Below are 57,671 nucleotides of genomic sequence, written 5' to 3'. Positions count from 1 at the left end.
CATTGTATATAGCCATGAATACACGTGATTCCTTTATACGTCTTGGTATTACTGGCATAGCAATGATGATTGGCTTTCAATCAGCTATTAATATGGCCGTTAATCTTCACTTAATTCCTCCAAAAGGCATGACATTGCCTTTTATTTCTTACGGTGGTTCTTCGATGGTGGCGATTGCGTTTTCAATGGGCATTTTGCTTAGTTTAACACGTCGTTGGCCAGAAGCACGCCTTTCAGCTTTTTCTTCCTCTTCTGTCTTGGATACCCCTTATGAATGATAAAAAAGTTATTGTTTTGGTGGCTGGTGGTACAGGTGGACATCTTTTTCCTGCTGAAGCCCTTTCTGTTGAATTAAGGAAGCGTGGATATGATGTTCATTTAATAACAGATGAAAGAGCACGACCTTTTGTTCGGTGCTTTGATGAAGAGCATATTCATATCGTTTCATCGGCAACGTTTATACGACGTCATCCTTTTGCTCTGATAAAGACGTTTTGGTCTTTGCTAAGGGGAATGGGGCAATCGTTGGCGTTGTTTTATAAATTACGTCCTGTTCTTGTTGGAGGATTTGGGGGGTATCCGAGCTTTCCTCCTCTTTTTATTGCGGCTTTAACGAGGCGTGTGACATTTATTCATGAACAAAATGCTGTTATGGGGCGTGCCAATCGGGTGTTGGCAATTTTTGTGCGTGCAATCGCTGGTGGTTTGTTGTCGCCAAATGGCGCTTATGCTCATAAAATACTTTTGACGGGGAATCCTGTCCGTGAGGCTGTGTTGAAGGCGGCCAAAATCCCTTATCATTCTTCAGAGGGGGAAAAGCCATTTAATTTTTTGATTTTTGGAGGTAGCCAAGGGGCTTCTGCTTTTTCACATATTGTTCCAGAAGCGATTGCTTTATTCGATGATAAGAACCGTAAACGTTTACGAATTGTACAGCAAGTCCGCGGTGAAGCAGGAGGGTTGATCAAAATCTACCGTGATATGGGCGTACAAGCAGAGGTTGCTCCTTTTTTTGATGATATGGCTGAACGTATGGCACATGCTCATTTTATTTTGTCGCGCGCTGGGGCTTCGTCCGTTTGTGAGATAGCGGTGATTGGTAGACCTGCTTTGCTTGTTCCCTATCCCCATGCTTTAGATCATGATCAGGCTGCCAATGCAGCTCTGCTTGCTCGTGTAGGTGGTGCGCAAATTGTATCAGAAAAAGATTTGAATGCACAAAAGCTTTTTTCTCTTTTAATGCACGCTTGTTGTGCACCCCATTTATTGGAAAAACAAGCGCTTGCTGCAAAAAAAGTTGGGCAACCTCATGCAACCCGTTGCCTTGCTGATATGGCTGAATCCTTAATTGCAGGGCGATTGTTGTCAGATATAAAAGAGGAGCTTTTTAATGAAAATGCCACTTGATATAGGCGTTATCCATTTTATCGGAATCGGGGGGATCGGTATGAGTGGAATTGCGGAGGTTTTTTATAATCTTGGCTATAAAGTTCAAGGGTCAGATCAAGTTGAAAGTGCAAATGTTGAACGTTTGCGGAAAAAGGGAATTAACGTTCATATAGGTCATTGTGCTGAAAACTTAGGGAATGCAGAGGTTGTTGTTTTTTCTACTGCCGTTAAAAAAACAAATCCTGAGTATATTGCTGCAAAGGAAAGACATTTACCGCTTGTTAGACGTGCAGAAATGCTGGCGGAGCTGATGCGGTTTCGGCGTGCAATTGCGGTGGGCGGTACACATGGTAAAACAACAACCACATCAATGGTTGCAGCCCTTCTTGATGCTGGTCATTTTGATCCAGTGGTGATTAATGGCGGTATTATTAATGCTTATGGTACGAATTCTCGTACAGGAGATGGCGATTGGATGATTGTTGAAGCTGATGAAAGTGATGGTACATTTTTAAAGCTGCCTGCTGATATTGCTGTTATTACTAATATTGACGCTGAGCATTTGGATCATTATGGAAGTTTTGATGCTGTGCGTGAGGCTTTTCGGCAATTCGTAGAAAATGTTCCCTTTTATGGTTTTGCTGTTTTGTGCCTTGATCATCCAGAGGTTCAGTCATTGGCGGGCCGTATTGATGATCGTTGGGTGATCACTTATGGTGCAAATCCACAAGCAGATGTTCGTTTTCTTAATCTTTCGATGGATGGTCAAAAAACGCATTTTGATGTTCTTGTTCGCTCACGCAAAACAGGAAGAAAGATTGAGTTGAAAAATATGCTTTTGCCTATGGCAGGGCAGCATAATGTTGCCAATGCAACGGCGGCGATTGCTATTGCGCATGAACTTGGCATTTCAAATGAAGCTATAAAAAGGGGCTTAGCAGAATTTGGCGGAGTAAAACGGCGTTTTACGCGAACAGGAAGTTGGCGTGGCATTGAAATATTTGATGATTATGGACATCATCCTGTCGAAATAAAGGCTGTTTTGCGTGCTGCACGTGAGAGTGCAAAAGGGCGTGTTATTGCGATTGCACAACCCCATCGGTATTCACGGTTGTATCATTTATTTGATGATTTTGCTGCTTGTTTTAATGATGCAGATACAGTGTTGATTACGCCCGTTTATGCGGCTGGTGAAGAGCCTATTGTAGGATTTGGTTCTCAAGAATTGGTAGAGCATATTAAAATGGCGGGTCATCGTGATGTGCGCTTGATACATGGTTTGGAAGATGTTGTGTCTCTTGTCTCAAAATTTGCTCAGGCAGAGGATTATGTTGTTTTTCTTGGTGCTGGCAATATCACACAATGGGCTTGTGCGTTGCCTCATCAGTTAGCGGTATTGGATGGTCATGATAAATTTTCAGCACATTGATGGTGAGGCGCTATTGGCGCAATTGCAACCATTGTTGGGTGGCGTGAGAGGAAAACTTACACCTAATGTTGAGATGCGTAAGGTAACGTGGTTTCGCACGGGCGGATTGGCAGAGCTTTTTTATCAGCCTGTTGATGAAGAAGATTTGGCTCTCTTTCTTCAAAATTTGCCTGAATTTGTTCCTGTAACAATTGTCGGTATCGGTTCTAATCTTCTGGTGCGTGATGGGGGGGTTCCTGGTGTTGTGATTCGTCTTTCGCCAAAAAGTTTTGGGCAAGTGAAGCAGGTTTCTCCAAAAGGCTTTTTAGTTGGTGCTGGTGCGGCGGATAAACATTTAGCTGCTGCCGCTTTAGAAGCTGAGATTGCAGGTTTTCATTTTTATCATGGTATTCCTGGAGGTCTTGGAGGAGCTCTCAAAATGAACGCTGGTGCGAATGGTGTTGAAACCGCAGCGCGTGTTGTCGAGGTCTATGCGCTGGATCGTAAAGGGCAACGTCATATCTTGAGTGTGAAAGATATGCATTATTCCTATCGCCATTGTGATGTTCCTAAAGATTTTATTTTTACGGCTGCTTTATTGGAAGGAAAACTCGGCAATAAAGATGATATTCGTGCTGCTATGGATGAAGTTGCCCTCCACAGAGAAACAGTGCAACCTATTCGTGAAAAAACAGGGGGGTCAACTTTCAAAAATCCTGGGAATGGATCTGCGTGGCGCGTGATTGATGAAGCAGGGTGTCGTGGTTTACGGATTGGTGGCGCTCAAATGAGTGAAATGCACTGTAATTTTATGATTAATACAGGGCAAGCAACAGGATATGATCTTGAAGCATTGGGAGAAACAGTGCGTGCACGTGTTTTTGCAAATTCAGCCCACCTTTTACAATGGGAAATAGAGCGTATTGGTCAATTTGAGCGTGGTCGAAGTGTTTCTCCTTTTGATCCATTTCATTGATTTATTGTTCACTAAAAAAGTGAAAATAAAAAATTGAGTCATTTCAAAGAGATAATAAAAAATTTCTATTAAGAATCAATAAATTAACAAAGAATCTCTTGCATCAGGCTTTTGAGTCTGATTCATTATGCAAAATGCTAGGTTATTGATTCGCAAGGATAAACTTTGTTTTTCCTGTATATGGTGCTGATGTATTCTATATAGACTACATATAGTATGCGAAAGAGGGTGATTTATTATGAAAGATAAACATATAGCTGTGTTAATGGGAGGTTTTTCTTCTGAGCGGTCTGTAAGTTTATCTTCAGGGGCGGCTTGTGCTGATGTTCTAGAGGTACAGGGGTATCGCGTGAGCCGCGTGGATGTTGATGCTCGTATTGCTTCTGTTCTTGAACAGTTGCAGCCCGATATTGCCTTCAATGCATTGCATGGTCCATTTGGTGAAGATGGCCGGATTCAGGGGATTCTTGAATATTTAAAAATTCCTTATACTCATTCTGGCGTGATGGCATCTGCTTTGGCAATGGATAAGGGACGTGCAAAAATTATCGTTGCAAATGTTGGGGTTTGTGTTGCTCCTTCTCGTATCATGAGCCGCTTTGCTTTGGGCCGAACGCATCCCATGGAGCCTCCTTATGTAATTAAACCTGTGTGTGAAGGATCAAGTTTTGGTGTTGTCATTGTCCAAGGAAATGAAGCTGTACCGCCGCATAATATTGGGGGAGCTGAGTGGGGATATGCCGATGAGGTGATGATTGAAAAATATATTCCTGGTCGTGAATTGACTTGTGCTGTTTTGGGGAATGAAGTGCTGGATGTGTGTGAAATTCTTCCCGATAAAAACTTTCCATTCTACGATTATGACTCAAAATATAAAACGGGTGGTTCTCTTCACATTTGTCCTGCACAACTTTCACTAAATATTTACCAAAGTGTGCAAAGAATGTCTTTAGCAGCCCATCAGGCGATAGGGTGTCGAGGTGTTAGCCGTTCTGATTTTCGTTTTGATGAAAAAACGGGAGAGTTGATTTGGCTTGAAATTAATACGCAACCCGGTATGACATCGACGTCTCTTCTTCCTGATATTGCAAAAGCGAGCGGCCGTACTTACGGCGATATTGTTCAATGGATGGTGGAGGACGCATCATGTATGCGTTGAATGTTAGTAAAACAAATGTTCCGATGGAGGTGCTTTCAGTGCCGGCTTTGCCACGTCTTTATCGTCGTTTTCTTCGGTTTATGTTTGAGTTTGTTTTTGTTAATATTCATATTCCACGCCATTTTGGCTCTTTTGCTGTTGTATGGTTTTTCTTTGTTACGGCTTTTTATGGACTTTCATCAAGTGGTCAGATGGCTGTGATCGTAAACACGATCATATTGGATAGTAGTTTTGTGGTCACTCATGTTGATATAAGCGGTAATAAGCGCTTGGCAAAGCAGGATATTTTTAAAATTTTAAAACTTGATGTTGCGCCTTCTATATTCACTTTTGATGTTGAAAGAGCGCGTTCTCTTTTGGAAAAACAGGCTTGGGTGCAATCGGCTAATGTTCAGAAAATTTATCCTAATAAAATGCGCATTTCCATCGTGGAGCGTGAACCTTATGCCATTTGGCAACATGATGGCATAATGGATATTGTTGATAATACAGGTCGTGTCATTGTGCCTTTTAAAGGGGAAATTGTTCGGGATTTACCTCTTGTGGTTGGGCAGGGGGCACAAAATGCTGCTAAAGTGTTTATTCAAGCGCTGTCAGTCTATCCGGAAGTATATGATCGTATTCGTGCTTTTGTGCGGGTAGGTGATCGACGTTGGGATCTTGTTTTGAATAATGGAATGCGCGTTATGTTGCCTGAAAATGGTGCTCTTGAAAGGCTTTCTTCTCTTTTTTCGTCCGGTACAATGCAAGATCTTTTGTCTCGCGATATTCTCAGTGTTGATTTACGTCTTGCTGATCGAATTACTGTTTCTTTATCAGATGAAACGTTGGAGCGTTATCATGCTACTGTAGCAGAAGAAGAACGTATTTTAAAAGCGCGAAAGGCAGGAAGCCTATGATGCTACTCAGATCACATCATTTGAAGGGGCGTAAAACACGTTTTTTAACGGTACTTGATGTCGGTTCAAGTAAGATTGTTTGTCTTATTGCTTGTTTGCGTCCTTTGAAGCATGCACACTATTTACATGGTCGTACACATTCTACGGAAATTCTAGGCTTTGGAGTGCAGCGTTCACGTGGTATTAAATCCGGTGTTGTCATGGATATGTTTGCAGCAGAACAATCAATAAGATTGGCTGTTGATGCGGCAGAAAAAATGGCGGGTTTGGTGGTGGATTCAGTGATTGTGAATTTTTCCTCAAGTCGATTACAAAGTGCTTTGATTAATGGAAAGGTCCATTTGAATGGTCGTGAAGTCACCAAGCGTGATATGCGTATGGCCTTTTCAGATGTTTCGCGTAAAGCCTTTGATGCTGAACGTCATGTTATGCACTCAGTTCCAGTTTCTTATGTATTGGATGGAGATAAAGGAATTTTTGATCCTATTGGCATGGCAGGGGAAACATTTGGTGTCGACGTGCATGTGGTAACAGCAGAAACAGCCTCTTTGCGTAATTTAGAAACTTGTATTAATCGTGCACATTTGAGTGTTGAAGCAATGGTTGCTACTCCCTTTGCAAGTGGTCTTGCTGTCTTGATGAATGATGAGGCGCATTTAGGGGCTGCATGTATTGATTTTGGTGGTGGAACAACAACATTTTCAGTGTTTTTTGAAGGAAAATTTATTCATGCGGATGCTCTTGCTGTTGGGGGGCATCATGTCACTCTTGATGTTGCGCGCGGATTTTCTATGTCTTTAACAGAGGCGGAACGTTTAAAAGTTGTTTATGGTTCAGCACTTTTAACAAGTGCTGATGAGCGGCAAATGATTAATGTAGCAGAAATTGGGAGTGAACAGCGGGAAACTCAATATCCTCGCGCGGTTCTTGGGCGTATCATTCGTGCGCGTGTTGAAGAAATTTTAGAAATGGTCCGTGATTGTTTAAATCGTTCTGGTTTTGGTCACATCATTGGTAAACGTGTTATTTTGACGGGGGGAGCAAGCCAGTTAACAGGATTGCCAGAAATGGCACGTACTATATTAGGAAGAAATGTTCGTATCGGGCGGCCTTTAGGTATTTCGAGGCTTCCTTCTCTTGCAAAAGGGGCGGCGTTTACATCTGCTGTTGGGTTGTTAATTTATCCGCAATTGGTGGGTTTTGAAGAAAAAACAATGCAGGCGGCAGGAAATCATTTATCGATGGGCACGCGTGGGTATTTTCAGCGTGTTGGTGAGTGGTTGCGTGAGAGTTTTTAGTTAAGTCTAGTTGGATAAATTTCATCGCTTTGGCTTGCGGTGTCTTATGAGAAGGAAAAGAAAATGACGATTAATCTGCATCGGCCAGATATCGCGGAATTGAAGCCACGCATTACCGTTTTTGGTGTTGGAGGTGGTGGCGGGAATGCCGTGAATAATATGATAAATGCTGGTCTTCAGGGAGTTGACTTTGTTGTTGCAAATACGGATGCACAGGCTTTGGCTATGTCAAAGGCTGAACGTGTTATCCAACTTGGGGCAGCTGTGACAGAAGGTTTGGGTGCTGGGGCTTTGCCGGAAGTTGGACAAGCGGCAGCAGAGGAATGTATTGATGAAATTATTGATCATCTTGCAGACTCTCATATGGTTTTCATTACTGCTGGTATGGGGGGAGGAACTGGAACAGGAGCTGCTCCCGTTGTTGCTCGCGCAGCGCGTGAAAAAGGTATTTTGACTGTTGGTGTTGTGACAAAGCCGTTTCAGTTTGAAGGCGCACGTCGTATGAAAACGGCAGAGGCTGGTATTGAAGAATTACAAAAGTCTGTCGATACATTGATTGTTATACCCAATCAAAATCTTTTCCGTATTGCAAATGATAAGACAACGTTTGCTGATGCTTTTGCTATGGCTGACCAAGTGCTTTATTCTGGTGTTGCTTCCATTACGGATTTGATGATTAAAGAGGGTTTAATTAACCTTGATTTTGCTGATGTTCGTTCTGTTATGCACGAAATGGGGCGAGCCATGATGGGAACGGGTGAGGCATCTGGTGATGGGCGTGCTTTGGCTGCGGCTGAAGCTGCTATTGCAAACCCACTGTTGGATGATACCTCTATGCGTGGGGCGCGTGGTTTACTGATTTCTATTACAGGTGGTCGTGATATGACTCTCTTTGAGGTTGATGAAGCTGCTAATCGTATTCGTGAAGAAGTGGATGCTGATGCGAATGTGATCTTTGGCGCTATTGATGATGAGTCATTGGAAGGTGTTATTCGTGTTTCTGTGGTTGCCACCGGTATTGATCGTGAAGTTAGTGATGTTGTTCAGTCCTCTCATCCTCAGATTCAAAGACCTGCTTCTTCAATACGCAAGAGCGATCCTGGAACGTCACACAGTTCTTTTCATGTTCAGTCATCGCCTCTGCGTTCTGAGTCAATGGTAGAAGTAATCGAATCACTTGAAATAGAGAAGGGTAAATCAACCGGAGAACAGTTCCGTCCCAAAAGTCAAATTTTTGCACAACCTGCAGAAGCAATGACGACACGAAGTGCCACGAATGCTGTTGCGTATGGTTCAAATGCTGTTCAGGAACAGAGATCCAATGTGCCTCGTATGCAAGTAAGCCGTGGTTCTCAACAGGCGATGACGGCTCCTGTGAGTATGGAGGCAACAGCACATGTTCTTGATGAGATGACAGGGGTTGTGAAGCAAAAAGAAAAGCCAGTGCAACCAAAACAAATGCAACAAATGCAAGCGCGCGCTCCAATGCGTATGCCTGAGTTAAAGGATTTTCCTCCTGTTGCTCATGGACAAAGTCAAAGAACATTTGTGACTGATCAAGGTCCTCGTAATCTTTGGCAGCGTTTGAAACAGAGCTTGACACATCGTGAAGAAGCTGAGCCAGAAGCGAGGCTGGAGCCTGCTGTTAGATCATCTCAGCAGAAAGAGTCTCATGTTTACAATAAAAATTCTCAGGCGCTTTCTCAAGATGCTTCTGTGTATGTTCCACGTCGTTCTGGTGAGCTGCACCCTCAGGTACCACAAGATCAACGTACTTTTATAAGTGAAGAAGATCAGTTGGAAATACCAGCATTTTTACGTCGTCAGGCAAATTAATTGATGAAAAGTGAGATAAAGTAAGAAAAATTATTATTTCTTTAATGATCAGTCAAAAATTATACAGTAAAATATATTGCTGTTTTTTGGATAAAATACTTTGTTTTAAAAAAAACCGCTTATTATAAGCGGTTTTTTTTTATTATTTACTATGAATATTCTTTATAATTTTATAAATTTTGTTAAAAGATGTACAAGCAATTTAATAAAATGATTATGATGAATTTAGTACCAAAATATCAGTCTACTCTTAAAAAAGCAGTAACATTTAAGGGGATTGGCGTTCACAGTGGCTGTTTGTCAGTGGTAAAGGTTTGTCCAGCGGATGTTGGGTGTGGTATTGTTTTTAAGCGTTGTGGATTAGACGGAACAGAGAAAATATTTCAAGCTCATGCATCGCAAACAGGAGAAACTGAATTATCAACAGTACTTGGAGATGGAGATGTAAGGGTTGAAACAATTGAACATTTGATGGCAGCAATTGCTGCTTATAATTTGGATAATCTTGTTATTGAAGTGTCACATAATGAGATTCCTATTTTGGATGGTTCAGCGTGGCTATATTGCCAAGCTTTTGAAGATGTTGGTATTGTACAGCAAAATGCGTTGCGTTCTTATTTCATTATAAAAAAGCCGGTGCGAGTTGAAGGATCTCATGGTGTTGCAGAGCTTTTGCCATTCGATGGACGTCGTTTTGATATAACGATCTCTTTTCCTTCTTCTGCTATTGGTAAGCAACATTTCAGTTTTGATCTTACCACACGAGGGTTTAGGGATGATTTGTCACGTGCGCGCACTTTTGGTTTTATCAAAGACGTGGAAGAATTAAGGCTTTCTGGGAAGGCGAGAGGTGCTTCTTTGGAAAATTCTCTTGTTATCGACCTTAATGATAAAATTTTAAATCCCGATGGTCCTTATTGGGAGAATGAATGTGTTCGGCACAAGATGCTTGATGCGATTGGTGATACTGCTTTGCTGGGAGCACCTTTTATTGGATTATTTCGTTCTTATTGTAGTGGGCATAGAATTAATGCGCAATTGGTGAAAGCTGTTTTGGCAGACGAATCATATTACCAAAAAAGCTTTTTAGAGAAAGAGTAAAAGAAAATTGACAAGATTTTTTTATCGTTTATTTGATTTTTAAGGGGATGATTGACCTAAACTGCTAAATTGGTTATGTGGATTTTAAAGTGATATGGTATAAAAACTTTAATAAATTGTTTTTGCTACAAGGTGATATTCTCTGGAGGCCGGAAAAACTATGAAAAAATCTCATGTGTGCATTGGAAATATGACATATAGAAAATCTAACATTGTACGCAAGATATTGGGGGTGGTACTTTTAGGAAGCACCTGTATGTTAGCGGGATGTCTCTTTAAAGAGAAAAAAACCCTTGATCCATCTGCTTATGTTTTGAAAATAGAGCCACCAGATGTTCTCTATAATCAGGCGCTTGCTAGCCTTGAAAGTGGGCGGCTTGGGGATGCATCGAAGAAGTTTTTGAAGATTGAAAAACAGTACGCTTATACAGACTGGGGGCGTAAATCTTTGGTCATGGGTGCTTTTACTAATTATCGACTCGGAAAGTATGATGATTCAATTAGTATGGCTCAACGCTATATTACTCTTTATCCAGGGTCGACTGACTCGGCTTATGCGTATTATATTATTGGTCTTTCTTCTTTCCGTCGGATTCCTGATGTTACACGTGATCAACGTGATACGAAACGTGCTATTGCTGCTATGCAGCTTCTTATAGAGCGTTATCCTAATTCTGAGTATGTCAAGGATGCTAAGGATAAAATCCGTTTTGGTCGCGAACAGCTGGCTGGTAAAGAAATGCAGATTGGCCGTTATTATGAAGAGGGGCGGCGTTACCTTGCGGCAAGTAGACGGTTTCGTACCGTGGTTGAAGAGTATTCTGATACAAATCAAATTGAAGAAGCGCTTTTCCGCTTGACTGAGGTTAATCTTGCTCTCGGCTTAACGGCGGAAGCACAGACGGCAGCAGCTATTTTAGGACGTAATTATCCCAAAAGTGAGTGGTATAAATTTTCTTATAATCTCTTGCAGAAGAATAAAATATCGCCACGTGAGCATAAATCTTCTTGGATCTCAAATGCTTTAGGTGGTGATAAGAAGAGGGTACGTTGATTCTCTATGTTGGTACAGCTTTCGATTCATAATATTGTTTTGATCGAAACGCTTGATATTCATTTTACGGCGGGGTTGACGGTTTTAACTGGAGAAACAGGTGCGGGGAAGTCTATTCTCCTTGATGCTTTATCACTTGCTCTAGGGGGGCGGGGTGATGCTTCGCTTGTGCGTCATGGTGCTGACCGCGGGCAGGTCACAGCTGTTTTTGATGTGTCTGTTTCACATCCTGCACGTCAACTTATTCGTGAGAATGGTCTTGATGATGAGGGTGATATTATTTTACGACGTGTGCAATCAAGTGATGGACGTAGCCGTGTTTTTATCAATGATCAGGTTTCTAGTGTTGCATTGATGCGGAGTGTTGGCCGTTTGCTGGTTGAAATCCATGGACAACATGATGATCGTGCGCTTGTTGATGTTGCTACACATCGCCAATTATTAGATGCCTTTGGTGGTCTTGAAGATGAAGTGGAAAATTTGCGTCAGTGTTATCACTCATGGCGTGAATTTGAGGAGCGTTTGCAACGGCAGCGTCTTAAAGTAGAGAGTGCCGTACGTGAGGTTGATTATCTTCGTGCGTGTGTAGAAGAGCTTGAAAAGCTTGATTTTAAAGTTGGTGAAGAGGAAGCTCTTTCTCTTCGTCGTGCTGATATGCTTAAATTAGAAAAAATAGCGACAGATATTAAAGAAGCGGATGATCTTTTAACGGGTCAAAAATCACCAATCCCAGTACTTTCTAATTTGGTGAGGCGTTTGGAGCGGAAAATTCCTGAGGCGCAAGAACTTATTGTACCAGTGGTGAAATCTATTGATGAGGCATTGCATGCACTTGCAACAGCACAAGAAGGTATTGAGACGGCAATACGAGCATTAGATTTTGAACCTGATGAATTGGAACGGATAGAAGAGCGTCTTTTTTCTCTTCGGGGTTTTGCTCGTAAATATCAAGTTTCAGCGGATGAATTGATTCAGTTACGCGATAAAATGGATGCAGAACTCGCTGATTTTGAAGAGGCTCAGACTATATTGACACGCTTTGAAGATGAGGCAAGACAAGCACAAAAAAAATATGATATGTTAGCGCAAGCGTTGTCAATAAAACGTCAAGAGGTTGCAAAGAACTTGTCTGAAAGCGTGATGACTGAGCTACCGGCATTGAAATTAGAGAGGGCTGAATTTATTGTTGAAATGCAAAGTGATATGGAAAAGCGGAGTGCAGAGGGATGTGATCGTGTTGAATATTGGGTACGAACAAATCCTGGCACACGGGCCGGTCCCATGCTTAGTGTGGCTTCTGGCGGTGAATTATCTCGTTTTTTGCTGGCATTAAAAGTTGTTTTATCTGATCGAGGATCAGCACCGACGCTGATTTTTGATGAAATTGATACAGGCGTTGGGGGGGCTGTTGCAGCGGCTATTGGGCAACGGTTGCAATGCTTATCAGAACATGTCCAAGTTTTCGCTATTACGCATGCTCCACAGGTTGCATCGAAAGCGCATGGTCATTTTCTTATTTCAAAAATTGAGAGTCATGATAAAGGACGCTTTGTTACTGCGATTCATAAAATGGAAGAGCATGAGCGTGCAGAAGAAATTGCCCGTATGTTGGCTGGAGAACAGATTACTGAAGAAGCGCGTGCAGCGGCTCAAAAGCTTCTAGCATAAAGGTAATTAGTCAGCGATAAAAATACTGGAAAGCTTGTATTTATTGAGATTCACTTGATGAGGATGCGTGTGGAAATCCTTGTGGCAGTGCTTGTAATTTGGAATAGATTTTATGAACAAAGATGCAGATAAAAATCTCACAGCTGTTGAAGCAGAACGTGAATTAGAGTGGTTGGCAAAAGAAATTGCACGTCATGATGTGCTTTATAATCGTGATGATCAGCCTGAAATTTCTGATGCAGAATATGATGCTTTGCGCCGCCGTAATGCAGAAATTGAAGCTCTTTTTCCAGAGCTTATACGTATTGATTCTCCTTCACATAAAATTGGGGCACCAATTTCTGAAAAGTTTGAAAAATCTGTTCATGCACAGCCTATGCTTTCACTTGATAATGCGTTTAGCTCTGAAGATGTTAGTGAATTTGTTGAGCGTATTCGTCGTTTTTTACGGCTTCCAGAAACACAAGTGTTGGAAATAACAGCGGAGCCAAAAATTGATGGTTTATCTTTGTCTTTACGCTACGAAAAGGGGCGGCTTGTGCGTGCGGCAACGCGTGGGGATGGAACTGTCGGTGAAAATGTGACGGCAAATGCCCGAACAATTGCTGATATTCCACAAGTTTTACAAAGTGATTTTCCTGATATCATTGAGGTTCGCGGTGAAGTTTATATGGGGCGGGAAGATTTCCAAGCACTGAATATCAGCCAACAAGAGAAGGGAAAGTTAACTTTTGCCAATCCTCGAAATGCGGCGGCTGGTTCACTCCGTCAGCTTGATTCACGGATAACCGCTAGCAGAAAACTTCAATTTTTTGCTTATGCTTGTGGTGAGGTGAGTGAAATATTGGCAGAAAGTCAAATGGAGATGATGAAAAAGCTAAAAGAATATGGCTTTGTTATCAATCCATTAACAAAAGTCTTTAAGACAGTAAAAGAAATTATTTCGTATTATCACGATATCGAAGAATGCCGTCATTCTTTAAGCTATGATATTGATGGCATTGTTTATAAGGTTAATGATTTGATGCTCCAAAAGCGTTTGGGGTTTGTTTCTCGTTCGCCGCGTTGGGCTATCGCCCATAAATTTCCAGCAGAAAAAGCGATAGCGCTTTTGGAAGATATTGACATTCAAGTTGGTCGCACGGGAGCTTTGACACCTGTTGCACGTCTTACGCCTATTACTGTTGGTGGAGTGGTGGTGACCAATGCTAGTTTGCATAATGAGGATTATATTAAGGGAATTGGTCATAAAGGAGAGCCCATTCGTGAAGGACGTGATATCCGTGTAGGCGATAGCGTGATTGTACAACGTGCTGGTGATGTGATCCCTCAAGTTATTGATGTTATCATTGAAAAACGCCCGAAAGATGCTGCTGTTTTTATTTTTCCTCATTTGTGCCCAGCTTGTGGGAGTCATGCTGTTCGTGAAGTGGGAGAAGCCGTGCGTCGCTGTACAGGGGGGCTTATTTGTCCGGCACAAGCGATTGAACGTATTCGTCATTTTGTTTCACGCAATGCTTTTGATATTGAGGGCTTGGGTAAAAAACAAGTGGAGTTCTTTTTCCATGTTCAAGATGAAGCGCTTTGTATTCATACACCAGCCGATATTTTTACGTTACAACGGCGCCAAGAAAAATCTTTGATACGTTTGGAAAATATGGAAGGTTTTGGTACTGTTTCAGTGCGGAAATTGTATGATGCCATTAATGCGCGCCGAGAAATTCCTTTGAGCCGTTTTTTGTTTGCATTAGGGATTCGTCATGTTGGCGAAGTGAATGCACGCCGCCTTGCACGTGCTTATAAAAATTATACAGCTTTTGAGACCGCGGCTATGGAAGCACTTATGCCATGTGATAAGAAAAATGAAGAAGGAAATGAGGCTTGGATGGAGCTTACCAATATCGAAGGAATTGGACCACAGGTAGGGAGCGCAATTGTTGATTTTTATCAAGAAGCGCATAACCGTGAGATTTTATCTGTTTTGCTTGAAGAAGTAACACCTCTTGATGAAGAGCCTATCATAGCAGATTCTTCACCAATAGCGGAGAAGATCATTGTTTTTACAGGAACTTTGTCGCATATGTCACGCGATGAAGCAAAAGCATTGGCAGAGCGATTAGGGGCTAAAACATCTGGTTCACTTTCTAAAAAAACAGATCTTCTTGTTGCAGGACCTGGAGCGGGCTCCAAATTGGCTAAAGCTGAAGAATTAGGTGTTGAGGTTATCGATGAAGAGGTTTGGCTACAGCTGATTGAGAAACATAATATTTAAAGGGTGTTTCCCAGAAGATCGTATACTGTTGATATGATTATCTTTCTTACATTTTTTGGGGGGATGAAATCAAAAAGGGGATAATAGGAGCTGTTTTTTGCAAAAATAGAGCGCCATATACTTTGATATTTATTAAGTTATTAAAATAATTAACGTTGAACTTAAATATTAAACTTAAACTATTATGATGAAGAATATGCAAGGTTATTATTAGTAAAAGATATAAATTATTACTGTGAAGAAAGGTAAAATTTTTGAACAAATATGTAGAATTTAATCCAAAATGCCGTAATAGAAATGTAACGCGGAAGATTACAAAATATAATAAAACATTCCGCTATAAATGAATAAGGGATATAAATGCGAGTTGTTTATTATGTTGAATTTATAAAAGATTACTGGTACCTATACTTATCAGGCATTATTAGATGGTACACTTGTCCAATTTCATTACAAAATTTCGGATATTCGCTAATGCGTCTAGCAGCATAATTTTTTTCCTGACTTCCTTCATCTCTCTCAAATTTCTCAGCATAGGAAATTTCGTTTATTAGAGCTAGTATTTGGATTGAGAATATTTCAGAATTAAATATCATTCGTGCGTATCTAAACATTGGATCTGTCGAGTTCATGACCAAATTTTTTGCCCAAATGAAATCGTTTTCTTTCCAATTATATTGAGAACGTAGCTTATGTATGTAGGTAGGTAGGGATAATGCTGGAAATTTTTTATTGTACTCTCCCTGTAATAAGTCCACAAGGCATGCACACCAAACAACTTTCGCATGGATAAGATTTATATTTTCAGGAATTAGTACTACCATCCCAGGGCTTAGAACATGATATACACCATAACTCTTATTATCCAGATATTTTTTTGCAATTTCTAGGCGCTCTTCGTATATATTATCAGGATATTGTGTCTTTACGTACTCTTCGTATAATTTATCGTATTGATTTGGAGTAATGACTTGATTTTCAGAAAATAAAGCAATAGGAATTCGCTTAAATTTAGTAATTTCCTTCAATACAGAAGGCCCAATATAGCATCCAAATAATAATATTACGGAACAAAATAAAATTATACGCATTAGGATAGTCACTTTATTTCTAAAATACTGGATAAGGAAAGGATATAGATTACTAAGATCTGTGCTTAAGATTTTGTTAACTAACAAGCTATAAGACACACGTTTTATTGTGTATTTTTCAGAGCATTTGTAAAACTCTGTAGAGAGTTTGAATCTTCTTTATTTACGTGACTGTTTTTGTGTTATCTAGTTTTTCATATCCTCTGTTATTGTTGTTAATTTTTAGCTGAATAACACATTCAGGTCAAAACACATGCCTCCATATATGTTGTTTTTATACTGTGTAGTTGGAAACTATCTATATTGTGGGTAACTTTTTTTCAACAGTAAGTAATAGTCTAGAAAATAATATTTTACTGTTAACTATGCAAATAAATAAAAAACTTTAACGCTGATGTTATCAGTATGCTCCTTCTTTTAATTCTAACTTAATTTTATTTCATAGCAGATTCTATTTTATTGTAGCAATATGTATTATAATGAATTACAACTATTGAAAATGATTCAAGAATTAAAATAATATAAATTATCATTGTGAAGCAAACAAAAAGGTAAAATTTATTCGAATAAATATGCAGAATTTTTGAATCCAAACAGCGTAATAAGCTGGTTATAATAGGTGTTTTAGAAATACGATGCGAAGGATTACAAAATATAACGAGAGTTTCCATATAAAGAAACTAGGGATATGGTAGTGTCTAGATGGTAATACCCAAAATAAGCATTATCACGTGCAGGCGTATCTCACTCTGCTTCACCTAGGTCAGTGTTTGACATATCAGAAAAAACGTGAAGTATCTTGTAGAAATATTTTTTGTATTTCCTGACGCAAGTACATATTTTTCTCTAAAAAAGACGGTGCTGTTTTTGTAGAAAGGGTAAAAGTTATAGGTTGCTTGATTTAAAGGGGCATTGTTGCTTCTTTTGCCCATTTTTTATCTTCTTCATTTAAGTAAGGTGCATTCATCTGATAAACGCGCGCATGGTAATCATTGAGCCATTGCCGTTCTTCTTGTGTCAAAAGCTCTGGAAGGATTAACCGTCGATCAATGGGGCAATGTGTGAGTGTCTCAAACGAGAGCATTTCTATATCTCCACCATCAATTTTTTGTGCTGGCTTTACTATCATCAAATTTTCAAGACGGATACCAAAAGCACCTTCGCGATAATATCCTGGTTCGTTTGAAAGAATCATACCGGAGATGAGTTCTTGGCATCCTTTGCGAGAAATATTTTGCGGTCCTTCATGGACAGAAAGATAAGATCCAACACCATGACCGGTGCCATGGGCATAATCAAAACCAGCTTTCCACAATGCAATGCGTGCTAGAATATCAATGTCTTGTCCACGGGTTCTTTTGGGAAAGCAAGCAGTTGAAAGAGTAATCATGCCCTTGAGAACAAGAGTGAAACAGCGTTTTTCTTCTTCTCCAATATTCCCAATTGCTACTGTACGTGTGACATCTGTCGTTCCATCACGATATTGGCCACCTGAATCAACAAGATAAAGTTCACCAGCATTGAGTTGTTTATTTGTTTGTGTTGTTACACGATAATGAATAATGGCGCCATTTTCTCCTGCTGCTGAAATTGTATCAAAAGAAAGATCTTTAAGTTTTTCTCCCATTTCGTTTGCTGTATTTATGCGAAATTCTTCTAATTTTTGAGCAGCAGAAATTTCACTTATTGACCCTAGTATTTGTTTATCTAACCAAGAAAAAAAACGGGTTAGGGCAACACCATCGCGTAGATGCGCTTTGCGTGCGCCATTGAGTTCTGTGTCATTTTTAATGGCACGTGGTAGAGCAGCAGGATCGGTAAGTGTGATAAAAGAGCTATTTTTTTCTTCAATAACAGTTCGTAATTTTTCGCATGTTAGCTGTGGATCTAAGGCAAACACGGTCCCTTTTTGAACATACTCTTTGATCTTGGGAATAAGCTGTTCTGGTTCATATAATTTTGCATAACGTTCCAGATATTGTTTCTGTTCTACACCAAGTTTTTTGCTGTCAATGAATAAGGCTGGTGTTTCGTTAAGTGGAATGAGAGCAAAACAAAGGGAAAAAGGCGTGTTGGAAACATCATTGCCCCGTATATTGAATGTCCATGCAATGGAAGAGGGGTCTGTAAAAATAAAAGCATTTGCATGAGTTTGCTGTATATCTTTGTAAATCAAAGCGAGTTTTTCATCTGTATCGCACCCAGCATATTTGAGAGGGTGAATTGATAAGGCAGATTGTGGTAACTTTGGTTGATTATGCCAGAGCAAATCAATGGGATTATGTTGAACTTCTACAAGTTTTCCACCTGCTTTCATTTCTAATGCGTTTCTCAATGCATCGGTGGCAGCAATCGTGTGGAGCCATGGATCAAAGCCAATAGAAAGTTTTTGACCATTTTTTTCAAGCCATTGTGAGGGAGGACAAGTTATGAGATCTTCATAATTAAAAATATCAGGATCAGTTTGTTGGCGAACTTGGAGCTTATATCGCCCATCTGTAAATATGATGGCTTTGTTTTTTAAAATCAGTGCAATCCCAGCTGATCCAGTAAAGCCGGTTAACCAGCTAAGGCGTTGAGCATGAGGGGGGACATATTCTCCTTGATGCTCATCGCACCGCGGAACAAGAAAACCATCGAGTCCAAGGTGATCGAGTTCTTTACGAAGGCAAGAAATGCGTTCTGCTGCATAAGCAGGATTTGTTGTCGCCTCAAAAGATTGATACATAACGACGTCCTTTTCTTTTATTTTATTTCAGATGTATCGTAACCCATCCTTGCCGGTGGTATGTTTCGATATGCTTCATTCCTTGTTTTATATAAGTCTCCAAAACATGGGCATGTTGTTCTTCAAGAATTCCAGAGAGTATAAGTGATCCCCCTTTTTGAAGTGCCTTTACCACTTCTTGCGCAAGTTCAATAAGCGGATTAGCAAGGATATTGGCAACGATGAGATCAAAAGGGGTTCGTGATGCAATTGCATCATGGGCAAAATCTATTGCTGTAATAGCTGTAATATATTCCTTGACACCATTGAATTCGATATTGTGTTGTGCAACTTGAACAGCAATTGGGTCAATATCGGATGCAAGCACAGGAATTGGTTTGAGCATTGCTATGCCAATGGCTAGTACACCGCTCCCAGTACCAAGATCAAGGGCATTTTTTGGATTTTCGTGTTTCATGACTTTGGCAATCATTTCTAAACAACCGGCTGTTGTTCCATGATGTCCGGTGCCAAAAGCTTGATTAGCTTCAATTTCAATAGGGAGAACATTTGCTGGAATGGCGTTTCGGTTGTGACTTCCATGAAGGAAAAAAGGACCAGCTTGCACAGGTTTTAGTCCTTCTAGGCTTTTTTGTACCCAATCAATGTTGGGTAAAACTTCCATATTAATTTTCTCAAAATCTATAGAAAGGATTTGAGCAAAACGTTTCAATGCGTTCTCTTGATTGTCTTGATCGACATATAGAGAAAGCTCATATACAGCATTTTGTTCATCTATCTCTGTGAGAGCAAGAGGATACCCTTCTTCGTCAAAGGCTGTTTCTATAAGGGTATAGAACCGTTCTGCTTCATTTTTAGAAGCAGTATAATAGAGGCGAATTTGTTGCGACATGCTGTTCTTTCTTTTGATCGGTTTTTTTAGTTTAAGATGAGTTTTTTTAACCGTTCAATGGCGATTTCATCTTTTAATTCGCTATCGCTTTCTTTCGTGTCATAACGGATAACGCCAGCTAATTTTCCACCTTTTTTGAGTAAAAAAATTGCTGCTGTATGGTTATATGTATAGTTTCCATCTGTTTCAGGGACTTTTTCAGCAACGATGTTGAAAGAATTGACCATTTTATGAACTTTTTCAGGATCTCCGCTGATGCCAACAATTTTATTGTTAAAATTACTGAGATAATCATGGAGTACTTTTGGTGTGTCTCGTTCAGGATCAACAGTCACAAACCATATACCTAATTTATCAGCTTCAGGCCCAAGGGCTGTAAGCCATCGATCAAGATTCATCAGTGTGGTAGGGCAGCTTTCAGGACACATAGTGAAGCCGAAAAAAATTATTGAAGGCTTGCTTCGAACATCAGCCTCAGTAATATTTTTTCCATTAGAATCAGTGAGAGTAAAGTTATCACCTAAAGGCTTATTTGTCAGCGTATCATAAATAAAAACACCTGCAAGAAATATGATTGTCAGCCCCAAGATGCGTATTACATTTTTCATAGTTTGACTCTCTTAAATAGATCGAGAAATTGTAACATCGGCAGGTTTGTTTTGCAATGTGTGTTTCATGGTTGATTTTATTGGCTTGATTGGTATGTCTTTCCATATCTATGATGAAACATTGGTGAAAGATGCATGAATATTGAGAACGATCTTCGGTTTCATGAAAGTGAGCCTCGTATCCATACGACGGCACGGCTGCATGGTTGTAAATTAGGGCGCTATGTGGAAATTAATGAGCGGGTGATTTTACGGGATGTAACCGTTGGAGATTTTTCTTATTTAGAACGTAATAGTGAGGCTATTTATAGCGATATTGGGCGTTTTTGTTCTATTGCATCTCATGTACGGATGAATGCGTTGGAGCATCCTATGGAGCGCGTTTCAACGCATAAAATAACCTATCGTCCAAACGAATATTTTCGTTATATGGCATTAGATAGTGGTTTTCGTGAAAGGCGTTGTGCAAAACGTGTTATTATTGGGCATGATGTGTGGATTGGATATGGTGCGGTTATTATGCCTGGGGTGACTATTGGTCATGGCGCTATCATTGGCGCGAACGCTGTTATAACGAAAGATGTTTTGCCTTATACGATTGTCGTTGGGGTGCCTGCTAAACGGTTGCGGATGCGTTTTCCCAATAATGTGATAGAATGCCTTTTAGATATGGCTTGGTGGGATTGGCCGCTTGATAAAATTCACAACGCATTGCCTGATATGCAAAATTTGCCCATTGAAGCCTTTGTTCGTAAATGGAAATGACATTCAGAATAAAATAAAGTGGTTTCTTGAAAAAACTGATCGTGGTTTACTTGTAATTAAGCTTTGTTTACAAAATTGTCTAGTACACGCTTTTCTCCGGCTTTTTCGAACATTATTGTCAATTTATGATCGTCTATTGCTGTAATATGACCATAACCAAATTTTATGTGAAAAATCCGATCATTGACAGAAAAATCTGATGGTGCATGAGAGATTGATTGAGAGATAACGTTCCCTTCAATATTCTTGTTTTTTTGTGCACGCTTTTGTCTTGCTGTTGCATAGTCAGTATAAAAGGAATCGTGATGTTGAAAGGAAGATTTTCCATAACCACCATAGGATGTTTCCATTTCTACAACTTCTATATGTTCTGCTGGTAATTCATCTAGAAAACGGGAGGGAAGAGCAGGTTGCCAAAGTCCATGAATTCTTCGATTAGATACAAACCATATATGCAAATGTTTTTTTGCTCTTGTTAGACCTACGTAAGCAAGGCGCCGTTCTTCTTCTAATCCTGAACGTCCACCTTCATCTAATGAGCGTTGGTGGGGAAAGAGTCCTTCTTCCCAACCTGGAAGAAAAACTGTTTCAAATTCAAGTCCTTTGGCTGAATGAAGTGTCATGATGTTGACTGCATCCATATTTTCATTATTTTCCGTTTCCATAACGAGTGCAACATGTTCCAAAAAACTTTGAAGATTTTCAAATTGTTCCATGGAACGAATCATTTCTTTAAGATTTTCTAGTCTTGTAGGAGCCTCTGGTGAGCGATCTTCTAACCACATGGTTGTATAACCAGAATCATCAAGGACGATCTCGGCAAGTTCTCTATGAGGAGTGTCTTGAAGCATATTTTGCCAGCGGCGGAAGCTTTCAATGAGGCTTCGTAACGCACTGCGCGCCTTAGGCTTTAATTCATCTGTTTCAATGATGTCAGCGGCAGCAGAAAAGAGAGGAACAGCACGTGCACGTGCACTCTCATAAAGAATGCGCAGGGTTGCATCTCCTATGCCGCGTTTTGGTGTATTAATAACACGCTCAAAAGCTAAATCATCAGTAGGTTGGACAACAACGCGTAAATAAGCCATGGCATCACGTATTTCCATTCGCTCATAAAAACGAGGACCACCAATGACGCGATAATTAAGGCCAAGTGTTACAAAGCGATCTTCAAATTCACGCATTTGAAATGATGCGCGTACCAATATAGCCATATGATTTAATGCATGACCGGTTTGTTGTGCGCGTTCGATTTCTTCTCCGATTGCTCGTGCTTCTTCTGCCGAATCCCATGCTGAATGAATTTTTACCTTTTCTTCCTCACTCTTTATTTGAGCAGAAAAAAGGACTTTTCCCAGCCTTTCTTCATTATGAGCAATGAGATGGGAGGCGGTTTTGAGAATATGGGATGTTGAGCGATAATTGCGTTCTAGACGAATAATTTTAGCAGAAGGAAAATCTTTTTCAAAACGTAATATGTTTTCGACTTTTGCACCACGCCATCCATAAATGGATTGATCATCATCGCCAACACAACAAAGATTAACATGTTGACCTTGAGGATGTTGGGCCAAAAGGCGAAGCCAAAGATATTGTGCTGTATTTGTATCTTGATATTCATCGACAAGAATATAACGAAACTGAGAATGATATTCGCGAAGAATATCTGGATTATGTTGGAAGATAGAGATAGAATGAAGTAGAAGGTCACCAAAATCACAAGCATTAAGATCTTTTAATCGATTTTGATAATTGTGATAAAGTTCACGTCCCATGCCGTTACCAAAGGAATGAGCATCACTTTTTGAGATATGTTTTGGTGAAAGTCCTTGATTTTTCCAAGAATCAATCATCATGGCAAGGTTTCGTGCGGGCCAACGCTTATCGTCTAATCCTTCAGCTTGAATAAGCTGTTTTAAAAGTCGAAGAACATCATCGCTATCGAGAATTGTAAAGTTTCTTTTTAAATCAACAAGCTCTGCGTGACGGCGTAAAATTTTAGCGCCAGTGGAATGAAAGGTTCCAAGCCAAGGCATACCTTCAACAACTTCTCCAATAAGTTCACCAATACGTATTTTCATTTCACGTGCTGCTTTGTTGGTGAAAGTGACAGCAAGTACTTGCTGAGGAGAGGCAAGTCCAGAGCGTAAAATGTGAGAAATACGCGTTGTTAAAACGCGCGTTTTTCCTGTACCAGCACCTGCAAGAACTAAAAGAGGTCCCTCAGTATTCATAACAGCTTGTTGCTGTTCTGGATTGAGTTGTTCTAAATAATCTGTGTTATATGATTTTTGTTCTTTTAGAGTATGGGAGAAAAAACCAGAGCTCTTCTTATCATGGTCTGGAGGGGAATCTTCTTCAAAGAAAGGTATGGTGTGATCAGAAAAATTACTCATTATCTCTCTTTTGTAGTCTTTTTTTTATTGAAGTTCTAGATTAAAAAAACTTCTCTTAAAAAGTCACAACAGTTTCAGTTGAACAGACAGAAAGAGAACGTAAAAAATAAGCACAAACATTAAAGGCGTTGGGTGAGAACGCTTTGAAGGGCATAAACGCGTAACGAAGCCGAAAGATTTACTTGTTGTGGTCTTTTGCTATCAATATCGGTGATAATAAAGGCTAAAGATTGTCCTTTTTGGCGGGCTATATCTTTTAGAATATCTAAAAATGGTGGTTCTAAAGAGACGCTTGTTGCGTGTCCATCAACGCGAACAGATATCTTTCGTGGAATGACTTTTGACCAATCGATAGAATTATTTTCGTGCATTTTTCCACCTTTATTCGTCGTTTCGTAAACGATTTTGATCAAGAAATTTTTGCGTTTTTAAAGATTTTTGTTGCTCAAAATTTTTTTCAGTTTTTGTTCGTCCAAAACGATAACGATTTTGCTCAGCACGAAGAGATTTTTCTGTACGTTTTTTTTGTTTTCGAAATTGGCGAAGATTAATCAATTCAGTCATGAGAAAAATTATTTTTTCCGAAAGGAATCTAAAGATACAACATCAGCACTTTGACTTTGTTTTGCATCGTTATTTGAAGGTTCTTTGTTTGTACTGAGACTTTGTTCTTTTGTAAGCGTATTTTCTATTTTTTGTTTGTTTGATAAGGTAATGGGCGTAGTTGAGGTATTTTCTGAATTTTCACTTTCTCCAGAGGTCAGATTTGAGGGCAGATCAAATGCTGCTTCAAATGCTGCTACAGGATCATAAAAGACCTGAATGGAAGTAAAAGGAATCACGAGCTTTTCGGTTATTTCCCTGAAAGAGAGGGTTACTTCGAAAGCTGTTTCTGAAACACTGAGATCTCTAAATTGATGTTGTAAGACGATTGTCATTTGCTCGGGATAGCGATTTTTTAGCCGAGGAGAAATTTTAACGCCTGGGGCATTTGTCAAAAAAGTTATAAAAAAATGATGATTTCCCGGAAGACCTGCTTTGGCAACTTCCGATAAAACTTTACGGATAACTCCACGAAGCGCATCCTGAACGAGAATATCGTAACGGATTTGATCTTTAACCATCGAAGTTTATTCCTTTTATTTCACGTAGCAGAATGGGGCGTATTGATATTGTGTGACAGAATATATTTTAAATTAGCAGATTTTTTCTACGATGCACCTCAATAAATCGAATAAATACGAAACTCTATGGTAAATAATGTCTGATAACGTCTGAAAGATCAATCAACAACATTTAAAAAAGTGAAGGCTTCTGTTGCCAGGTGCCTCCGAACCCCGCTTAAACCTGCGACGGTTTAAGGCTCAAATTGAAACATTCACACCACCTTAAGCGGCGAGACGTGCTTCCGCATAGTTGTCATTTGCAACTACTCATTTAGCCCGATAACGGTGGTACAATGCCGAGTAAAAGAGCGATCTTTACACCCTTGTCGATCCTATTTCGCCCCCACCAAAATATAACTTTGGTTTCTTATATTTTGGTGGAGGCGCCGGGTACCGCCCCCGGGTCCAATAGGTTTATTTCACCGTCCATTTATTACCATAGCTGGTAAACCAGCCCTCTAAATATAGATGAAGAACAGTCTTAGGAAAAGGGGGGGTTGTTAATATTTTTAATCCTCTAATTATTTATGGAGCTATATGATGCGGCTGTAAAGTATAGTCCGCTCATTTTTGGAGAGGAGATGATGCAAAATGACAAATAATTTAGCAGATATTAAACTATATGATTCAAATCCCGATGAAGCAGCAGTAGAACGACTTAGCCGTCGTTTAGCTTTGGTGATGAAAAAGCAGGATGCAGCGCTTGTTGCTACATCGGATCCAAAAGAGTTAGAACGTGTTGAAAAATGGGTTCAAGATGTTTTAGAAGCAGATGAGAAGAGTGCTAAAATGGCTGTTTCAAAAGTGGCTGAGATGATGTCTGGAGAGCGTAGAAAAAGTCGACTGACTTTTTATTATCTAGTTGCTAAGCACCTTAATGCACTTCATAAAATTTAAACAATATTAAATTTGTGATAATGATAAAAAAAGCCCAATTTCTTGGGCTTTTTCGTTGATAAAAAGGGTTAATGTTTTTCATCCTCTTGGAGGTAGCCTCCTTTACGCATACTCGGGACAAAGAGAAGAGCAATGAATGCCATGATCATCACGACGGTTATATAAAAATAAAAGAGTGATTCATGACCGTACTTTTTTAATCCAAGCGCGACGTATTCAGCAGAACCACCAAATAAGGCGTTGCCAATGGCATGAGAGATGCTAACGCCTAATGCGCGTATTGAAGAGGGAAACATTGCTGATTTGACGACACCAGAGATGGATGTATACATGCTCATAATGAAGAGCAAGCCAATAATGACGGAAAAGGCAACCCATATACTATGCGTATTACCGATTATCCAGAGTCCAGGAAATGTAAAGATGACAGAGAGTATACTCCAAATGATAAGTAAAGTTTTTGTTCCAATTTTATCGGCTATGATACCAGCTATGGGTTGGAATAGGATGAAAATAAATAGTACAGCTGTCATAATCGTTGTTGCGGTATGTTTATCAAAGCCGGTGGTTGTGATTAGATATTTTTGCATATAAGTCGTAAAGGTGTAAAATGTGAGTGATCCTCCTGATGCAAAGCATGCAATTACGACAACGGCTTTTGTATGCTTGGTGAGAAGTTCCTTAAGACTGCCAGAGTGTTTGTGAGAGCGGCTTTCTTTCGTGGTTGTTTCGTGGAGAGAACGACGCAGATAAATCGCAATCACTGCCCCGAAACCACCAATCACAAAAGGAATGCGCCATCCCCATGCTTTTAACTGATCTTCAGAGAGATAAGATGCTAGAATAAATATAATGAAGCTGGCAAGAAGTTGACCTGTAATAAGGGTGGCTGATTGGAAAGAAGCAAAAAGCCCACGATGTTTTTTGAGAGCAACTTCGCTCATATAAGTGGCTGCTGTACCATATTCACCACCCGCTGAAAGTCCTTGCATCATTCGAGCTAAAAGTAAAAGGATTGCTGATGTTATTCCTAAGGTTTCATAGGTGGGAAGTATGGCGATGAAAAAAGAGCCACCACACATCATAAAAATGGATATAAGCATCGAGCGTTTACGTCCATAACGATCGGCGACAAATCCTAAAAACCAAGCTCCAATAGGGCGCATAAGAAAGCCAATAAAAAACACACCCGCGGTTTTTAACAGTGGCGTAATCGTATCACCATCGGAGGGAAAGAATTGTGATGCAAAATAAATTGATGCAAATGAGTAAACGTAAAAATCATACCATTCTACGAGATTTCCTGATGCGCTTGCTATAATAGCAAAAACACGTTTTCTTGCATCCTGTGATGCTGAAGTTGTTTCATTTTTCATGAATTGTTCCCCTTTTGGATTTATATTTTATATTTTCTAAACATAATTGTTTATGATTTCCAGAAAAATTCAATTGTATTATAATAATTTCTTAGGGAAACTCTTTAAGATGATTTATTAGAGTTATGTTGTCATTCGTTTTAAGATTTTTACTTGTGTTATAGAATAAAAAGTTATCACGTTGCATTTAAAGGGAGAGAACATTGAAAAGTAGATCAAGATACCTTTAAACTTTATGAGAAGAATGCAATTATTGGCATACCGGAAGATTATAGAAGAGATGGTCTTTATGAGCAGAAAGCCCAAAAACTGAAGACATTTCATAAAGCTTAAATAATGTAAAAGGGGATTTTTGTGTCCTTGCTTATCTTGTTGTATCACCACACATCATTATTTAGGAGGGGGAGGTAAGGCTCAGATAAGGTTTTCCGTATGAGGTATTTTTCAGATATCATGATAAATATTTAGGGTAGGGCTTGCCTATAGAATCTTATCAAGTAAATTACATAAAGAGGGCAGTAACTATAGACAATTTAAGAGAAACTGAGTTGTTTGTAAGACGAATGCGGGGCAGAATTTTCGTTCTTTGTTAGGATGGAGAGGAGATAAAAAAAAAGCCCAATTTCTTGGGCTTTTTTTGATCCAGAAAATAAGTTTAATGAAGTCTATCGTCTTTATCGAGATATCCTCCTTTATCTATATCGGGCATAAGAAGAATAGAGATGAGTGCAATGACCATCATACCAACTATGTAAAAAAAGAAAACAGATTCGTATCCCATATTTTTTAATCCAAGCGCTACATATTCGGCAGAACCGCCAAAGAGTGCGTTGCCAATGGCAAAAGCAAATCCAACACCAATTGCTCGGATTGAAGCAGGGAACAATTCTGCTTTTATGATACCAGCAATGGACGTATAAAAACTCATAACACAGAGTATTCCAATAATAATTAAGAGTGCTGTCCATGGATTATGGGCATTACCGATCATTTTAAGTACAGGGATAGTGCAGATAATGGATAATAGCCCCCAACTAATGAGTGAAGCTCTTGCTCCAATTTTATCGGCTAGGGAACCAAAAAGGGGTTGGAGTAGCACAAAAATAAAGAGGGCGGCAGTCATTATCGTTGTTGCGGTTTGTTTATCAAAGCCGGTGGTGGTGATCAGATATTTTTGCATATAAGTAGTGTATGTATAAAATGTGAGTGATCCACCAGCTGTAAAGCCAACAACCAAAAAGAAAGCTTTTTTATGATTGCGAAAAAGTTCTCGAAGACTACCAGCATGTTTTTCAGAGCGGCTTTTGTGGGTTGTTGTTTCATGGAGCAAACTACGCAGATAAATTGCAACGATTGCTCCAAAGCCACCAATCACAAAAGGAATACGCCATCCCCACGCTTTTAACTGATCTTCAGTAAGGTAAAGGGCTAAAATAAATATTATAAAACTTGCGAGAAGTTGACCTGAGATCGTTGTTGCATATTGAAAAGAAGCAAAGAGCCCGCGACGATTTTTGGGTGCAACTTCGCTCATATAAGTTGCTGCTGTACCATATTCACCTCCAACGGAAAGTCCTTGAAACATACGGACAAAAAGGAGAAGGAATGCTGCTGCTATTCCCAAGGTTTTATAAGTGGGAAGTATGGCAATGAGAAAAGAGCCACCACACATCATAAAAACAGAAATAAGCATTGAGCGTTTACGTCCATAACGATCCGCAATGAATCCAAAGAGCCATGCTCCAATTGGACGCATAAGAAAGCCAATAAAAAAGATTCCTGCTGTTTTTAACAGTTGTGTAACGATATCTTCATCTTCAGGAAAAAATTGTGAGGCAAAATAAACCGATGCAAAGGAGTAAGCATAGAAGTCGTACCATTCTACCAGATTTCCTGATGCGCTGGACATGATAGCAAAAATACGTTTCCTTGTATCATGTGGGTCTAAAGTTGTTTGATTATTCATGAAGTATTCCCCTTTTAGATTTATAACTTTTCTTCTTTTTAAAGCTATTTACGATGTGCATTATAAAAACGCCATTGTACCATGATAATTTTTCAGGGAAACATAAAGATTTTTTCTAGAGCTATCAGTGCTGTTTTGGGCTTATGGTGTTGTTATATTGCGTAAATTATGCGCTTTTTACTATCCTTAAGGAAATATTATTTTTTGTTTGATTGTGAATTATTTGCATATGCAGAGTGCTTATGAAGATATGATACTCTTTAGTTTATATGCTTGATGTTGTTTCGTAAAATGATGTTATTGACTATTGCATGCGAGGTTGGTGTATCAGTTAAAATACTTTTTAGGAATGATCTTAAGTGTTAAGGGGGAGTACAATATTAAGAGTTCCTCAATAGTATAATGATAGCGGCTTGCACTTTTATTAAGTGTAAAGAGAGTGATGCCCATGTTTATACTTTACGGGGCTTTTACGTTATGTCATTCACGGGTGTCGTTGTGAAATGGAGTTGGGTGCATTGAGAAATGTTTCTCAAAAAAGTGTGCGAATTCATAATATAATGGTATTTTCTATTTTTCATGAAAGGATTTGTTTTGCATGAGGGGGGTACTATTAAGAACGTATTAAACAAAATCATGAGTGTAATCTTTATTATTGATAAAATTTCTTGAAAGATAATCACTTTTCTTCAACGTTGAGTGGGAATGGGAATATTAAAATAAATCAAAAGTTTTTTATCTTCAGTGAATTAAATTCAGCAAAAGAAGTATTTATTACATAATAATATGAAGCCATTTGTTTTTATAAGCGGCGTGTGTAGGAGGGAACATTGCTTCTTTAGGAGTGTTTGAAGGGATAAAAAACTGTGAGCTTTAAACTTCTATTGGAAAGAATATAAAAAAGCCCAGAATACTGGGCTTTGCTTTTTTATTGAAACCCTTGTTTGTTAACATTAAAGGTTAATGAATATCGTCTCCTTGTAAATACCCTTTTTTGCGAGCATCTGGCATTAAGAGAACAGCAATGAATGCAATAATCATCATGCCGGTTATATAAAAATAGAAGACAGATTCATATCCAAGATCTTTTAATCCAAGCGCGACATATTCAGCAGAACCGCCAAACAGTGCGTTGGCAATAGCATAAGAGAGCCCAACTCCTATCGCTCGTACTGAAGCGGGAAACATTTCTGATTTTACAATGCCAGAGATAGATGTATAAAAGCTCATAATGCAGAGCATTCCAGTAATGACTGATAAAGCAATCCATGTACTATCAGTATTACCAATCATATTAAGTCCAGGAATGGTAAAGATAATAGATAAGACACTCCAAATAAGGAGAGAAGTTCTTGTTCCAATTTTATCTGCGAGAGAACCAAAGAGGGGTTGGAGTAACATGAAAACAAAGAGTGCAGCAGTCATTATAGTTGTGGCTGTATGTTTATCAAAGCCGGTGGTTGTGATCAGATATTTCTGCATGTAAGTCGTATAGGTGTAAAATGTGAGCGATCCTCCAGCGGTAAAGCCGATAACTAGAAAAAAAGCTTTTCGGTGGTTGCTCAGAAGTCCCCTAATACTACCAGCTTGTGCACTAGAACGACTTTCTTTGGTCGTTGTCTCATGGAGTGTGCGGCGTAGATAAATCGCAACAATTGCGCCGCATCCACCAATAGCAAATGGAATACGCCAGCCCCACGCTTTTAGCTGATCTTCGGTGAGATAAAGCGCTAAAATGAATATAACGAGACTGGCTAGAAGTTGACCACCAATCAGTGTGGTATATTGGAAAGAGCTAAAAAATCCGCGGCGATTTTTGAGGGCGATTTCGCTCATATAAGTTGCTGTTGTACCATATTCACCACCGACAGAAAGCCCCTGAAGCATTCTGAGTAAAAGTAAAAGAATTCCTGCTGCCACTCCAATGGTTTCATAGGTAGGAAGTAGGGCGATTAAGAACGAACCACCACACATCATAAAAACAGAGATAAGCATTGAGCGTTTGCGTCCGTAACGATCGGCAATGAAGCCAAAAAGCCATCCGCCGATTGGGCGCATAAGAAAACCAATAGCAAAGACACCAGCCGCTTTTAAAAGTTGCGTAACGACATTGCCATCTGAGGGAAAGAATTGTGATGCAAAGTAAATGGATGTAAAGGAATAAACATAAAAGTCATACCATTCTACTAGATTACCTGATGCACTGGACACGATAGCCCAGATACGTTTTCTTGTATCATGTGGTTTTAAAGCTTCTTGTTTTTCCATAGTCGATCCCTTTATTTGATGTTTATCCATCTTTGTTCATTTATGTCATTTTCTTAGAAGCTGTCTATAGTATTTTATCTTTTGCATCAAAAATTTAGTCAGATCATGATAATTTCTTGTGTAAGATGTTTTTGGAAAAAGATTTGAATTATGTTTGTACGGATTTTACAGTTTTTATTTTCTATAATGAGAAGAATCGGACATAATAGCCCTATGAAGTCATATCTTGCTCTTTTATCTCATGTTTTAAATCAGGGTATTGATCGGACAGATCGAACGGGTGTTGGCACGCGATCTATCTTTGGGTATCAGATGCGCTTTGATTTACAAGCAGGATTTCCGTTGTTGACAACAAAGAAGCTACACTTACGTTCAATTATTTATGAGCTTTTGTGGTTTCTTAAAGGCGATACAAATATCGCTTGGTTGAAAGAGCATGGTGTATCGATTTGGGACGAATGGGCTGATGAAAAGGGAAATCTTGGTCCTGTTTATGGTTATCAGTGGCGTTCTTGGCCTGCTCCTGATGGACGCCATATTGATCAAATTAACAATCTTTTAACGATGATTAAGGAAACGCCAGATTCTCGTCGCTTGATTGTATCAGCTTGGAATCCTGCATTAATAGAGGAAATGGCGTTACCTCCGTGTCATTGTCTTTTTCAATTTTACATTGCGGAGGGTAAATTATCTTGTCAACTTTATCAGCGTTCGGCGGATATTTTCTTAGGTATTCCATTCAATATTGCATCCTACGCATTGCTAACGATGATGATTGCGCAAGTAAGCGGTCTTAAAGTAGGCGATTTTATTCATACTCTGGGAGATGCTCATCTTTATTCTAATCATTTTGAACAGGCAAAATATCAATTGTCTCGTATACCAAATGCTTTGCCATGTATGCGCATAAATCCAGCGGTAACAGATCTTTTTTCTTTTCAATTTGAGGATTTTGAGTTGTTTAATTATGAAGCACAACCTCATATTAAAGCGCCGGTAGCAATATGACGATTTCCATTTGTTTAATTGCTGCTGTTGCAGAAAATGGTGTTATCGGTCGTGAAGGTGCAATGCCGTGGCATTTATCGACGGATTTGCAACGCTTTAAAGCTTTGACGTTGCGTAAGCCCATTATTATGGGAAGAAAAACTTGGGATTCTATCGGGAGACCTTTATCAGGGCGTACAAATATCGTCATTACGCGTGATTGTACCTTTTGTGCTGAGGGGGCTGTTGTTGCTCACTCTTTATCGCAAGCTTGTTCTCTTGCAACAAGCGTTGCTTCTCAAAATGATGTAGAGGAAATTTTTATTATTGGTGGTGGTGCAATTTTTCAACAAGGGTTGCATATGGCTGATAAAATATTTCTTACAGAAGTTTTAGCTTCTATAGAAGGTGATAGTTTTTTTCCTGTTTTTGATAAAGAAAAGTGGACTATTGTGCAAACACAAGATATTCCAAAAGGGGATAAAGATAGTCATCCGACACGTTTTGTTGTTTATGAGCGGAAATAATTTTTTGTAATATGAAGTGGAAGGGGTTATCAGTTGTATTGTAATGAGGTAAGAGACACCCTATAAGATCAAGCAAATGGTTGGTGTTCGAGTAGTGGTAATCAGTTAAAGAGGTGATAATGCCCTGGACAAATCAAAATGGTGGTGGCCCGTGGAGTGGCGATAAAAACAGTGGTGACAAAAAAACACCAGCTAAGAATCTCTTTGGTTCTGGTGGCGGTAATGGTGGCGAAAATGGTCCTAATCTTAATGATATTTTGCGCAAAGGGCAGGATCAGTTTAAACAATTCGGGAGAAGCAGTTTTTCTGTTTTATTCCTTCTACTTATTGTGTTTTTTTGGCTATACCAGTCAATTTATATTGTTCAGCAAAATGAACAAGCGGTAGAGTTGCGCTTTGGCATCCCTAAAGAAGGCATTATTGGTGATGGGTTGCATTTTCATTTTTGGCCAATTGAGACCTATATGAAAGTACCTTTAACGGAAAAAACAATTGCGATTGGTGGTAAGCCTGGTCAGGCGCAACAAAGTGATGGCTTAATGCTTTCAAGTGATCAGAATATCGTTAATGTTAATTTTTCCGTTTACTATCGGATTTCATACCCTAGTCAGTTTTTATTCAATGTGAATGATCAAGAGGGAACAGTCCGCCAAGTTGCTGAGAGTGCAATGCGTGAGGTCATTGGTTCGCGGCCGGTTGATGATGTTTTACGTGACAAGAAAGAAGAAGTTGCTAATGACGTCAGAAAGATTATTCAGTTGACTGTAGATAAATATCAACTTGGTGTTGAAATAAGCCGTGTGTCTATCAGTGAAGCTGCTCCTCCGACAAAGGTTGCTGCTGCGTTTAATTCTGTTCAGCAGGCGGAGCAGGAACGTGGAAGAATGATTGAAGAGGGGAATCGTGTGCGTTTTACGAAAATTGGTTTAGCAAATGGTGAAGCTTCACGCACACGGGAAATCGCAAAAGGTGAAAAGGCACAAATGGTTGAAGAGGCAACAGGGCGTGCTGAACGTTTTCAGGCGATAGCTCGTGAGGCTGCGATTTCACCAGAAGCTGCTCGCTATCGTCTCTATATGGAGACGATGGGGCGGATTCTTTCTTCACCAAATAAGCTGGTTCTTGATCAGGCAAATTCTCCAGCGGTGCCTTATTTACCTTTGAACGAATTGTTGCGTAGCAAGTCATCGGAAAAAGTAAAGGCAACATCAGCGCGTCCTGCGTTACTCTTAGATTCTCGTATTTCTGGAGGAGATTAATTATGCAGCAATCTCGCTTTTTGTTTGTTTTTAGTGCTATAGTGTTTGTTTTGATGATTTTATGGATGTCCGTATTTATCGTCTATCCTCGTCAACAAGTAGCAATTAAGCGTTTTGGACAAATTGTTCAGGTAGAATCTAATCCTGGAATCTATTTCAAGGCGCCCTTTATCGATAAGATGATCATTGTTGATAATCGGTTATTGCGTTACGATGTTCCTACACAATCTGTACAGGTTCGTGGTGGTGCGTATTATGAGGTGGATGCGTTCTTTATTTACCGTATTACAGATCCTAAGTTGTTTTTACAGCGCATTGCTTCTGGGCGTCCACAAATTGCGGCACGTGAAAACCTTGCACCACGGTTTATTGACGCTTTGCGTGCTGTTTATGGTAAGCGAGAATTTAAAGCAGCCTTATCGGATGAACGAGGCGCGATGATGGCTGAAGTACAGAAGCAGTTTTCTGTAGATGCAGGTTCGTTGGGTATTACCATTGTTGATGTGCGTATTCGTAAAACCGATTTGACTGATGCTGTTTCAGAAGATGTCTATCGGCAAATGGCAGCTGAACGTGAAGCTGCTGCGGAAAATATCCGTGCTCGTGGTCAACAAGAGCGAGATCGTATTGTAGCAGAAGCTAATCGTGAATATGAAGAAATTGTAGCAGCGGCAAAGCGTGATGCTGAAATTACTCGTGGTGAAGGTCAGGCTGAAAGTATTCGTCTTTTATTGAATGCGAGGGAGGCTAATCCGTCTTTTTACGATTTTTGGTTGGCGATGGAACAATACAAGAATTTAGAGAAAACACCGATGGTGATTTCTCCAAATGAGGATTTCTTTTTCTATTTTCGTAATCCGCCGCAGGCAAATAAAGCATTCTTACCGACAATGAATACTGGCATTAGTAAAACTGATCCAAAATCGGGAGAGAATAGATAAAATAATGGATTGCAGATACGAGATTTTGCATGAAAAGAATGATCTGTGACCATTTTCTTTTATGGTAAAAGTGGTAGAGAGTATCGAGCCGTGCTGGTTTTATGTAGATAAATTTAGTGGGGCTCTTTGCATCTTTGATTAAAGGCATGTCATGGATAGAAGTGTCGTGAGTAAAAATACGTTTTTAAAGTTTTTTATCACAAGAGTTGTTTTTTGTGTGACTTTGTTTCTATCAGGGTCAGGTTTGTCTTGGGGAGCAGAGACAAGCGAGGCATTGCTTTCTATTCCTGATTTAGCTTCTGAGCTTTTGGAAACAGTTGTGAATATTTCCACGGCACAGACTGTTGAAGGAACAGAACAGGATGAAAATACCTCGGTACCCGTTATCCCAAAAGATTCATTGCTGGAGGAATATTTTAGTGATTTTTTTACACCCAAGGATGCTCAAAAAGATAGTCAATTTCAAAAGGTGCGTTCTTTAGGGTCTGGTTTTGTGATTGATGCGCAAAAAGGGATTATTGTTACAAATTATCATGTTATTGTTGATGCTGATGATATTGAAGTTAATTTTACGGATGGTACAAAACTAAAGGCAAAGCTTCTTGGAAAGGATAGCAAAACTGATTTGGCGTTGCTTCAAGTCGATGCAGGAAGTAAAAAATTAAAAGCTGTGCGTTTTGGTGACTCAGAAAAAGCACGTATTGGTGACTGGGTTATGGCTATTGGTAATCCTTATGGTTTTGGTGGCAGTGTGACGGTTGGTATTATTTCTGCGCGTAACCGTGATCTTAATGCTGGTCCCTATGATAATTTTATTCAAACAGATGCAGCAATTAATCGGGGCAATTCTGGTGGTCCGTTATTTGATAGAAATGGTGAAGTCATTGGCATTAATACAGCAATTGTTTCACCTTCGGGAGGATCTATCGGTATTGGATTTGCTATTCCATCGGATATGGCTCTTTCTGTTATTAATCAATTGCGTGATTTTGGAGAAATAAGACGTGGTTGGTTGGCTATTCGTATTCAGCCGGTAACAGAGGATATTGCAAAAAGTTTAAAATTGGACAATGCTGTGGGAGCATTGGTGGCTGGTAAAATAGAACAGACGGAAGAAAATAATGTAGATAATAGCCAGTTACAAACTGGAGATGTTATTCTTTCTTTTGGTAATTCCAAAATTAAGCATGCACGTGATTTGCCGCGTTTAGTTGCAGAAAGTTCAGAAGGAAAGGTGGTGGATGTTACTGTTTTACGGAATGGGCAAGAAGAAACAGTAAAAGTTAAGCTTGGACGTTTGATTGAAACAGATCCAAATGAAGATACAGAAGAAGAAGTTGGTGATAAAAAAAATCAAGATCTGTCGAAAAACGTGACAATGCAATTTATGGGAATGACGTTATCTGAACTGACGGAGGATTTGCGTCATCGTTATTCAATTTCGGATAAACTTCGAGGACTAGTGGTGACATCTGTTGCACAAAATAGTGCAGCGGATAAAAAGCGTATTCGCGTTGGTGAAGTGATTGTTGATATCAATCAGAGTTCTATCACAACAATTGATGAGGCTAAAAAACGTATTCATAAATTACGTGAAGCTGGACGCAAAAATGCTCTATTTATTGTAGCGCGTCCAGATGGAGAGTTACGGTTCGTAACGCTCCTAATGGATTGATCCTTAAAAATTATTTTTTGTTTTTTATCAGCCTTAGTATATGGGATATTTTGCAAGCTAGGCATGTGATGTCCAATATTTCTCAAATTCATTTCACGATAGAGAGCATGGGGTGTGCAATATAAAATTCATTGGGCAGCTCTATTTTTGCGTTAAATAAAAGTACAAGTTGCTACCATCATAGATTTGCTAGATTTCCAACCTTGCAACAGCTTAGGCTTTAAAATAGTGCATAAGAGATTTATGTTTTGTATTTAAGTCAATTATTATTATAAATAATGTTGTATCTAGTGAGAATTTTAGCACTTTGTGATTGTATTTTGTGTGCTATAGAGAACGTTTTTTCACTTCAGTTTGAAAAAAGCTCTCTCAGAGAAAAATCATATTAGACTAAATTAGTTATATATATATTTACACCTTTCTTGGTGATGGATGAAAAAATAGTTATAAAAAAAGAGCGTGAAGAAGACAATTTCTGAATCTCCTATTATAAATCAGAGTAGCATGCTGTTTTTATAGGAAAAAATAAAGCTGTTTGATTGTATAGGTTAAGCTCAGTATTATTTTCATAAATGATGACAAAGAGTATGTTTTTAATGGCCTAAACGGACAAAATTATTATAGCTGTGGTTTGTTATTGAATTATGATAGCAAAAAATGCTTGGAAATTCCTTTGGTGTTGTTCTTAAAGTCTATTTTTTCTTTTTTATAAGTTTCATAAGGGGCTTTGTCTTAAGGGGAATTTGTGTTCGTATTTTTGTTTGAAGTATTTACTCTATGATAATGGAGAGAAGATAGTGGCTTTGGGGGTGTCTGTATGTTGCAATAAGTTATTGATTGGGAGAAATTGCTATTCATGGCACAAAGAACAATTACATTGATAGCAGGGCCAACGGCAAGTGGGAAGTCAGAACTTGCCTTGCAAATGGCTCAAGAAAAGAATGCTCTCATTATTAATACTGATTCAATGCAGGTTTATGATGTTTTAAATATTTTAACGGCACGGCCGGGGGAGGCTGACACCGCGATTGTTCCCCATTATCTTTATGGTCATGTGAGTCCTACTTTGAACTATTCAGTAGGGCAATGGTTGTGTGATGTCGAGGAGCTATTGGCTACTTTTTCTTTAAGATCAGTTATTTTTGTTGGTGGAACAGGACTTTATTTTCGTGCTCTTTTAGAGGGGATTTCGGAAGTCCCTCATGTTCCAGATGTTGTGCGGCAGAAGTGGCGTTTGCTGCTTGATAAAGAGGGACCTGAAAGTCTTTATCGCCAGTTGTTGCAGATTGATGCTGTTGTTGCTGAAAAAATTTCTTCGCATGATAGACAGCGTATTGTCCGTGCTTTGGAAGTTTATGATGCAACCGGTAAGACGCTCAGTTGGTGGCAGAAACAAAAAACAACACCTCTCATTGCGCCGAATTTGACCGAAAAAATTCTTCTCATGCCACCACGTCCTTTGCTTTATGAACGTATTCATAAACGCTTGGATTCTATGATTGAAAGAGGAGCTTTAGAAGAAGTGGTGGCTATGAAAAAACTTAAACTTTCCCCTTCATTACCAGCAATGAAGGCTATTGGTATACCTGAGTTTATGGCTTATTTGGATGGATATAGAAGCTTTGAGAGTGCTCTTGAAGCGGTGAAAATACAAACGAGGAGATATGCAAAAAGACAAATGACATGGTTTCGTAATCAATTTGATGAAGAATGGATGCTTACTTTTTGATAAAAGAGCTGGAGCCTTGCAAAGAAATTTTCGAAAGATAAAAGATAATTCGTAAAAAAGAAATTTTTTAGAAAATATAATTTTTTATTGACGAATGGTATCAATGGAATTAGAAATCTGTCTACAAGGAATTTTTTATATATTTTATACGTTGGAATAATGGGGGGTAATCATACAGTATGTGTTGTGTAATGGGCTCCTTTGGGGGCTTTTTTTATGGGCTCCGTTAGGGGCTTTTTTATTGTCCTATAAAGTAGGTGAGTGGGAAAAATGAGAAATGATCAAAGAAAGCAAGAGAGTGCAGATGGAAAAATAATGTCGGGCGCTGAAATAGTGGTTCAGGCTCTTATAGATCAAGGCGTTGAACATATTTTTGGTTATCCTGGTGGGGCTGTTTTGCCTATTTTTGATGTTCTTTATCACCAAGATACACTCCAGCATATTTTGGTGCGCCATGAACAAGCCGCAGGGCATGCGGCTGAAGGCTATGCACGCAGCACAGGGAAGGTAGGGGTTATGCTTGTGACTTCTGGTCCAGGGGCAACGAATGCTGTGACACCTTTGCAAGATGCTCTTATGGATTCGATACCTCTTATTTGTTTTTCTGGGCAGGTGTCAACAACGGTGATTGGAACAAATGCTTTTCAAGAGGCTGATACAGTTGGAATTACAAAGCCTTGTACGAAGCGTAATTGGCTGGTTAAAAATGTCAATGATCTTGCGGCTATTATTCATGAAGCTTTTTCTCTTGCTCAATCAGGTCGTCCTGGGCCGGTTTTGATTGATATTCCTAAGGATGTTCAATTTGCTTCAGGACTTTATAGAGCACCTCAAGTTCAGGAGTCTTTACATTCTTTTCCCTCGTTGAAAGGGAATACTAAGGCTATTGAATCTGCCGTTTCTCTTTTAGTTGAGGCAAAACGCCCTATTATTTATTCTGGTGGTGGTGTTATTTCATCGGGGATGAAAGCTATACAGCTTTTACGTAATTTGGTTCAATTGGGGGATTTTCCGATTACTTCAACATTAATGGGACTTGGTGCTTATCCTGCTTCCGGTAAAAATTGGCTTGGAATGCTTGGAATGCATGGAACCTATGAGGCTAATATGGCCATGCATGATTGTGATGTCATGTTAGCTGTTGGAGCACGATTTGATGATCGTATCACGGGGCGCCTTGATGCATTTGCACCTCATGCGCGTATTATTCATATTGATATCGATCCTTCTTCCATCAATAAAATTGTAAAAGCAGAAGTTCCAATTATTGGTGATGTGGCTTGTGTTTTAGGAGATATGACGCAACTCTTAAAAATACAGCAACCAGCGTTTAACAGTGAAGTCCGTGAGGCGTGGTGGACGCAAATTAACCGTTGGAAAGCTCGTAATTCATTGGCATATGCGGAGAAAAAAGATGTCATTATGCCGCAATATGCTCTTGAACGACTTTATACTCTTACCAAAGATGCGAATGCTTATATTACAACGGATGTCGGACAGCATCAGATGTGGGCAGCACAGTATTATCATTTTGATGAACCAAAACATTGGATGACTTCTGGTGGTCTTGGAACGATGGGGTATGGTCTTCCGGCCGCTATCGGTGTTCAAATAGCACATCCTGATGCGCTTGTTGTGTGTATTTCTGGTGATGCCTCCATTCAGATGAATATTCAAGAGCTTGCAACAGCTATTCAGCATGACACACCTGTAAAAATTTTCATTTTAAATAATCAGTATATGGGGATGGTTCGCCAGTGGCAGCAATTGCTGCATGGTAATCGTCTTTCTCATTCTTATACGGAATCTATGCCTGACTTTGTGAAATTGGCACAAGCTTATGGAGCCGTGGGAATTCATTGTTCAAAACCCGATGAACTTGATGATAAAATTCAGCAGATGATTGACTGTGATAAGCCTGTTCTTTTTGATTGTCGTGTTTATCATTTAGAAAACTGTTTTCCTATGATCCCATCGGGATGTGCTCATAATGAGATGTTATTACCCGATGAGGCAAGCGAAGAAGCTATTGCAAATGCTATTTCTTCCGAGGGAAAGATTCTTGTATAAAATTAATATGTTAACAAAATGGTGAAGGATAGTGATGATGAAGTCTTTGGAGTCCTCATCTCTGTCTCTTCTTTGTGGAGAGTTCCTATTATCCTTAGAGCTCATTTTATGATTTTCATTCTTTGTTTAAAGACATGGGGTGTATTATTATTTGTTCATCTAAAAAATGTTATAAGTCGTGTGCACAATTATGTTTGAATTTATTTGTACGCGATGTTTGTTTTTTTAATTCATATGTTCACATTAATAGCTATTTCGTTGCATTTTTTAGATAATACATTGAATTATCTGTTATAAATTAATTATGTTGTCTCATATATGAAAGATTCCATCGTGCAAGAAAAAAATCCACTGTGCTTGAAGGGGGCAACCATGCAAACCGTCATACTTGTGAAAACAATAGAAAAGTTTGTCACTATGTTTTGGTTTCGCATTATGAAATTACTCCAAATCGCTCTTTCAAGGGCTTGATAGGGGAATCCCCCTAGCGGCTTGAAGGAAGGGCAAAAATAACAAAGATCAAATGCAGCCATAGAAAATTAATAGATCACCATAGCTTATAATCAGGTAGTAACCTCACCCTATTATGCGGGAGGAATCTATATATATGAGATGTATCATCAATATATAAACCAGAATAATACTCACCATTATATCATTATCAGGACATTAGCATTGAAAATCAAATACTCTTTCTTTTATTTGTTCTACATATCTATGATTCCATAAATCTGCAGACACAAACACTCTTTGAATCCACCGCATTGGATTTTCATAACTATCAAATGATCCAAAAAACTTATCTCTAGAGTGTAGAGCCATTCTATTATCAATGTATAATAATCTTCCTTAGTGGTACATCAATTCCAAAAGATACAGCCTTAATAGCTTCATAAAAATGATCTAAAGCTTCCTTGGCTTTTTTGACTGTGGTTCTAACATGCCAGGATAAAAAACAGCGCTGATATCAGGGAATTCACTGTCCCTGTGAACTAGGGGCACTTTACTTGTAGAGGTTACCCCATTTTTTCTCCATCTATAGGGAACATTAATTATATATAAATTATCCCTTAAGCTACTCAAATCCTCCTCACTTAAAAATTTTAAAGCTAGACGTGCATCAGACTATTCTCGTTAACGGGCCATCAACGCCATTGCGAACACCAGATAAAAGTATCCCCTTTAAGAGATAAATTTAAACCCGTTATAAATTTTAGTGCAGCATTTTCTGTATGAAAATCTAACTCAACTTCAGATCCTAATTCTGTATAATCTTTTTTATTATCCTCTAAAGGAAGCAGGTTATTTACTATATGTTCGCCTTCAAACTTAATTGAATAAGGCTCTCCGATCACTACAGAAAACATCATAATTAAATTTTCGCTAATATAGCCACTTTTACAAGACGCATCTAAATTATAAGGATTAGATGACGTATTAATTTGTCTATCAACAGGAAGGTTTTTAAAGATTAAATATGGTCTAGGGGTAATAGACCCCTTTTTGTTCATAAGAATTGTCAATATTCTATGTGGTAGCAGCGAAAATGCTATTTTTTAACTCAACCGAATATTCAATACTACCGTATGGATACTCAATAATAATTAAGTCAATAAGTTATATTAATAGTGAGGGTTTTATTCGCTATTGATTCTATTACGTTTTTTTGCCTCTATTCCTCATCTTTTTGAAGTTTTTTTATAGCTTCAAGAGCGAGTTTTTTACGGTCTGCGCTCTTTGTGTAAAGAGATGACATGGCGTCATCTGTCCAGCCAATATGTGTCGTGCAAATTTGATAGGCTAGCGATATAAGATAAATTTTACAAACATTGGCTCAGCCGGCATTAAGCGCTCTTTATAAAAGACGCTATATTTTGGCAAGCTTTTTCAAAATAATTCTCAAAGCTTTCTTCAGTCACATAGCCCAGATGCGGTGTGCAAAGAACTCTATCTGATTGCAATAATTTGCTCTCATATACTGGCTCGCTGTCATAAACATCCAGTGCAAAGTAAGTTGAATTTTCCAAACTTAGTATTTTTTCTATCGCCCCTTTTTCAACCAAAGCTGAACGCGCTGTGTTGACAAAAATAGCATGAGGTTTCATGCTCAATAGATCATCTAATTTTATGATTTCTCTGGTTTTATCGCTTAAACGTAAATGGACGGATATAATGTCAGGACGTGTAAAAAATTCATCTTTTGAATGCGTAAAATGATAACCTAAATTTTTTGCTTCTTGCGTTGAACGCTCGCTCCCATAAACCAAAATGGACATGCCAAAAGCTTGAGCATATTGAGCAACCATTTTACCAATACGGCCAAACCCGAATATTCCAAGAGTAGCCCCTTTCATTTGGTTGCCAAATGTTGTTTGCCATCGTCCTTTTTTCATATCAGATACAGATTTACAGAGTTTTCTACGCGCAGACATAATTAAGAGCCACGCAAATTCAGCAGCAGAAGTTGGATCTCCACCACCGTCTAATATTTCAATTCCTAAGTCTCTACAAGTTTCTATATCAATATGTGAACCTATAGGGCCTGTTTGGCAGATTAATTTTAAATTTGGCAGTTTCAGGAGAAGATTTCTATCAACTATAGTCCGCTCTCTGATTAAGATAAGAATATCTATCTCTTTGAGCTTATCTTCTAAATCACATTCTTTAGCTAAATTATTTATAACCAGCACTTCATGCAATTTCATTAATTTTGTAATAGACTGTAATGTTAGGGTGGCTTTTTGATAGTCATCTGGAATTAATATTTTCAATTTAAACCTTCCGTTTCATTCATCAATATTTGAGCTCATTATTTCATTTCTAAAACAACCAAAAAGCAATCTCATCGCTGATATTTTGATATAAAGCCAAGCCTATTAACAAATTATACCTCTTGATTTATTGTTATTTCTAGCAATAAGAATAGTATTAATCAGTTAGTTTTTATAAACTTTAAAACATTGCGACAAAAAGAAAAAGTTTGACTCAGTCGATGGAGAATTGCGCTTTTCTCATATTCTAGAGGACGAACCTGAAGTGCTACGCTGGACATGAAACCATGTCCCAGTTTTCTTATAATAGACTACCAAGAAGGCCATACTTACGAACCATATTTTATTGTTGAAACAGAAAAAGTTCCATATTTGTGCGAGATAAAGCGTGCTTCATATAAGCGTGATGTCTCTCTTTATTCGTTGAGATATAACATATTTGTAGCATGAAGAGTAAATTTATTAAAATCATGATAAGAGGGAAATAGGAACCTTATAGGTGTATCATCATAGGATTAAGTCGTTTTGTTGAGAGCTATTTCTATTTTTGCCAAAAGGTTTTTGATATATTTATTATTATTTCGTAATAGTGGATGTACTTTATTTTTTATGTGCAAGAAAGCTGATTGATTGTGTAAAATAGCGTTCAAAAATTACATTATTCTTATCTTGTTAAGGACATTTTTTCTAGTGAGGGTTTTGCAATTGCAATGCTCTTTTTCTCATTCTAAATTTTGGGGTTAGAAAAAGCGTATAGAGGTGTTATTTTAAATTTAAGATATGCATCTTCCATTGTTGGTGTTACTGTTGTAAAAAATGATATTTTATTTGATACGCATAAAGTGTTACCAAGAAGATCGATGTATAGATAAAATTTAGATTGTTACAATATCTTGAAAAAGCAATGGGTAAATAATTGATAATTGTGCTACGAAAGTTGTTAGATGGGCGTGTATCAGCAATTCTTAATAAAAAATTTTTTCTTGATAGTAGTTTTTTTTCAAAATACTGCTCTTTTTATGCAAATCTTATGTTGGTAAGCTATGCAGTTTTCACGGGAACAGGATAATGCATTGAAGGCTGTTGCCGCGTGGTTGAAGGAAGGGCGTTCTCCTCTTTTTCGCCTTTTTGGCTATGCGGGGACGGGTAAGACGACGCTTGCGCGCTATTTTGCAGAAACAGTTGATGGTTCTGTTCAGTTTGCTGCTTTTACAGGGAAGGCGGCGCAGGTTTTACGTTCTAAAGGTGCAAGCAATGCTTGTACGATTCATTCGCTGATTTATTGTCCACGTGGTGAAGAGGAAGTTTCCGATGAAATAACAGGAAAAAAGTCTATCGCTCCAACATTTACATTAAATCGAAGAAGTGCTGCTGCACAAGCTAAACTCATTATTGTTGATGAGTGTTCGATGGTCGATGAAAAATTGGCGCGTGATTTAATGAGTTTTCGGACGCCAATTCTTGTTCTTGGTGATCCAGGCCAATTGCCTCCTATATCAGGTGGAGGATTTTTTTCCAGTGGAGAACCAGATTTTCTTCTTTCAGAAATTCATCGGCAAGCGCGAGATAATCCGATTATACGTCTTGCTATGGACGTGCGTGAAGGACGCGATATTGCTTATGGTGACTATGGAGAAGCTTGTGTTGTTACACGTAAAGAGGTCAATCAACAATTGGTTTTGGATGCTGATCAGGTATTGGTGGGGGTTAATCGTACGCGCTACCTTTATAATCAGCGTTTGCGTGTGTTAAAAGAATTTACAGCAGATTATCCGCAAGCAGGAGATAAGCTGGTGTGTTTGCGAAATGATCCTATTAAAGGTTTGTTGAATGGCTCTTTATGGAAGGTGATGACTTCACAGAAGGAGACAGTTAAACCGAGTATTAATCTTCTTGTTAAACCAGAAGAAAGTGAGCGTGGGGTAGCAAAGATTAAACTTTTAAAAGCAGCGTTTGAAAACCCTGATCAAGAAATTTCATGGCAATTAAAAAAGCGATATGATGATTTTGATTATGGGTATGCATTAACGGTTCATAAGGCGCAAGGTTCTCAATGGAATAATGTCGTTTTGTTTGATGAAAGTTTTGCATTTCGTGATATGTATGCGCGCTGGCTTTATACGGGAATTACGCGCGCAGCAGAACGTTTAATGATTGTTCGATAGAAAAAAATATGTATATCATCTAAGTTTCAGATGGAAAATGCCTTTTTTCTATCTTGTTACACACTATAAAAAAATGGAAATGGGCATGGCGGTAAAACTTTCGGTTAATCTTAATGCTGTTGCTGTTTTGCGTAATCGACGTAATCTTCCGTGGCCAAGTATAACGAATATTGGGCATATAGCGCTTGCTGCTGGAGCAGCAGGTTTGACGGTTCATCCACGCCCTGATGAAAGGCATATTCGTTTTGCGGATTTGCCAGATATATACTGTTTAATCAAGAACGCTTTTCCTACAGCTGAGTTTAATATTGAAGGTTATCCCAGTGATCAATTTTTAGATATCGCTGAAAACTACGCGGATCAGATTACCCTTGTTCCTGATGATCCAGATCAGTCAACGTCTGATCATGGTTGGAATTTTGCTCATGATGCAGAATTTTTAGCACCTATTATTCAGAATTTAAAAAAAAGAAAGATTTGTGTATCCCTTTTTGCTAACCCTACTGTCGATGGTCTTGATATTGCTAAAGCAATGGGTGCTGATCGTGTGGAATTTTACACGGGACCTTACGGTGGTGCATTTCAGGACAAAATAAAACAAGTTCAAGAGCTCAATAAACTTGTTTTAGCAGCAAGAAGAGCAAAAGAGTTGCAGTTAGGTATGAATGCAGGGCATGATCTGACAATTATGAATCTTCCTGCTCTTGTCAAAAAGATTCCTTGGCTTGATGAAGTTTCTATTGGCCATGGGCTTATTGCTGATGCGTTGGAGTATGGAATGCATGAGACTGTTCAGCGTTTTATCCGATTATTATCGTAATCTTTTTTTCTCTATAAAAATTGGAAGAGAAATTTTTATAGAGGTTTGTCAATTTATCTTAAAAAACAATTTTATACATGTTGAGATAAGTAGCACTATTAGCATACATTATAAAATATTCTATTTTCCTCTGTTTATTGGTAGCTTTCTATTTTTTGTGTTTTTTAGGGTATGAAATGCTTTTTGATATACCATCCATTATGAGGAAATTTTACCAAATCTACTTACTATAATTTCTTTGAAGGGAGAAGAAATAGGGTTTTGAAAGTATTTCCATTATAAAGGAGTGCGTAGGATTTTAATGGATCAATACACAAATTTTCTTGATATTTGAGCTCATTTTCGGGTTATCTGTAAATAGTATAACGTAAAATCTCCTTATGAGTAAGCTTAATGCAATAGGAGCTGTTAAATAGAATGATGATATCGACTTGTAGCTTTATGAAGTAAAGAGAGTGGTGTGCAATAAATCTTAGACTATTATAGGGGATTCTTGAAAAGGGCTCGAGCATATTAAAATTTTTTTATAAGGCGCCATAAATGGATAACATAATGGCCGTATGGGGGTGTTCTTTTTTGCGTGAGAAGCGTGGATATTAAAGAACGTAAAAAGTAAAAACATCCTCTCTATTATTCTAAAGATATTGTTGTATATGCTTTTGAAGGTTGTATTAAAACAATACTTGTTATTTTGTAATTTTTCTTGCTATCCATATTGATTTGGTTCATGTTAAAAATTGTATGTTGTATCTTAATTTTTAGAATATAGCGTTTTGTTGCACGATAGAAGAGTAGAATATTAGCTAAATTTTCTTTAGAAATCTTATTTTGTGTAATTATTATTTTTGTAGAATAGCAGTTGAAGTTATTTGGGGATCTGTATATGTTTTAGGAATGTTTGGGGATTACAGTTTTTTCTATGCAATATGTAAACTTTAAAATTATTCAATTGCTGTGTTTTTATAAGCGGTGTTTTTTGTCTTTATAAGTGTGTGATGCACTAAAGATAATGTTTCTTATTTAATAAAAATAATCTGAAATCCAGTTTAAATAGAGAAAGAAGGAATTTTTTTATGCGTGTTTATTATGATCGTGATGCGGATGTTAATCTCATTAAAGGGAAAAAAGTAGCCATTGTTGGTTATGGTTCTCAAGGGCGTGCGCACGCTTTAAACTTGAAAGATTCCGGTGTTAAAAATGTGCAAATAGCTTTGCGTTCAGGGTCGGAAACAGTTAAAAAGGCTATGGCCGATGGTTTTGAAGTGGTGAGTGTTGCTGAAGCAGCAAAATGGGCAGATCTCATCATGATGGCAACACCAGATGAATTGCAAGCTGATATTTATAAGGAACATATTCATGATCATTTACGCGACGGGGCAGCAATTGCTTTTGCTCATGGTTTAAGTATTCATTTTGGCTTGATTGAACCTAAAAAAAACGTTGATATTGTGATGATTGCTCCTAAAGGTCCAGGTCATACAGTTCGTAATGAATACCAACGGGGTTGTGGTGTTCCTTGTTTAATAGCGGTGGCGCAAGATGCTTCAGGACATGCACATAATGTAGCATTGTCTTATGCATGTGGACTTGGTGGTGGACGTGCTGGGGTGATTGAAACAACATTTAAAGAAGAGTGCGAAACTGATCTTTTTGGTGAACAAGCGGTTCTTTGTGGTGGTCTTGTTGAATTGATTCGAGCAGGTTATGAAACACTAACGGAAGCAGGTTATGCACCGGAAATGGCTTATTTTGAGTGTTTGCATGAGGTTAAACTGATTGTTGATCTCATGTATGAAGGGGGCATTGCAAATATGAATTATTCGATTTCTAATACAGCTGAATGGGGTGAATATATGTCTGGTCCACGTGTGATTACGGAGAAAACCAGAGCAGAAATGAAACGTATATTGAAAGATATTCAAACGGGTAAATTTACATCGAATTGGATTCAAGAATATAAAGCTGGTGCTGCTCATTTTAAAAGTATGCGGCGTTTAAATGATAATCATCCTATTGAAGAAGTTGGTAAAAAACTTCGTTCTATGATGCCTTGGATAAAATCGAATGCTTTGGTTGATAAAGAGCGTAATTGAAGATTCTACAGAGATATTTTGTCAATAGCTTTTATAATTTTATAGATAAATATCAAAAAAGGGTAACTTTAGTTACCCTTTTTTATATGTTTTTTGTAATATAAGCTTTATTTTTTAATTTTTTGCATAATTCTTTTTCCCAAAAAGAAAGTATACAATTCCTAAAAATATGAACCATGCTGGAGTGTATTTTAAAGCTATGGCAGTGTCAGCTTCTAATGACAGTAAATAGATAATGAATGCAAAGAAAACAAGAAGCGCCCAACACATAACAACACCTCCTGGCATTTTATAAGGAGAGACAGTATGCTGGAGAGGACGATTGCGGCGATAGATGATATAGCTGATCAAAATGATAGACCATACAAATATAAACAAAGTTGCGGCAATTGTCGTAACAATTGTAAAAGCAGCTATGAGTGTTTGAGATAACGATACAACGGCATAACCAAATAAGATGCATATACATGAAAAGAATAATGCGTTGGCTGGAACGTGGTTACGAGAAAGTTTTCCTAAAAATTTAGGAGCACCTTTTTGTGTTGCTAGCCCATATATCATACGGCTGGTAGAAAAAATTCCACTATTTGCTGAAGATGCGGCAGCTGTGAGGACAACAAAGTTCATCAAACCTGCAGCAGTTGGAATACCAATAAGTGCATACATTGTTACAAATGGGCTTTTTTCTGGACTGATTTGATCCCACGGCGTCACAGACATAATCACAAGAAGAGAGAATATATAAAAGAATACAATGCGGATTGGTATTGAATTAACAGCCTGTGGTAAAGCTTTTTGAGGCTCTTTTACTTCAGCAGCAGCTGTTCCAGCGAGTTCAATGCCAACAAAAGCAAAAATAACAATTTGAAATCCAGCAAAAAAGCCTGTAATTCCTCGCGGAAAAATATTCCCACCGTTCCATATATGGCTAAGAGAAGCAACCGTACCGTTTGGAGAGACAAAACCGGTAAAGATCATATAAAATCCTACAACGATTAGGACTAGAATTGCTACGATTTTGATAAAACCAAACCAAAACTCAAGTTCGCCAAATAGTTTTACGGCGACGAGGTTAAGAATTAAAAAGGACATAAGACCAATTATAACAGGAATCCACGGATTGAGCTCAGGCCACCAAAAGTGTGTGTAAGTGACAATAGCAATAATTTCAGCAGTTCCAGTGACAATCCAACACAACCAATATGTCCAGCCGATAAAGAATCCGGCACATGGCCCTAGAAGATCGGTTGAGAAGTCAATAAAAGATCGGTATTGTGTATTAGAAAGCAATAACTCTCCCATAGCACGCATGACAAAGTATAGAGCACAACCAATAATTGCATAAACGAGTAGAATTGAGGGGCCTGCTACACTGATTGTTTTTCCTGATCCCATGAAGAGACCTGTTCCAATCGCTCCACCAAGGGCTATAAGTTGTATGTGTCGGTTATGTAGTCCACGTTGCAATTTCTTCTTAGGTTTTTTTTCTAAATTTTGTTTGTTCATTTTTGGGGAGTTCTCCTTAGTTATTTTTAAATAAAAATTACCCTAAAAAAGGTAATTCCTTCTATCGGAACACGCTATGGTTAAGGAGTAAAGGAATTTTTTTCTATGACTATATGTGAATAAAGCAAAAACATTATTAACTAATGGAATAATTATTTTATATATAAGAAACAAAAGATAAATTGTATTATATTTTTTTGATTGTTTATGTTTTATACATAAGTTATATATATAATATATAATATAATTTATATTATATATTATTATTATTTGTATATAAATAATAATTTATATTTATGTATATTTATTTATAGTAATTTATTGTATAAATATCTTTATATTTAAAATTATTTATTAATGTAGATTTTTATATATAGAAAAATATAAATAAAATTGTAAATTTATTAAATATAAAACTTTATATATAAAGAAAATAAGTTTAAGTAGTTAAACTATTATTTTAAATATGAAAAAACATATTTAAAATTTATCTTTAAGTATTTATATTTAAAATTTATTACAAATAGAAAAATATTTTCATAGAATCTTTTTTTATTGCAGATAGCTATTAAGATATATTCTGTTTAGAGCTATATTTTTAATTTTGATAAAAAATTGAATATAAATTTTTTTTGGGGGGGAAGTTTTAGATAAAATCTCATGTTTTATTAGTAAACAATGTCAGTGAAGTTTATAGAGAATTCTTTACAGAATAGCTCGTTCTTATCCTATTATACAGTAAAGTACTGTTGTGTAGAGTAGAGTAGTGATATAAAGCATATAACATTTTACACATTAAGTATTTTTAGAATGGGTGGTGAGTGTTCAGGGCAGGGCTAGCCCATAGAGCCTTATGTAGGTGAACCATATAAATGATCAGCAGCATTCCCCCTTAATAAGCCGGATTGTTTACAAACCGGTGCCGGTAGGAATCGTCGTTTTTTGATGTTTGGGGAGGAGGTTAAGTAGAAAAAGGGTAACTAAAATTACCCTTTTTTGAGATGTTTTTATGTATAGACTTTATTTGTTACCTTGAGTTATTTTTTTCTTTACAAACATAAAATACATTATACCCAAGAAAACAAACCAGAATATACTATATTTTAAGGCTAGTAGAGTATCAGCTTCTAATGTCAACAAATAGAGCATGAAAACAAAGAAAACTAAAATTATCCCACACATGACAACACCTCCTGGCATTTTATAAATGGATTCAGCGTGTAGATGAGGGCGATTGCGACGATACACAATATAGCTAATCAAAATTACAGACCATACGAATAAAAATGCAATAGCTGAAATGCTTGTCACAATTGTAAAAGCACTTATGAGGCTTGGAGAGAGTGAGGCAATTGTATACCCTATTAAAATACATAAACAGGAAAAGAATAGAGCATTGGCTGGAACATGGTATCTGGAAAGTTTACCTAAAATTGGAGGGGCACCTTTTTGTGTTGCAAGCCCATATATCATACGGCTGGTAGAAAAAATACCACTATTTGCTGAAGAGGCAGCTGAGGTGATAACGACAAAGTTTACCAAGCCAGCAGCTATCGGAATGCCTGCAAGCCAAAACATCGAGACAAAGGGGCTTTTATCTGGAACAATTTGATCCCAAGGTGTGACAGACATAATTACAGCGAGAGAAAAAATGTAAAAGAGTACAATACGGACCGGTATTGCATTAATTGCTTTGGGGAGAACTTTTTTAGGTTCTTTTACTTCAGCAGCGGTTGTTCCAGCAATTTCTATACCAACAAAAGAAAAAATGGCAATTTGAAATCCAGCAAAAAAACCTGTCATTCCTCGCGGAAAGATATTGCCATCGTTCCATACGTGATTGAGAGAAGCAACCGTACCATTGGGAGAGGTAAAGCCCGTAACGATCATATAAAATCCCACAACAATTAATGCTAAAATTGCGACGACTTTGATAAGACCAAACCAGAATTCAAGTTCACCGAATAGTTTCACGGCAAAGAGGTTAAAGATTAAAAAGACACTAATGCAGGTAAAAACGGTAAACCATGGATTGAGTGTTGGCCACCAAAAGTTCATATAAGTGATGATGGCAATAATGTCAGCAGCTCCAGTTACAATCCAGCTCAACCAATAGCTCCAGCCAACAAAGAAAGCTATTCCCGGTCCTAGCATATCAGTTGAAAAATCAATAAGAGATCGGTATTGTGAATTAGAAAGCAACAATTCTCCCATAGCACGCATGACAAAGTATAGAGCAAAACCGATAATAGCATAAACGAGTATGATGGAAGGACCTGCTACACTAATTGTTTTTCCTGCCCCCATGAAGAGACCTGTTCCAATAGCACCACCAATGGCTATAAGTTGTACATGTCGGTTGTGTAGTCCACGCTGCAACTTATTCTGAGAATTATCTTTTAAATTTTGTTTGTAGCTCATTTTTTGGGGGTTCCCTTTAATTATTTTGAGATTAAATTACACTAAAAAAGCATTATTTCGTATCGAAGCATGATATAAATGAGGTGTAAAGGAAAAAAACGTTTTTTATGATTTTGTGTGGATAAAGAAAAGAATATGTTTTAGGAATATGCTTTTGAAAAAAGAGAATGTTGTCCTCTTAAATAACGTAACAGATATTTGAATAGGGAGCTTTTTTTGTTATTAATAACAAATAAATTGTTCATTAAAAGACGTGGGGCTTTTAAAATTATTTCAGAAAGTTGTCAGGAGTTTTTATAATTTTTTGAAACTTATTATTTGTAATCAGTGCATTATTTATTATTATTCATAATGGTGAGAGTTTTACTTTTTGCTCAAATAGCACTCGAGAGTTCTCATCTTAGTTTAAGAAACAATTTTTAATGGAAAATTAAAATGATTTTTAAAATCATTTTTTTGTTTGTATGGTGCTATCATAAATCAAAAAGTTACTTTTGTTTCATAAACGAAAAGAGGAATATCATAGCTTATTTTTTTAAAAGTGATGAATAAGGATTTTGTTTAGATATTGGTAACATTTTATAAAATGTTGCGAGAAACTCACATTGTTTACACAAAGTTTACACAAACGTCCTTGAGAGTATGATAAAGAAATGCAACGTAATTCAGTTATATAAAGAAAAAAAGAACTGGGGATTGTATAAGCTCTGTTAGAGATTGAGCTATTCATAGTGAGAGACAGAATCAGGAAAAGATTGCTCTATTAACTTTACAATTTGTTATCAAAAGATAAAACTATCCAAAGAAAATGAAAAAAGAAAACAGAGATAAAACTGTTCCTGTCGCAATGTTAATCGAGCCTTTTACTCGCTGCTTTTTTAAGGCGGTACTGGCAAATGATATAAAAATGGTCATTAAAGTAAACCATGCAAAGATGTTGAAAGAATGTATTGTGACAAGTTCAAAACCTTTTTTAATGCTACCTCCAGAAGCTAAGAATTTTGGAAAAGCTGCTATGTAAAATATAGATACTTTGGGGTTTAGTATTTGTGTCAGAAAACCGTCCATATAGCTGGTTAAAAGCTTTGTTTCACTCGTAGCATGCTTTTCATTCGTTGAACTTCTTTCTTTTGAATTTAAGCTGTGTATTCCAGATTTAATTGATTTAAAGCCCATGTATAATAAATAGCTGCTACCTATGAGTTTTACTAAAAAAAACAGCGTTTTGTTGTTGAGAATGAGCGCTGATACACCTAGGTGTGGAAAATGCCCCATGCACATATGTTGCTGTACACAATCCTAAAACGTTTACAAATGCGTTCTTTCTTCCCAATCTCGTTGCATTATCGATGATAAGGGCCATATTCGGCCCCGGTGAGATGACTAAAAAAAATGAAACAATGAAAAAGGTCAGTATTTGATGATTCATTTTACTTTTAGCTCTGAAATTAATTGATTTTCGAGATACAATTCTATTCTGTCAAACTGAGAAAGTTTTCCGACACCCTGTGGAGTGCCTGTGTATATGAGATCACCACGTCTTAGCTGAATGTAGTGACTTAAAAATGAGATTATCTTCTCAAAGCTAAAGATCATATTTTTCGTATTGCCAACTTGTCTTGTTTCGCCATTCAACTTCATTGCAAAGGTTATTGGGTTGTTTATTTTTTCCTTGTTTATGAAGTCAGAGACGTATGCAGCGCCTTTAAATCCTTTCGATAAAAGCCAAGGAAGCTTTTTTTCTTTCAGTTTTGTTTGCAAATCCCGCGCTGTGAGATCAAGACCTATTGCTACGGCATCATAGCATTCTTCTGCTTCTTCCTCCATGATCATGAAAGCGTCCTTTGAGATTTTGAGCACAATTTCGGTTTCAAAATGTATTTCTTTGGAAAAATTAGGGAGATAAATTTCATTGCCTAAAACGAGTGAACTTTTTGGCTTGCTAAAGATAACGGGTTCATCTTCAACAACATTACCTAGTTCATGAACATGTTCAACATAATTGTATCCAACACAGTAGATGTCATTTATCATGGGAGCCCTCCAAATTTTTCATTTTCTCTTTGTATAGGCAAGAGAAAACTTTGCAAACAACATTTTTTCTTATATCGCGTTTTGCGTTTTCTGAAAAAGAAGCATTGTGTGGGTTGATGACTAACCATGATGACAGTTCTTCGCATTGGTTCTCTTTTGAAGAGTGCCCAATCTTATAGTCTTTGAGATTATTTTAATTTTGATTGCCAATTTCCTGAAATGATTTTATTACTTAAAGAGTGATTTTGGTCGTCTACGCAGCGATCAGTAGGGGTTGAAATCCCTAAAGTTCGATCATAAATGAGCCCACTCTGTGGGTGTCTTGGAATTATGGGATATTTTTCTATGTCTAGGTGCGATGAGCACTAAAAGTAAAAAAAAGCTCACTCGAACTCAGTACTTTCAGGCTCTCGGAATACTAATGCGAGGGTGCTCGCACTCAGCGGGGGGAGCTTAAGAGTGAAAAGCAAAAGGCTACATTTTAACGACATTTCTATAGGCAAAAAATTCGCTTTCAAAGAACAATGCTGGGAATGTCGCAAAAGCAATTAGGGCATCAATTAGGGGTAACTTTTCACCAAATCCAAAAGTATGAGAAAGTCTCTAAGGGTTTAAAAGAAGCAGACCGTGGCAAACTTATTGTGGCATGTGGAACGGAGAAGATTTTTACCATCTTTAAGATAGCAGAACAAATAACTAGAACTGGCAAGCGTGTTTTGTTTTTCGTGCCTTCCCTAGCTTTGATGTCACAAACGATAAGAGAATGGACACGCTATACAGAAGTGCCGTTTCGTTCCTTTGCGGTGTATTCTGATACATAAGTTGGCAAGCATCGAAAAACAAAGATGCTGTTGTCGAACTTGATGTTTCAGATCTTGCTCTATCAGCTATCAACTGATGTTCAAAAGCTTTGAAAAAAACAAATAAAGTCTTAGCGAATGCAATGACCGTGGTGTTTGCTACTTACCAATTAATCCAAGTGATTGCGGATGCGCAAAAGAAATACGGTTTACCAGAATTTGATCTGATCATTTGTGAAGCAGTACAGGCTAAGGCAGTAAGGTAGAACCTTTGGTTGTAGAAGCCAAGGGAAGTAGCTGAGACTGCGAAGTCGACAGCGGAAGAAGCGAAGAGTGTTGCGGAGCAAGCAAAGGAAGAAGCTGATACGACGAAGCAAGGGCTTGGAGAGGTCAAGAGTTCATTAGACACGGTGACAGCAACGACAAATTCTGCGAATACAGCCGCCTCTGAGGCAAAAGTGTTAGCAGAAGAAGCAAAGAGTGCATTGACAGAAGTTCAAGAGAAGGCACAGAGGAACAGTGACAGTCTTTCTGAACTTCAAAGTAAGGTAGGTTCTCTTTCTACTAATTTTTTAGAGGATGTGCGTTTTAATCAACCTGACAGAATTCTGGAAGCCGATCCGGAAAATAGAAAAGGTCTTGTGATCAATAACGGTGCATGTTTTCGCGTTCATCATGGTGGTGAGAATTGGGGGTAGGTTCCTCTTTTACCACGTTCCAGGGCGTGGAAGGCTGTCTTTTATCGAAGATCCTGAAGCAGGAAAGGATTATTATATATATCTCATCTTAAAAGATCAGACGAATGAGATATCCTTTGAAATTTCGCAAAATCCGACAGCTCCTAATGGCTATACAGAGGAGCATTCTGAAAAGATTGGTGGGTTTCATACGCTATGTGCGGATGTTGGTGAGATTGAAGGTCATCTCTTATCGGTTATTCAAGATATAATACTAAAAAATACAATAAAGTCAATAGGTTGTGTGAAATTATTTTATATGAATCCACTCAAGAATCCATCTTTTTATGCATGATTCATTTGACCATTTTTTATATAAGATTGCCATGGATGAATAGACTGTAAAAAGCAAATCATGATGCAAATATTATAACGCATGTAAACGTTCAAATGAAATGAAAAGCAGATATCATTCATAACAGTTCATAAATTTTATGGTACGTTTTTATCACAGCACAAATCACATTATTTAAAAATTTAGTCGTTTGAAAATATCGATAACATAAATTGTATAGGTTTAAAAAATGGTATGAGTTTTGCTCTTTTTTGAGCTAAACCTTCAAAGGAATAATCGTTTGAAACGGTCATAAGCTTATAGGTTTAGTTTATAAAGATTGCATAAAAGGATTTAAAGACAAGATCGATTTTATAACCACGGTATTTTTTACCGAGGTAGGAAATAAAGGTCATGAAATTCAAAACGCTATATCTCATGAAATGAAAAGCCTTTTAATGAATAGATTGCAGGCTAGTCTTTAAGAACGGAACTATTCGCTTCCACAAAAAATGGAGGCAAATAATGCCATGGCAGTAGAATAACTATCTACTTTAGATTTGGTACTAAAAACGTTTTAAAAGTTATAGTTTAAAAATACGAAACCAAAAGAGCTCTTTCCAAATTTGGGGGCAGCTATTAAGACAAAGATAAGCAAACAAACTTCAAAACCATTGTAACATCATAAGGTATGGGTTTTTACTCAATTTTGAGTCAAAAGCTGTAATATTTAAGAATGCTTTATTCTAAGATAACATCCCCAAAATGGACCGGCTAATATTTAAAGAAATTAGGTTTTAATGAAAAGTACAAATACGCTTATGAGAACCTCTTTAAATGCACGTTTAAACGTTTGAAACATAAAATGAGATCTTTATAAGAAACGTTAAAACTTTTTTTTATTACAGTTATAACTTAGTTATCATTTGCTCTTAAGAACGTTTCATTTATGAAAAACGAAGATCTAGATTTCACAGCAGAGCAAAATCTTAAAAACCTTACACTTTATAAAAGCGTTTGTTTATTTTTCTTATAAAAAGCTGCTTTGAAAACCAATGCTCGTAAATGTAAAAAACCGTTTTGTTATAAGATATTCACTTAATATGCATTTGCTTTTGATTGGATTGATAAAGCTACCGAGCGTTTTGATTTGTTTGATACGTTTGATAGCCATAACAAGCGTTTATAGGCTCTCTCATTCAAATGAGTGATTAAAGATCATATGCATCATTTACGTTCCTTTTGATAAGTTTTCATATCTCTCATAGAGCACTTGCAATATGATACGTTTTGTATATATGCATTCATTACTCCATTGTGGATGATTCATTTTAATCAATAAAAAATGCTATTTGAAAGCCGCGTCATATCATTTGGCACGGCTTTTTTTTATTTTACTCTCTCTTTTATGATATGTTTATAGCAATGCATTTTATATGCGTTTATAACCATAAAGAATGCACGCCCCCCATACCTGTTTTTATTCTGTTTTATCAGTTATATTGACAAGCTTATCCCTTTCATAAACCTCACAATTTTTTGGAACCAACCTTACTTTGCTTTTTTTGTTGATTTTTGCATTGCCATAAGCACGCCCCCAGATCGTTGCACAATATGAGATTTTAGCATTGCCATAAACAGAGCCATAA

At 37.9% G+C, this 57,671-nt stretch carries 45 protein-coding genes, 1 other RNA gene and 1 pseudogene (1 of these 47 running past the window's edge); 28 read left to right on the top strand and 19 right to left on the bottom strand.

Going from position 1 to position 57,671, the window contains the following annotated elements:
- The 12 genes from ACFILN_RS02390 to ligA form a co-directional block, all read left to right on the top strand.
- A protein-coding gene (locus tag ACFILN_RS02390) for an FtsW/RodA/SpoVE family cell cycle protein (RefSeq protein ID WP_273790781.1) crosses the window boundary here: on the top strand, positions 1-278 show its 3' end. It extends 877 nt beyond the left edge of the window; 278 of the gene's 1,155 nt are visible here — the last part of the coding sequence; the start codon falls outside the window, past its left edge; the stop codon is at positions 276-278.
- Complete coding sequence (murG, locus tag ACFILN_RS02385; protein ID WP_273790780.1) at positions 271-1,407, top strand: undecaprenyldiphospho-muramoylpentapeptide beta-N-acetylglucosaminyltransferase; 1,137 nt, start codon at positions 271-273, stop codon at positions 1,405-1,407. The genes ACFILN_RS02390 and murG overlap by 8 nt, the downstream gene beginning before the upstream one ends.
- The gene (gene murC, locus ACFILN_RS02380) at positions 1,391-2,818 is read left to right on the top strand and encodes a UDP-N-acetylmuramate--L-alanine ligase (protein ID WP_273790779.1); all 1,428 of its coding nucleotides are present in this window, start codon (positions 1,391-1,393) and stop codon (positions 2,816-2,818) included. Before murG ends, murC begins: the two co-directional genes overlap by 17 nt.
- Positions 2,796-3,773 (top strand): UDP-N-acetylmuramate dehydrogenase, encoded by a 978-nt coding sequence (murB, locus tag ACFILN_RS02375; protein WP_273790778.1) that lies wholly within the window; start codon positions 2,796-2,798, stop codon positions 3,771-3,773. The genes murC and murB overlap by 23 nt, the downstream gene beginning before the upstream one ends.
- A 238-nt stretch (positions 3,774-4,011) precedes the next feature.
- Entirely contained in the window at positions 4,012-4,932 is a 921-nt protein-coding gene (locus tag ACFILN_RS02370; protein ID WP_375660019.1) for a D-alanine--D-alanine ligase, read from the top strand.
- Entirely contained in the window at positions 4,920-5,831 is a 912-nt protein-coding gene (locus ACFILN_RS02365; RefSeq protein WP_273790776.1) for a cell division protein FtsQ/DivIB, read from the top strand. Before ACFILN_RS02370 ends, ACFILN_RS02365 begins: the two co-directional genes overlap by 13 nt.
- The gene (gene ftsA / locus ACFILN_RS02360) at positions 5,828-7,129 is read left to right on the top strand and encodes a cell division protein FtsA (protein ID WP_273790775.1); all 1,302 of its coding nucleotides are present in this window, start codon (positions 5,828-5,830) and stop codon (positions 7,127-7,129) included. The genes ACFILN_RS02365 and ftsA overlap by 4 nt, the downstream gene beginning before the upstream one ends.
- A gap of 63 nt (positions 7,130-7,192) precedes the next feature.
- Positions 7,193-8,965 (top strand): cell division protein FtsZ, encoded by a 1,773-nt coding sequence (gene ftsZ / locus ACFILN_RS02355; RefSeq protein ID WP_375631175.1) that lies wholly within the window; start codon positions 7,193-7,195, stop codon positions 8,963-8,965.
- Between the two features lie 216 nt (positions 8,966-9,181).
- Positions 9,182-10,066, top strand: coding sequence for a UDP-3-O-acyl-N-acetylglucosamine deacetylase (gene lpxC / locus ACFILN_RS02350; RefSeq protein WP_375631204.1), 885 nt, complete (start codon positions 9,182-9,184; stop codon positions 10,064-10,066).
- A gap of 160 nt (positions 10,067-10,226) precedes the next feature.
- Positions 10,227-11,120, top strand: coding sequence for an outer membrane protein assembly factor BamD (locus ACFILN_RS02345; protein WP_273790773.1), 894 nt, complete (start codon positions 10,227-10,229; stop codon positions 11,118-11,120).
- 6 nt (positions 11,121-11,126) lie between these two features.
- Positions 11,127-12,788, top strand: coding sequence for a DNA repair protein RecN (gene recN, locus ACFILN_RS02340; protein WP_375631174.1), 1,662 nt, complete (start codon positions 11,127-11,129; stop codon positions 12,786-12,788).
- A gap of 112 nt (positions 12,789-12,900) precedes the next feature.
- Complete coding sequence (gene ligA / locus ACFILN_RS02335; protein WP_375637655.1) at positions 12,901-15,060, top strand: NAD-dependent DNA ligase LigA; 2,160 nt, start codon at positions 12,901-12,903, stop codon at positions 15,058-15,060.
- Between the two features lie 395 nt (positions 15,061-15,455).
- On the opposite strand, the gene ACFILN_RS02330 is transcribed toward ligA, so the two are convergent.
- The 4 genes from ACFILN_RS02330 to ACFILN_RS02315 all read right to left on the bottom strand — a co-directional run bounded on the left by ACFILN_RS02330 (position 15,456) and on the right by ACFILN_RS02315 (position 20,379).
- Entirely contained in the window at positions 15,456-16,151 is a 696-nt protein-coding gene (locus tag ACFILN_RS02330; protein ID WP_375654486.1) for a hypothetical protein, read from the bottom strand.
- 901 nt (positions 16,152-17,052) lie between these two features.
- Positions 17,053-18,879: an aminopeptidase P family protein gene (locus tag ACFILN_RS02325; protein WP_375670778.1), complete on the bottom strand. Its 1,827-nt coding sequence runs from the start codon at positions 18,877-18,879 to the stop codon at positions 17,053-17,055.
- A gap of 22 nt (positions 18,880-18,901) precedes the next feature.
- A complete protein-coding gene (locus tag ACFILN_RS02320) occupies positions 18,902-19,771 on the bottom strand; it encodes a 50S ribosomal protein L11 methyltransferase (RefSeq protein ID WP_375670776.1) in 870 nt (289 codons plus the stop codon).
- A 26-nt stretch (positions 19,772-19,797) separates the two neighbouring features.
- Entirely contained in the window at positions 19,798-20,379 is a 582-nt protein-coding gene (locus tag ACFILN_RS02315) for an SCO family protein (RefSeq protein ID WP_273790767.1), read from the bottom strand.
- Between the two features lie 135 nt (positions 20,380-20,514).
- On the opposite strand from ACFILN_RS02315, the gene ACFILN_RS02310 reads away from it, so the two are divergent.
- Positions 20,515-21,144: a DapH/DapD/GlmU-related protein gene (locus ACFILN_RS02310; protein ID WP_375643457.1), complete on the top strand. Its 630-nt coding sequence runs from the start codon at positions 20,515-20,517 to the stop codon at positions 21,142-21,144.
- Between the two features lie 56 nt (positions 21,145-21,200).
- On the opposite strand, the gene ACFILN_RS02305 is transcribed toward ACFILN_RS02310, so the two are convergent.
- The 5 genes from ACFILN_RS02305 to ssrA all read right to left on the bottom strand — a co-directional run bounded on the left by ACFILN_RS02305 (position 21,201) and on the right by ssrA (position 25,200).
- Entirely contained in the window at positions 21,201-23,540 is a 2,340-nt protein-coding gene (locus ACFILN_RS02305; protein ID WP_375670775.1) for an ATP-dependent helicase, read from the bottom strand.
- 119 nt (positions 23,541-23,659) lie between these two features.
- Complete coding sequence (locus ACFILN_RS02300) at positions 23,660-23,911, bottom strand: ribbon-helix-helix domain-containing protein (RefSeq protein WP_273790764.1); 252 nt, start codon at positions 23,909-23,911, stop codon at positions 23,660-23,662.
- 10 nt (positions 23,912-23,921) lie between these two features.
- Positions 23,922-24,104: a DUF4169 family protein gene (locus tag ACFILN_RS02295; protein WP_273790763.1), complete on the bottom strand. Its 183-nt coding sequence runs from the start codon at positions 24,102-24,104 to the stop codon at positions 23,922-23,924.
- Between the two features lie 8 nt (positions 24,105-24,112).
- The gene (locus ACFILN_RS02290; RefSeq protein WP_273790762.1) at positions 24,113-24,664 is read right to left on the bottom strand and encodes an SspB family protein; all 552 of its coding nucleotides are present in this window, start codon (positions 24,662-24,664) and stop codon (positions 24,113-24,115) included.
- A gap of 179 nt (positions 24,665-24,843) precedes the next feature.
- Positions 24,844-25,200, bottom strand: a transfer-messenger RNA (tmRNA) gene (ssrA, locus tag ACFILN_RS02285).
- 97 nt (positions 25,201-25,297) lie between these two features.
- On the opposite strand from ssrA, the gene ACFILN_RS02280 reads away from it, so the two are divergent.
- Positions 25,298-25,603, top strand: coding sequence for a DUF2853 family protein (locus tag ACFILN_RS02280; protein WP_273790761.1), 306 nt, complete (start codon positions 25,298-25,300; stop codon positions 25,601-25,603).
- A 68-nt stretch (positions 25,604-25,671) separates the two neighbouring features.
- Here the strand turns inward: ACFILN_RS02280 and ACFILN_RS02275 are convergent, their stop codons facing one another.
- The 3 genes from ACFILN_RS02275 to ACFILN_RS02265 all read right to left on the bottom strand — a co-directional run bounded on the left by ACFILN_RS02275 (position 25,672) and on the right by ACFILN_RS02265 (position 31,213).
- On the bottom strand, positions 25,672-26,979 hold the full coding sequence (locus ACFILN_RS02275; RefSeq protein WP_273790760.1) for an MFS transporter: 1,308 nt from the start codon (positions 26,977-26,979) through the stop codon (positions 25,672-25,674).
- Positions 26,980-27,634: 655 nt separating this feature from the next.
- A complete protein-coding gene (locus tag ACFILN_RS02270; RefSeq protein ID WP_375658197.1) occupies positions 27,635-28,945 on the bottom strand; it encodes an MFS family transporter in 1,311 nt (436 codons plus the stop codon).
- Positions 28,946-29,905: 960 nt separating this feature from the next.
- A complete protein-coding gene (locus ACFILN_RS02265; protein WP_375643461.1) occupies positions 29,906-31,213 on the bottom strand; it encodes an MFS family transporter in 1,308 nt (435 codons plus the stop codon).
- Between the two features lie 213 nt (positions 31,214-31,426).
- On the opposite strand from ACFILN_RS02265, the gene ACFILN_RS02260 reads away from it, so the two are divergent.
- From ACFILN_RS02260 to ACFILN_RS02230, 7 genes are all read left to right on the top strand, one after another.
- Positions 31,427-32,221, top strand: coding sequence for a thymidylate synthase (locus ACFILN_RS02260; protein ID WP_375663622.1), 795 nt, complete (start codon positions 31,427-31,429; stop codon positions 32,219-32,221).
- On the top strand, positions 32,218-32,727 hold the full coding sequence (locus tag ACFILN_RS02255; protein WP_273790757.1) for a dihydrofolate reductase: 510 nt from the start codon (positions 32,218-32,220) through the stop codon (positions 32,725-32,727). The genes ACFILN_RS02260 and ACFILN_RS02255 overlap by 4 nt, the downstream gene beginning before the upstream one ends.
- A 119-nt stretch (positions 32,728-32,846) precedes the next feature.
- Entirely contained in the window at positions 32,847-33,986 is a 1,140-nt protein-coding gene (hflK, locus tag ACFILN_RS02250) for an FtsH protease activity modulator HflK (RefSeq protein ID WP_273790756.1), read from the top strand.
- A 2-nt stretch (positions 33,987-33,988) separates the two neighbouring features.
- Positions 33,989-34,927 (top strand): protease modulator HflC, encoded by a 939-nt coding sequence (gene hflC, locus ACFILN_RS02245; RefSeq protein WP_273790755.1) that lies wholly within the window; start codon positions 33,989-33,991, stop codon positions 34,925-34,927.
- Between the two features lie 151 nt (positions 34,928-35,078).
- Entirely contained in the window at positions 35,079-36,602 is a 1,524-nt protein-coding gene (locus ACFILN_RS02240; RefSeq protein WP_375670773.1) for a Do family serine endopeptidase, read from the top strand.
- An 856-nt stretch (positions 36,603-37,458) separates the two neighbouring features.
- The gene (gene miaA / locus ACFILN_RS02235; protein ID WP_273790753.1) at positions 37,459-38,331 is read left to right on the top strand and encodes a tRNA (adenosine(37)-N6)-dimethylallyltransferase MiaA; all 873 of its coding nucleotides are present in this window, start codon (positions 37,459-37,461) and stop codon (positions 38,329-38,331) included.
- Between the two features lie 270 nt (positions 38,332-38,601).
- Positions 38,602-40,401, top strand: coding sequence for an acetolactate synthase 3 large subunit (locus ACFILN_RS02230; RefSeq protein WP_375670771.1), 1,800 nt, complete (start codon positions 38,602-38,604; stop codon positions 40,399-40,401).
- Between the two features lie 1,145 nt (positions 40,402-41,546).
- On the opposite strand, the gene ACFILN_RS02225 is transcribed toward ACFILN_RS02230, so the two are convergent.
- From ACFILN_RS02225 to ACFILN_RS02215, 3 genes and pseudogenes are all read right to left on the bottom strand, one after another.
- Positions 41,547-41,912 carry a hypothetical protein gene (locus ACFILN_RS02225; RefSeq protein WP_375667889.1) on the bottom strand — a complete coding sequence of 122 codons (366 nt, stop codon included), beginning with the start codon at positions 41,910-41,912 and terminating at the stop codon, positions 41,547-41,549.
- Between the two features lie 161 nt (positions 41,913-42,073).
- Positions 42,074-42,175, bottom strand: a pseudogene (locus ACFILN_RS02220) (integrase); the annotation flags it as partial.
- Between the two features lie 70 nt (positions 42,176-42,245).
- Positions 42,246-43,172: a D-2-hydroxyacid dehydrogenase family protein gene (locus tag ACFILN_RS02215; protein WP_375637645.1), complete on the bottom strand. Its 927-nt coding sequence runs from the start codon at positions 43,170-43,172 to the stop codon at positions 42,246-42,248.
- Positions 43,173-44,215: 1,043 nt separating this feature from the next.
- Between ACFILN_RS02215 and ACFILN_RS02210 the strand changes: the two genes are divergently transcribed.
- The 3 genes from ACFILN_RS02210 to ilvC all read left to right on the top strand — a co-directional run bounded on the left by ACFILN_RS02210 (position 44,216) and on the right by ilvC (position 48,250).
- Entirely contained in the window at positions 44,216-45,337 is a 1,122-nt protein-coding gene (locus ACFILN_RS02210; protein WP_273790749.1) for an ATP-dependent RecD-like DNA helicase, read from the top strand.
- An 85-nt stretch (positions 45,338-45,422) separates the two neighbouring features.
- Positions 45,423-46,157, top strand: a complete 735-nt coding sequence (locus ACFILN_RS02205) for a pyridoxine 5'-phosphate synthase (RefSeq protein ID WP_375670769.1) — start codon at positions 45,423-45,425, stop codon at positions 46,155-46,157.
- A gap of 1,073 nt (positions 46,158-47,230) precedes the next feature.
- Positions 47,231-48,250 carry a ketol-acid reductoisomerase gene (gene ilvC / locus ACFILN_RS02200; RefSeq protein ID WP_273790747.1) on the top strand — a complete coding sequence of 340 codons (1,020 nt, stop codon included), beginning with the start codon at positions 47,231-47,233 and terminating at the stop codon, positions 48,248-48,250.
- Between the two features lie 114 nt (positions 48,251-48,364).
- Here the strand turns inward: ilvC and ACFILN_RS02195 are convergent, their stop codons facing one another.
- From ACFILN_RS02195 to ACFILN_RS02180, 4 genes are all read right to left on the bottom strand, one after another.
- A complete protein-coding gene (locus tag ACFILN_RS02195; RefSeq protein ID WP_273790746.1) occupies positions 48,365-49,756 on the bottom strand; it encodes an amino acid permease in 1,392 nt (463 codons plus the stop codon).
- Between the two features lie 1,020 nt (positions 49,757-50,776).
- Complete coding sequence (locus ACFILN_RS02190; RefSeq protein ID WP_375670767.1) at positions 50,777-52,177, bottom strand: amino acid permease; 1,401 nt, start codon at positions 52,175-52,177, stop codon at positions 50,777-50,779.
- A gap of 795 nt (positions 52,178-52,972) precedes the next feature.
- Positions 52,973-53,452 carry a LysE family translocator gene (locus ACFILN_RS02185; RefSeq protein ID WP_375643589.1) on the bottom strand — a complete coding sequence of 160 codons (480 nt, stop codon included), beginning with the start codon at positions 53,450-53,452 and terminating at the stop codon, positions 52,973-52,975.
- Between the two features lie 150 nt (positions 53,453-53,602).
- A complete protein-coding gene (locus ACFILN_RS02180; protein WP_375621691.1) occupies positions 53,603-54,211 on the bottom strand; it encodes a fumarylacetoacetate hydrolase family protein in 609 nt (202 codons plus the stop codon).
- A gap of 533 nt (positions 54,212-54,744) precedes the next feature.
- Between ACFILN_RS02180 and ACFILN_RS02175 the strand changes: the two genes are divergently transcribed.
- The 4 genes from ACFILN_RS02175 (at position 54,745) to ACFILN_RS02160 (ending at position 56,043) form a co-directional block, all read left to right on the top strand.
- Positions 54,745-55,032, top strand: a complete 288-nt coding sequence (locus ACFILN_RS02175) for a DEAD/DEAH box helicase family protein (RefSeq protein ID WP_375670765.1) — start codon at positions 54,745-54,747, stop codon at positions 55,030-55,032.
- 89 nt (positions 55,033-55,121) lie between these two features.
- A complete protein-coding gene (locus ACFILN_RS02170; RefSeq protein ID WP_375664844.1) occupies positions 55,122-55,277 on the top strand; it encodes a hypothetical protein in 156 nt (51 codons plus the stop codon).
- A gap of 144 nt (positions 55,278-55,421) precedes the next feature.
- Positions 55,422-55,709, top strand: a complete 288-nt coding sequence (locus ACFILN_RS02165; RefSeq protein WP_375643593.1) for a hypothetical protein — start codon at positions 55,422-55,424, stop codon at positions 55,707-55,709.
- The gene (locus tag ACFILN_RS02160; protein WP_375670763.1) at positions 55,687-56,043 is read left to right on the top strand and encodes a hypothetical protein; all 357 of its coding nucleotides are present in this window, start codon (positions 55,687-55,689) and stop codon (positions 56,041-56,043) included. The genes ACFILN_RS02165 and ACFILN_RS02160 overlap by 23 nt, the downstream gene beginning before the upstream one ends.
- Positions 56,044-57,671: the final 1,628 nt, after the last annotated feature.

Source organism: Bartonella sp. CL434QHHD, assembly GCF_042195145.1.
In the GTDB taxonomy this organism is placed as follows: Bacteria; Pseudomonadota; Alphaproteobacteria; order Rhizobiales; family Rhizobiaceae; genus Bartonella.
This window is presented reverse-complemented; position numbering and strand designations above follow the sequence as displayed.

What these genes read in the sequence shown, in the direction of transcription:
- ilvC (WP_273790747.1), top strand. Translation starts at nt 47,231, where the DNA reads ATGCGTGTTTATTATGATCGTGATGCGGATGTTAATCTCATTAAAGGG.
- ACFILN_RS02310 (WP_375643457.1), top strand. Translation starts at nt 20,515, where the DNA reads ATGAATATTGAGAACGATCTTCGGTTTCATGAAAGTGAGCCTCGTATC.
- hflC (WP_273790755.1), top strand. Translation starts at nt 33,989, where the DNA reads ATGCAGCAATCTCGCTTTTTGTTTGTTTTTAGTGCTATAGTGTTTGTT.
- ACFILN_RS02330 (WP_375654486.1), bottom strand. Translation starts at nt 16,151, where the DNA reads ATGCGTATAATTTTATTTTGTTCCGTAATATTATTATTTGGATGCTAT.
- murB (WP_273790778.1), top strand. Translation starts at nt 2,796, where the DNA reads ATGATAAATTTTCAGCACATTGATGGTGAGGCGCTATTGGCGCAATTG.
- ACFILN_RS02280 (WP_273790761.1), top strand. Translation starts at nt 25,298, where the DNA reads ATGACAAATAATTTAGCAGATATTAAACTATATGATTCAAATCCCGAT.
- ACFILN_RS02205 (WP_375670769.1), top strand. Translation starts at nt 45,423, where the DNA reads ATGGCGGTAAAACTTTCGGTTAATCTTAATGCTGTTGCTGTTTTGCGT.
- ACFILN_RS02275 (WP_273790760.1), bottom strand. Translation starts at nt 26,979, where the DNA reads ATGAAAAATGAAACAACTTCAGCATCACAGGATGCAAGAAAACGTGTT.
- ACFILN_RS02320 (WP_375670776.1), bottom strand. Translation starts at nt 19,771, where the DNA reads ATGTCGCAACAAATTCGCCTCTATTATACTGCTTCTAAAAATGAAGCA.
- ACFILN_RS02210 (WP_273790749.1), top strand. Translation starts at nt 44,216, where the DNA reads ATGCAGTTTTCACGGGAACAGGATAATGCATTGAAGGCTGTTGCCGCG.
- miaA (WP_273790753.1), top strand. Translation starts at nt 37,459, where the DNA reads ATGGCACAAAGAACAATTACATTGATAGCAGGGCCAACGGCAAGTGGG.
- ACFILN_RS02260 (WP_375663622.1), top strand. Translation starts at nt 31,427, where the DNA reads ATGAAGTCATATCTTGCTCTTTTATCTCATGTTTTAAATCAGGGTATT.
- ACFILN_RS02240 (WP_375670773.1), top strand. Translation starts at nt 35,079, where the DNA reads ATGGATAGAAGTGTCGTGAGTAAAAATACGTTTTTAAAGTTTTTTATC.
- ACFILN_RS02185 (WP_375643589.1), bottom strand. Translation starts at nt 53,452, where the DNA reads ATGGGGCATTTTCCACACCTAGGTGTATCAGCGCTCATTCTCAACAAC.
- ftsZ (WP_375631175.1), top strand. Translation starts at nt 7,193, where the DNA reads ATGACGATTAATCTGCATCGGCCAGATATCGCGGAATTGAAGCCACGC.
- hflK (WP_273790756.1), top strand. Translation starts at nt 32,847, where the DNA reads ATGCCCTGGACAAATCAAAATGGTGGTGGCCCGTGGAGTGGCGATAAA.
- ACFILN_RS02305 (WP_375670775.1), bottom strand. Translation starts at nt 23,540, where the DNA reads ATGAGTAATTTTTCTGATCACACCATACCTTTCTTTGAAGAAGATTCC.
- murG (WP_273790780.1), top strand. Translation starts at nt 271, where the DNA reads ATGAATGATAAAAAAGTTATTGTTTTGGTGGCTGGTGGTACAGGTGGA.
- ACFILN_RS02225 (WP_375667889.1), bottom strand. Translation starts at nt 41,912, where the DNA reads ATGAACAAAAAGGGGTCTATTACCCCTAGACCATATTTAATCTTTAAA.
- ligA (WP_375637655.1), top strand. Translation starts at nt 12,901, where the DNA reads ATGAACAAAGATGCAGATAAAAATCTCACAGCTGTTGAAGCAGAACGT.
- ACFILN_RS02295 (WP_273790763.1), bottom strand. Translation starts at nt 24,104, where the DNA reads ATGACTGAATTGATTAATCTTCGCCAATTTCGAAAACAAAAAAAACGT.
- ACFILN_RS02195 (WP_273790746.1), bottom strand. Translation starts at nt 49,756, where the DNA reads ATGAACAAACAAAATTTAGAAAAAAAACCTAAGAAGAAATTGCAACGT.
- ACFILN_RS02370 (WP_375660019.1), top strand. Translation starts at nt 4,012, where the DNA reads ATGAAAGATAAACATATAGCTGTGTTAATGGGAGGTTTTTCTTCTGAG.
- ACFILN_RS02265 (WP_375643461.1), bottom strand. Translation starts at nt 31,213, where the DNA reads ATGGAAAAACAAGAAGCTTTAAAACCACATGATACAAGAAAACGTATC.
- ACFILN_RS02300 (WP_273790764.1), bottom strand. Translation starts at nt 23,911, where the DNA reads ATGCACGAAAATAATTCTATCGATTGGTCAAAAGTCATTCCACGAAAG.
- ACFILN_RS02180 (WP_375621691.1), bottom strand. Translation starts at nt 54,211, where the DNA reads ATGATAAATGACATCTACTGTGTTGGATACAATTATGTTGAACATGTT.
- murC (WP_273790779.1), top strand. Translation starts at nt 1,391, where the DNA reads ATGAAAATGCCACTTGATATAGGCGTTATCCATTTTATCGGAATCGGG.
- ACFILN_RS02290 (WP_273790762.1), bottom strand. Translation starts at nt 24,664, where the DNA reads ATGGTTAAAGATCAAATCCGTTACGATATTCTCGTTCAGGATGCGCTT.
- ACFILN_RS02255 (WP_273790757.1), top strand. Translation starts at nt 32,218, where the DNA reads ATGACGATTTCCATTTGTTTAATTGCTGCTGTTGCAGAAAATGGTGTT.
- ACFILN_RS02345 (WP_273790773.1), top strand. Translation starts at nt 10,227, where the DNA reads ATGAAAAAATCTCATGTGTGCATTGGAAATATGACATATAGAAAATCT.
- ACFILN_RS02270 (WP_375658197.1), bottom strand. Translation starts at nt 28,945, where the DNA reads ATGAATAATCAAACAACTTTAGACCCACATGATACAAGGAAACGTATT.
- ACFILN_RS02230 (WP_375670771.1), top strand. Translation starts at nt 38,602, where the DNA reads ATGAGAAATGATCAAAGAAAGCAAGAGAGTGCAGATGGAAAAATAATG.
- ACFILN_RS02315 (WP_273790767.1), bottom strand. Translation starts at nt 20,379, where the DNA reads ATGAAAAATGTAATACGCATCTTGGGGCTGACAATCATATTTCTTGCA.
- ftsA (WP_273790775.1), top strand. Translation starts at nt 5,828, where the DNA reads ATGATGCTACTCAGATCACATCATTTGAAGGGGCGTAAAACACGTTTT.
- ACFILN_RS02325 (WP_375670778.1), bottom strand. Translation starts at nt 18,879, where the DNA reads ATGTATCAATCTTTTGAGGCGACAACAAATCCTGCTTATGCAGCAGAA.
- lpxC (WP_375631204.1), top strand. Translation starts at nt 9,182, where the DNA reads ATGATGAATTTAGTACCAAAATATCAGTCTACTCTTAAAAAAGCAGTA.
- ACFILN_RS02160 (WP_375670763.1), top strand. Translation starts at nt 55,687, where the DNA reads ATGGTGGTGAGAATTGGGGGTAGGTTCCTCTTTTACCACGTTCCAGGG.
- ACFILN_RS02175 (WP_375670765.1), top strand. Translation starts at nt 54,745, where the DNA reads ATGTCGCAAAAGCAATTAGGGCATCAATTAGGGGTAACTTTTCACCAA.
- ACFILN_RS02365 (WP_273790776.1), top strand. Translation starts at nt 4,920, where the DNA reads ATGTATGCGTTGAATGTTAGTAAAACAAATGTTCCGATGGAGGTGCTT.
- recN (WP_375631174.1), top strand. Translation starts at nt 11,127, where the DNA reads ATGTTGGTACAGCTTTCGATTCATAATATTGTTTTGATCGAAACGCTT.
- ACFILN_RS02190 (WP_375670767.1), bottom strand. Translation starts at nt 52,177, where the DNA reads ATGAGCTACAAACAAAATTTAAAAGATAATTCTCAGAATAAGTTGCAG.